We start from the raw sequence: 56,804 nt of genomic DNA, 5'->3' as shown, positions 1-56,804 counted from the left end.
TCAGGTCCGCGGTGCCGGCGTACGGGCCGGAGGTGAGCGGGAAGCGGGCGTACACCGTCTCGTCGTGGACGTCCTCGTAGCCCTGGGCCAGCTCGTGGTCGGACAAGGTGGTACCGCAGCGCGGGCAGTACGGGGCGACCCGCTGCTCCTCGGTCAGCCAGCCCTTCTCGAAGATCTGCTTGAGCGCCCACCACTCCGACTCGATGTAGGACGGCTTCATCGTCCAGTACGCGTCGTCCATGTTGACCCAGTACGCCATCCGCTCGGTCAGCGCGGCGAAGGCATCCACGTGGCGGGTGACCGACTCGCGACACTTCGCGTTGAAGGCCTCCACGCCGTACGCCTCGATCTCGGGCTTGCCGTTGATCCCGAGTTCCTTCTCCACCGCGAGCTCGACCGGCAGACCGTGGCAGTCCCAGCCCGCCTTGCGGTCGACGAAGCGGCCCTGCATGGTGCGGAAGCGGGGGAACAGGTCCTTGAAGACCCGGGCCTCGATGTGGTGGGTACCGGGCATCCCGTTCGCGGTGGGCGGTCCCTCGTAGAAGGTCCACGGCTCGCCGTCGGCAGTCCGCGCCAGCGACTTCTCGAAGGTGTCCTGCTGCTCCCACAACTGCAGGATCTCCCGCTCCATGGCGGGCAGATCGATCTGGGCGGGGACGCTGCGGTAGCGATTGGCGGTCATCGGTCCTCGGGTTCAACGAAGGGTGGAGTCGAACGTCGAGGGACGAGCCGGCAGGGCCCGCGGTACCACCCTCGTTGGCCGGGAACCGGCCCACTCAAGCCTGTCGCGGCCGGGTCTAGTGAGCACCGAGCGGTGCCGTTCTTCCGGCAGCTCCGAGGTGATGGCCCCATCAATGCCGTGCGACGGCGCCATTGTAGTGCGCTGATCCGAAGACGGGTAGTCCGCTGCGGCCCGGCCGGCGTGGTCCCGGGACGGATCCGGGGGCGTACCGGCATCGGCACGCCCCCGGTGGGGTCCGGCGTACGCCGGTGGCGGTCAGCTCACAGGTGCGCGATCGGACCGACCGCACCCCGGGCCAGGTAGAGCGTGACCAGCTTGTCGCTGAGCGCATTCAGCACCCCGATCCGCAGGGCGGCGACGTCGTACTCCCCGTCGGCGAGACCGGCCCAGTCCGCCGGCTCGGCGCCGGCATTGCCCGGCGGTTGGCAGGCGATCTGCGGATCGTTCTGCGCATTGGCGGTCAGTTGCAGCACCCCGGGGGTGATGAACAGCGCGTTCAGCAGCGCGCCCACGACGGAGGACAGGTTCGTGACAGCCGTGTTGACGGTGGTGGTCACGGCCTGACTGGCCAGCAGGTCGCGGATGGTGCCACCGAGGGTCCGCAGGGTGGTCTTCAGGGTGCCGGACAGGAACGCGGTCAGCAGTCCGATGATGCCGGCACTGCCGGTCGTGCTGGGGGTGAAGTCGCCGGCGATGATCTTGGTCAGGGTGTCATCGACGGTGATCGCGGCAGTACCCAGCAGCGGGGCGCTCAGGTTCAGTACCAGCTTGACCCGGATCGTGTCGGTGGCCGTGATTCCGGTCGAGGCGCCGGTGCTGCCGGTCAGGTTGGCGGCGAGCTTGCCGAGTTCGGTCACGGTGTTGGTGATCGCGCTCGGGTTGACCACCAGGCTGGTATTCGGGGCGAGCCCGTTGAGGGCGGAGTTGGTCCCGTCCGGCCGGTACGCGCCCCCGAGCAGGGCACCGATATCGATGGTCAGCGGTTGCGCCGACCCCAGGCGGAGGTCGACGAGGTCGCTGTCGGGCAGCAGGTCGCCGGCTCCGGTGTAGTCGGTGGTGATCGACGGCTGGGCGGTGGCGTCGATGCCGAGCAGGCTGAGGGCGCTGGTCAGGTCGCTGAGGAGTGAGTTGACCACGCCGCTTTCGCCGATCACGGTGTTCAGGGTGCTTTCCAGCCCGCTGGTGACCGCACCGATCAGCGGCGAATCGAGGGCCAGGCGGAGCCAGGCCAGCAGGTAGTCCCGGGTGATGCAGACCGCACAGTCCTGTTCGTACGCCCGGCCGGCCACGGCTCCGACGTTCAGGGTGAGATCGGTGATCTCGGAGACCCCGCTGCCCAGCCCGGCCAGTCCCCCGCTGAGCGCCTCGTTGAGCAGGTTCTTCAGGTTGATGCTGGCGTATGTGGTGGACCGGGCGGTGTTGCTCAGGTCGATCGCGCCGCTGCTGTTGTCCACCGCCCCGGTCGAGCCGACGGCCCGCCCGTTCGCCAGGGCCTGGGCGAACTGGTTCAGCACACCGAGATCGGTCCGGATCAGGTTCCCCAGCGGGATACCCGCGGTGACCTGGACCGCCCCGAGGGCATCGACATCCAACGGCATCCGGTACGCCGGGCCCGACGCCGTGGTGACCTGCTGGGCACTGGTCGGGTCGGCCACCGGCGCTGCCGGCGGAATGGTCGAGACCTTCAGGCCCCGCACCTGGGCGAGGGAGGCGCCGGTCCAGCTCGGGTCGTCGAAGACCTGGCTCAGGCGCGTGCCGAGCAACGTCCCGCTGAGAAACTGGGCCGCGGCATGGATCTGGGTATAGGTGACGGCATCACACGGGCGGCCCGGGCTGGCCGCCACCGCAGGCAGGGTGCTGGAGACGATCACTGCCGGAGTGGCCCAGGCCACGCCGGCGACGACCGTACGCCGCGAGACTCCGGGCCGGGCCGGATTTCCTGTCGCGTCAGAACCGTGAACATCACTTCGTTGGTCCACCGAGATTTCCTTTGCGCAAATGTGTGGCAACCGCTGCCACGCGCACGAACCCTAGCCAGCAAATTTGCGCTTATGCCACCCGAAGGCCCTCAATTTATGCGGGTGAAAACTACTGTCCGGTTGCTAAGGCGAATCCCGGCGGCGGCCGTGCGGGCGCTCAGAGCACCCGGCGTCCGGAGAACGCCCGTCCGAGCGTGACCTCGTCGGCGTACTCGAGGTCGCCGCCCACCGGCAGCCCGGACGCCAGCCGGGTGACCCGAATGTCCTCGAAGGAGGCCAGCATCCGGCTCAGGAAGGTGGCGGTGGCCTCCCCCTCGAGATTGGGGTCGGTGGCCAGGATGACCTCGGTGACGGTGCCGTCGGCCAGCCGCTGCATCAGTTCGCGGACATGCAGGTCGCCCGGGCCGATCCCGTCGATCGGGCTGATGGCGCCGCCCAGGACGTGATAGGTGCCGCGGAACTCGTTGGTCCGCTCGATCGCGACCACGTCCTTGGACTCCTCGACCACGCAGATCATGGTCGGGTCGCGGCGTGGATCACGGCAGACCCGGCAGCGCTCCTCCTGGGAGACGTTGAAACAGACCTCGCAGTAGCGGACCTTCTCCTTGACCCGGCGCAATGTGTCGGCCAGGCGCTCCACGTCCTCGGCGTCGGCGGCGAGCAGGTGGAACGCAATCCGCTGGGCGCTCTTGGGCCCCACCCCGGGCAGCCGCCCGAGTTCGTCGATCAAATCCTGGACGGGACCCTCGTACAACACAAACCTCGTTCTCGGTCAAACGGATGTGGCCGGCCGCGCGGGGGCGGCCGGCCGGGGTGGGATCAGAGCCCGAAGCCGTCCATCCCGGGCATCCCGGAGAACTTCGCCTGGGCCAGGGCACGCATCTGGGCCTGGGCGTCGCGGACGGCGGCGATGATCAGGTCGGCCAGGGATTCGGTGTCCTCGGGATCGCAGGCCTCGGGCTTGATGGTCAGCGCGACCAGTTCGGCGTCGCCGGTGACCTCAGCGGTGACCAGGCCGCCGCCGGCGGATCCGCTGAACTTGGACTCGGCCAGTTCCTGCTGGGCCTTGGCCATCTGGGCCTGCATCTGCTGGGCCTGGGCGAGCAGGGCGTTCATGTCGAGGTTCTCGGGCATCATGAGCGTTTCTCCATGGGTCGGGGATCCGGCGGATCTGTCGGTTCGGGTAGGCAGACGGATCTGGCTGCACCCAGAGTAGGCGCTGGCTCAGACAACATCCTCCTCGATGAGTTCGGCACCGAGGTGGCGGGCCAGGAGTTCGGCGGTCGATTCGTTGTCCCCCTCGACGGTGGTGTCGTTGCGGTCGGGTTCGACCTCGGGCTCCGGGTCGGGGGTGGGCGTACGCGGTCGCGCGGCCGCCATCGGACGAATGGCGGACCTGGCCCCGGCTGAGTCCCGGTGGGGCGCCGCGGGCCTGGTCGGCGGGCCGGGATCAACGAAAGGGGGCTCATCCTCCGGGGGTGGTGGCTCCTCGTCGTAGGGCGGCGGTTCGACCTGATGGGGGGCGGCCGGGCGACGATTCGCCGGGCCGGTGCGGGTCCCGCGGACCGGGGGGTCGGTCGGCTCGGGTCCGGTTCGGTGACCGGGCTCCCGCTGTGATTGCGCCGGGACCCGCTGTGGCGGTGCGGGCGGCGCTGCTGCGGGCCCGCCCTGCTGGGGTGCGGGCTGCTGCGGTGCGGGCTGCTGCGGCGCGGGCTGCTGCGGCGCGGGCTGCGGCGGCGCGGGGCGGGACTGCTCCGGCTGCCGATCCATCGGCGCGGGTGCGTCCGGTGTGGGTGCCGGGGCAGGTTGCCGCGGGGCCGGACCCGACTGGCGGGCCTGTGGGCCCCGGCCCGACCCGCCCTGGGGTGCGGTTGTCCCTTCCACCACGGCCTCGATCCGCAGATCGACGCCCATCACCTGGATCAACGCCTCGCGCAGCACGGTCTCATTGCCGCCGCGATGGAAGCGATCCCGGGCCCCGTCGTTGCGCAGCATCAGGGTGAGCACCCCGTCGTGGACTCCGCCCACCTGGGCGTTCTGGCTGATCAGGATCCAGGCGAAGCGACGCATCCCCTTGAGGGTTTCCAGGACGTCGGGCCACAGCCGGCGTACATCGGCCAGCGTCGGCCCCGCACCGGCCGGCTGCTCGGCGGCAGCGGCGGGACCCGGTCCGGCCGCCGGTGCTGCCGGCGCGGGCTCCGGTTCGCGGACCGGGTGGGCCGGGGCGGTGGGGCGCGCCACCGGCTCAGGGGCGGTCGCCGCGGGGCGAGGTGCCGGAGCCGGTCGGCGAGCGGGCTCGGGTGCCGCCGGGGCCGGGCTCGGCACGGCCGCGCTCGGGGGCACCGGCGCGGCAAACGGTACCTGAGCAGCCGGGGCCGGAGCGGCCGGGGTCACAGCGGGCGGCGGGGCCGAGATCGGAGCGGTCAGCGCCGGTTCGGCGGCCCCGGGGGCACCGTCCATGCCGACGCGCCGCTCGAGTCGGTCCAGTCGGGCGTGGACACCCCGATCCCCCGCGTCTGCCCCGGGCAGCAGGACCCGGGCACACATGAGTTCCAGGTGCAGCCGGGGTGCAGTGGTGCCGCGCATCTCGGTGAGGCCGGTCGCCAGCACCTCGGCGGCGCGGGTCAGTTCCCCGACGCCGAGTTGGGCGGTCTGCGCCCGGTACCGCTCGGTCTGATCCTCGGCCGCGTCGATCAGGCCGGCCGCGATCGCGTCCGGCACCGCGGCGAAGATGACCAGATCCCGCAGCCGCTGCAGCAGGTCTTCGGCGAACCGCTTGGGATCCTGGCCGATCTCGATCACTCGGTCGATCGTGCTGAACACACTCGAGGCATCACCGGCGGCGAAGGCGTCCAGCATCGCGTCGAGCAGGGAATCGGGGGTGAAGCCGAGCAGTCCGGTCGCCTGGTCGTAGCTGACGCCCTGCTCGGCGGCCCCACCGAGCAACTGGTCGAGCACCGAGAGCGAATCGCGGACCGACCCGGCGCCGGCCCGGACCACCAGGGGCAGCACGCTCTGCTCGATCGCGATCCCCTCGGACCGGCAGATCTCCCCGAGGTAGCCACCGAGCACCTTCGGCGGCACCAGCCGGAACGGGTAGTGATGGGTCCGGGATCGGATCGTGCCGATCACCTTCTCCGGCTCGGTGGTGGCGAAGATGAACTTCACATGCGGCGGCGGCTCCTCCACGACCTTCAGCAGGGCGTTGAAGCCGGCCGGGGTCACCATGTGTGCCTCGTCGACGATGTAGACCTTGAAGCGGGCCTTGACCGGGGCGAAGAACGCCTTCTCCCGCAGGTCGCGGGCATCGTCCACGCCACCGTGCGAGGCGGCGTCGATCTCGATCACATCCAGCGAGCCCGGACCACCGGTGGCGAGCTCGCGACAGGACTCGCACTCCCCGCACGGCGTCGGGGTCGGGCCCTGCTCGCAGTTCAGGCAGCGGGCCAGGATCCGCGCGGAAGTGGTCTTGCCACAGCCGCGCGGACCGGAGAACAGGTAGGCGTGGTTGACCCGGTTGTTCGCCAGGGCACGCTGCAGCGGCTTGGTGACGTGCTCCTGGCCGATCACCTCTTCGAAGGTGTCCGGCCGATAGCGCCGGTACAGCGCCAGGGGTGCCTCGCGCGGCGGCTCCGTCCGGTGCGTCGCTGCGGCGGGCGGGGTCGCTACCGAGTCGGTCGGGGGCGCGGGTGCGGGCTCCGGGTCGGATTCGGCCGCGGGGTCGGGGGCGTCCTCCGGTTCGTCCGGTTCGTCCCCCAGCAGAGACGGTCCGTCTTGCTCGAACGAGGGCTCGAAGCCGTACTCGTCGAGCTGATCGTCATCTTCCTCGGGATCCACAAGCTGCACCCTAGTCGGCCGGTCCGACACTTGTGCCCGCTGCCCGGATGCGCACTGGCCCACCTGCCGGCCGACCCGACGACCGCACCGTCGTTTTCGGTGCACCAGATTTCGAAATCAGCCGTTCTGCTCCAGTCAGAAGGCAGTTCACAATTTCTGCTGCACCGAAAACGACGATCCGCACCTCAGGCGGGCCCCCACTTGACCCCGATCGACTGATCGGCATCCTCGATCGGCTGCCAGCGCCCGTACATCGGGCGGTAGCCGTGCTGTCGATAGAACTCCCGACTGGTCCCGCCCCGGGTCGACTCCACCGGCTGCCGATGGCTCGGCCCGCGGTATTCCGCGGTGACCATCCGCAGGTCGTTGTGCATGTCGTAGATTTCCTGGTCGGCCCACAACTCCACCAGCAGCAGATGGTCGGCCAGCTCGACGTTGCGGAGCCAGTCGTAAAATTCGCAGCCGGTTTCCCGGAGGGTCTCCGGAACTTCCCGTTCGAGAACCGCGTATGTCTGATCGTCGGGGGTCACCGCGTACTCGATGAGGATCCGGACCCCGCCGCTGCCGGCCGGCCAGGTGATCAGCGAGTCGACATCACGCTGCCAGATCCCGTTGACCGGGCTGAACTGTTCCGAGCGCGGATAGAACTCGTGCTCCACGCCCTCGGCCAGTAACGCCGCCACCAGCACATCGGTGCCATTGCGTTCGGCGTCCCGCCACCACGCGGAGAAGGCCACCTCCGACTCCCACTGGGTGGTCAGCACCAGGTGCGACGCGCCGGTGCAGGACTCGTACGCCTCGGCGGTCACGCAGCCCGCGGCCTCCCGGACCGGGGCCAGGGCCGCGGCCAGAGCTCGGGGATCGGGGTGGTCGGGCAGGATGTGCAGGGTCCGCAGTTGCCGCGCGATCGCCTCAGCCATGGAAGGTCACCACCCAGTCGGGCGCCTGGTACTGCGGCTCCGCCGGACGCCGACGGATGACGCCCTCGATCAGGAAGCCGAGTTCGGCGGTGTCGAAGTACGCGAACTCCGCGGCCCCGCCGCGCAACGGGGAGCCCATGCAGATCGGCGCCCCCAGCCCGGTCATCGTGTCGATGGTGGCTACCCACTCGTTCTCGTCCTTGGCCATCCAGGCGTACACGTGATGGATGCCCGGTCCGCGGCGGTCGGAGAACTCGCGGTTGTAGTGGCTGTCGCCGTAGGTGGTTTCGATGATCTCGAAGCCGAAGTTCTCGCACATGCCCTGGGAGGTGAAGTACCCGTGCTCGACGGACTTGCCGCGGTACTGCGGCGAATCCAGCCGGCCCATCTCGGCGTTCCAGGCCTTGATCGGGAACTCGGTGATCCCGAAGATCGCATGGTAGGCCTCGTTGGCCTTCATCACGTTGTTCACGATCACGCCGAAGTGGAAGACCTGGGTGAACGGCAGCGGCGAGGTGGCGTCGGCGGCATTCGGCGCGATCGGGTCGGCCGCGGCGGGGTCGGCGACCTCCAGCAGGTAGCCGCCCAGGGCGTCGCGGGTGTCCCAGAACTCCCGGCGGCCCTCCGCGGTCTCCCAGGAGTTCGACACCGCGATGCCGAGCCCGGTCAACCGGCTCGCCAGGGTGTTCGGGTTGCTCGGGTCCTTGTCGACCACGGTCAGCCAGGCGATGCCCGGCCCCTTGGTCAGCAGGTACTCGTTGAAGGGAGTCTCGCCGGAGATCGGCTCGACCAGTTCGAAGACCACCCCCTCGGCCGCACCCCAGCGGCCGATCGCCGAGCGGTAGGCACCGGTGGTCTCGCGGCCGTTCGCCGCACGGACATCGCGCAGCGCCTCGGCCGGGTACTCCGCGGTGGCCCAGTCGGTGATGCCGAGGTACTTCTCATAGGCTGCCTGCGCGGTGGCCAGATCGCGAACGACCACTCCCACCCGCTTCAGGACCACTCCGTTGTCTGCCATGCTTCCTGCCTCTCCTTGTGGCCGGGGACTCCCGCACAAAACCCTAGGCAGCCCCACCGTCGCTGTCGAGAGGTACGCGACGACGGTCTCGACTGGGGATATTCCAGGGCGGAATGGCGGGATAGGGTCGCGGCATGGATGATCGGACGATCGGCATCTTCTTGACTGTGCTCGATGCCCAGAGCATGAGCGAGGCCGCGCGCCGCACCTACTTGACCCAATCGGCGATTTCGAAACGGATTGGCGCACTGGAGGAGGAATTGGGGGCGACGTTGTTCTTCCGGACCCCGACCGGACTCACGCTGACCCCGGCGGGACGTCGCCTGGAGCCGATGGCGCGGGACCTGTGGGCACGTTCGCTCCGGGTCCGCTCAGCCTTCTCCACCGCGGAGACCGGCGATTCCGGCCTGGTGCTGGCAAGCATGCCGGGCATCAGTGAGCTCTATGTGGTGCCGTTCGTGGCCGCCACCGGTGCGCCGATCACCGAATTCATCGCGACCCCGCCGCACGAGGTGGTCGGGGAGCTGTCCGGCCGTGCCGATCTGGCCCTGAGCAGCGTCCGACCGGCCGCCGGGCGCGCAGCGCTGCACCGGGTCGGTGACATTCCGCTGCTGGTCCAGCTGCCCGCCGAGCACCCGCTGGCCGCCGACGCCCCGGCCGGACTCGAGGTCACCGAGTTGGCTGCCGAGCACATCCTGCTGCCCGCAGTGAACACCGCGGTCGCCGAGACCGTGTCGGGGTTGCTGACCGGGGTCGGGCGGGTGCCGCCCAAGGTCGGCTTCGTCAGCACCGGCCTGCTCGCCCAGGCCCACATCTCCCACGGGAGCGGGGTCACCATCGGCGTGGAAGAGTCCCATTTCGGCCTGGTCTCCCGCCCGTTGCGGTACGACGGCCAGGCGGTGGTGGTGCCCCTGTACGCCGCCTGGCTCCCGGACCACTTCCGCGCCGCGGAGCTGGAATCGCTGGCTCACACCTTTGCCGACTGGCTCACCGCGCGGCCGGCCAGGTAGGCCGCCCAGCCGCCGTACTCGGTGATCTCGGTCGCGCCGGTGAGCGCGTACGGCTCGACCAGGAAGCCGTTCACCCAGGACCCGTCGCCCAGTTCCACATGCCCGATCGCCATCGGGGTGGCCAGGGCGTCGACGAAGCCGGCGAACGCCTCCCCGCCCAGGTCCCAGACCTCGACCACGATCGCCGCGCCCGCGTCGGGGTCGCGGACCAGGCCCGGTTTGGCCGGCGTCGTGCCCAGATCCCACAACCGGTACGCCGGGGCAGTCCGGGTCACGGCCACCAGCACGGCAGCCCGGTCGCTGAGCTGGTGATGCAGCGGCTGCCCGGCCAGATGCGCACCCACCACCGCAAGCCTCATCCGGCCGCCCCCACCGATTCCCGCCCCCCGACCCCGGCGGCGACCAGCAGTTCGGCGTCGCTGTAGGCCGGACCCACGAGCTGGACCCCGAACGGGAGCCCATTCACCTCCGCGGCGGGGTAGGCCAGGGCGGCCAGGTCGAGCAGATTGACGAAGTTGGTGAACCGGCCCAGGTCCCGATTGATCCCGACCGGATCGGCCTGCACCGCGGCGATACTCGGATGCTGGGTGGTGACCGGGAGCAGTAGCGCATCTATGGTTTCGAACATCCGGGCTGCTTCGACCCGGCGCCGATCCAGGTCGCGGCTCTCCCGGGCCAGTTGCCAGGCCGGAATGTCGCGGGCCTTGGCGATGATGCCGCCGACGGTCGGGTCGACCTCGGTGCGGTGCGCGTCGACGAACTCGCCGACCGCGGCGTACCGCTCGGCGACGAAAGCCCCGTCGTAGAGCATCCGGGCGGTGTCCAGCAGCATCGTGATGTCGACCTCGACCAGCTCCAGACCACGCTCGGCGAGCCGGTCGGCCTCGGCGGCGTACGCCTCGGCCCAGCCGGGGGCGAGTTCGCCGAGCTGTTCGGTGGTGGCGATCCCGACCCGGCGGACCAGGCGGGCCGGGGCCGCCGGCCGGTGGGACAGCGGGTCCCCGGCATCGGGGCCGGCCATGATCTGCGCGATCAGGGCGGCCCGGACCGGGTCGGTGTCCAGCACGGTCACCACGTCGAAGGAGGCGCAGGCCGGGACCACCCCGGTGGTCGGCACCAGACCGCGGGTCGGCTTGACCCCGTACAGGCCGTGGAACGCGGCGGGGACCCGTCCCGAGCCGGCCGTGTCGGTGCCCAGGGCAAAGTCGACGAAGCCGAGCGCGACGGCCACCCCGGAGCCGCTGGAGGAACCGCCGGAGACCAGGTCCGGATGGGTTGCATGGCGGACCGCCCCGTACGGGCTGCGGACCCCGACCAGGCCGGTGGCGAACTGGTCCAGGTTGGTCGACCCGAGCACCACCGCCCCGGCGGCCCGCAGCCGAGCGACCACCGGTGCGTCGCTCACCGGTTCGAAACCGTACGCGGGGCACCCGGCGGTGGTCACGATCCCGGCCACGTCGATGTTGTTCTTCACCGCGAACAGGGTCCCGGCCAGCGGCAGGGGCTCCCCCGCCGCCACGGCGGCCTGCACCGCGGCGAACTCGGCTGCCACCTCGTCACGGTCGCGCAAGGTGATCCAGACCTCCGGCCGGTCGGCCGCCGCGACCCGGGCGTACGCCTCGGCCACCTTGGCCACGCCGGTGATTTCGCTCGACTCGCTCATGCCACTGCCTCCATCTCGTCCAGCTCTTCGTTCTGCGTACGCACCACGACCAGCGGTGTCCCCGGCGCCACCTGGGCGCCGCAGCGGGTGAGGACCTCGACCACCACCGCGTCGACCGGGCTGACCACCGCGGCCTCCATCTTCATCGCCTCGACCGCGAGCAGCGTCTGGCCGGCGCGGACCCGGTCCCCGGGGGCCACGTCGATCCGGAACACGTTCGCGGCGAACTGTGCCTCCACCGCCGTACAGCCCGGCGGAATCTCCACCTCGGCCGATTCCGGCTCGGCTCCCCCGGCCACCGAGGCCCGCTCGAACTCCCCGGACGCCTCCCAGGCCGCCCGCTCGGCGGCGAACGCTACCTGCTGCTTGTTCCGGAACTCCGCGATCGAGTCGGCGTTCTCGGCCAGGAACTCGGCGTACTCGGCCACCCCGAAGGTGCCCTCCTCGATCTTCAGCTCCAGCCGGCCGGCGGCCATGTCGGCGCGCATTTCGGCCAGTTCCTCGGTGCTGACTGGGAACCACTTGATCCGGTCGAAGAAGCGCAGCAGCCACGGCACCCCGGGCTCGAACGCGCCGCGCTGCTGGTGGGTGGACCAGACCTGGGTGGTCCGGCCGACGAACTGGTAACCGCCGGGGCCCTCCATTCCATAGATGCACAGGTACGCCCCGCCGATGCCGACCGAGTTCTCCGCAGTCCAGGTGCGAGCCGGGTTGTACTTGGTGGTGACCAGCCGGTGCCGCGGATCCAGCGGGGTCGCGACCGGGGCGCCGAGGTAGACGTCGCCCAGGCCCATGACCAGGTATTCGGCGTCGAACACGGTCCGGTAGACGTCCTCGACACTCGCGAGCCCGTTGATCCGGCGGATGAACTCGATGTTCCACGGACACCAGGGGGCGTCGTCGCGGACGCCGGCCATGTATCGCTGGATCGCCTCCCGGGTGGCCGGGTCGTCCCAGGACAGCGGCAGGTGCACCGTCCGGCTGGGGACCCGCAGGTCCTTGGTCGAGGGCAGCGCGTAGTCGAGGTCGCGCAGCAGGTTGACCAGGGCTTCGGGGTCGGCCACGTCGGGATCCAGGTGGATCTGCAGGGACCGGATGCCGGGGGTGAGCTCGATGATCCCGGCCAGTCGGTCGTGATCGGCGAGTTCGCTGATCCGTTGGGCCAGGGCATGCACCCGCATCCGGACCACCAGGTCCAGTTGCATCGGGCCGTATTCGACCAGCAGTGCCGCGTCGCCCTGGCGGCGTACGGTCATCGACGGCAGATCGTCATGGCGGATCCCTGCTGCGGGGGCGCTGGGGCGGCCCGCTTCTCCAGGGCCGCTGGGGCGGCCGGGGTCGGTCAGCAGGATCCCGCCGTCGACGATGCAACCGCGGTCGGGCACCGGCGCCGCCAGCGGCGAGCGGCGCAGCCCGTGCGCCTGCGGCATCGAGATCGGCACGAACCGGACCCGGTCCCCGGGACGCAGCTGGCCGAGCATCCAGCGGTGCGCGGTCGGCACGGTCACCGGGCAGGTGAATCCGCCCAGGCTGGGTCCGTCGGGGCCGAGCAGGATCGGCATGTCGCCGGTGAAGTCGACCGCACCGACGTTGTACGCGGTGTCGTGGATGTTGCTCGGGTGCAGCCCGGCCTCGCCGCCGTCACTGCGGGCCCATTCCGGTTTCGGTCCGACCAGGCGTACGCCGGTGCGGGCGGAGTTGAAGTGCACCTCCCAGTCGGTGTTGTAGAAGGTCTCCATGTCGGACTCGGTGAAGAACTCCGGCGCGGCGTGCGGGCCCTCCAGGGCGGCGATCTCCCAGCGCGCGGAGAAGTCCGGCCGCTCGGCGCTCGGCACGATGCAGACCTGCTGCGGCTCGGCGGGGGTGGCCAGCGGGACGATGTCGCCGGGGCGCAACGGACCGCCGGTGAGACCACCGATCTTCCCGTCGGTGAAGGTGGCCGCCGAGCCCATCACCGGGGCGACGTCGAGGCCGCCCTCGACGAGCAGGTAGCTGCGCATGCCGGCAGTCGGGGTCCCGATCTCCAGGACGCCGCCGGCGGGGACGGTGATCGGTTCCCACTGCGGGACCGGGGCCTGATCGACCGTGACCGGCGTGGGTGCGCCGGTGACGATCAGCCGGGTCTCGGTGTGACAGCGCAGCGTGGGCCCGGCCATGGTGATCTCCAGGCCCGGTGCGCCCTCGGCGTTCGCGAGCGCCCGGTTCCCGGCCCGGAAGGACCAGTCGTCCATCGGGCCCGACGGCGGGATGCCCACCGGCCAGTACCCGACCCGGCCGGGCCAGTCCTGGATGGTGGTGAGCAGGCCGCCCTTGAGGACCTCGAACCGCGGCTGGGTGTTGACGACGTGGTTGAGGGTGTCGGTGGAGTGGGTCGCGGCGAGGACGGTCTCTTCCTCGGCGACGGTGCGCAGCAGGCCGAGGTTGCTCGCCACGCCCTGGACCCGGGTGGCGGCGAGCGCCGCGCCGAGTTTGGCCCAGGCGTCGGCGCGATCGGTGCCGTGCACGATGAGCTTGGCCAGCAGCGGATCGTAGCTGGTGGAGACCGCGCTGCCGGCCTCGATCCAGCCGTCGACGCGGACGCCTTCGGGGAACTCGGCGGCGGTGATCGTGCCGGAGCTGGGCACATTGCCCAGGTCGGTGTTCTCGGCGTAGATCCGGGCCTCCACCGCGGCCCCGGTCGGAGCGGCCGGTTCGGCGACCACGTCGGTCTCCCCCAGCGCCAGCCGCAGCATCCATTCGACCAGGTCGATCCCGTAGCGGGCCTCGGTCACCGGGTGCTCGACCTGGAGGCGGGTGTTCACCTCCAGGAAGGCGGCCTCCTGGCGGACGGCGTCGTAGATGTATTCCACGGTGCCGGCCGACCGGTAGTCGACCGCGGCGCACAGCCGGCGGGCGGCGTCGGCGATCTCGGCGCGGACGGTATCGGGCAGGTCGGGGGCCGGGGATTCCTCGAGCACCTTCTGGTTGCGGCGCTGCAGGCTGCAGTCGCGGTCGCCGAGGCTGATCACGGTGCCGGCGCCGTCGCCGAAGATCTGGACCTCGACGTGTCGGGCGTGGGTGACCAAGCGCTCCAGGAAGACCCCGGCGGAGGCGAAATTGGCGCCGGCGAGGCGGCGTACGTTGTCCCAGGCGGCACCGAGTTCGGCCGGGGTGTGGCAGGCCTGCATGCCGATGCCACCACCGCCGGCGGTCGCCTTGAGCATCACCGGATAGCCGATCCGGTCGGCCGCGGCGTACGCCTGCGTCAGGTCGGCGAGCAGACCGGTGCCGGGCAGCATCGGGACACCGGCGGCTTCGGCGGCGGCCCGGGCGGTGTGCTTGGCGCCGAACAGTTCGAGTTGTTCGGGGGTCGGGCCGACGAAGGTGATCCCGGCCGCGGCGCAGGCCCGGGCGAAGTCGGCGTTCTCGGACAGGAAGCCGTAGCCGGGGTGGATCAGGGTGGCGCCGGTGGCCCGGGCGGCCTCGATGATCCGGTCCTGGCGCAGATAGGAATCGGCGGCCGCCTCGCCGCCCAGCAGGACGGCCTCGTCCGCGTGGTGCACGTGCAGCGCACCCCGGTCGGCCTCGGAAAAGACCGCGACCGTACGCAGGCCCAGGCGCTTGGCGGTCCGGATGATCCGGACGGCGATCTCGCCACGGTTGGCGATCAGCAGGGTCGTCGGCAGCGGGGTGGTCATCGGCCCTCCTGGATGATCATCTCGGCGCGACTGGGGTCGAAGCCGTTGCAGGGGTTGTTGATCTGCGGGCAGTTGGAGACGACAACCAGGGTGTCCTTGGCGGCCCGCAGGCTGACCCGGAGGCCGGGGGCCGAGATGCCGTCGACGATGCCCAACGCCCCGTCGGGGTCGACCGGGACGTTCATGAACCAGTTGACGTTGGAGACGTGGTCCCGCTTGCCCATCGCGTACTTGCTCAGTTCGATCAGGAAGTTGTCGACGCAGCCGTGCTGGTGCCAGGTGTGGTGGCCGTAGCGCAGCGTGTTGGATTCCTTGGAGCAGGCGCCGCCGAGGGTGTCCTGGCGGGCGACGTCGTTGGCGACCACGACGAGCAGCGGGTCGTACTCGTTGTCGCGCAGGATCGAGCCCTCGGTCAGGTAGACCGAGCCCTGGCCCTGCAGGGTGGCCTGGACGGAGTAGGCGCGGGAGGTGTCGTGGGCGTCGTAGCACAGGAAGTCCACGGCCTGGTTGCCGTCGAGGTCGACGATGGTGAGCACCTGGCCGGCGGTCAGGATCGCCGACCAGGGGGCCCGCGGGGCCACGGTGTGGCGGGACAGCACGGTGCCGAAGTCGGGTCGGATGAGCGTGGTCATCTCGGGTCCTTTCAGGCCAGACCGCGGGCGGTCAGGTAGTCGAGAGTGTTGGCGTACGCGCGGCGCCCCTCGGGGCTGCGCGACCAGAGCGGGTCGGTATCGGTGGTGGGGCGGTCACGGCGGGCGAGCACCTCGAGCGGGCCGCAGTGGTACGCCGGGCGCGGGTCCAGCGGATGGGCGGTGTTGGCGATCAGGACGATCGCGGGCATCTCGATCCGCAGGGTGATGCCGGCGCCGGGCCCGGCCGAGCCCTCCCAGTGCGGGTGGCCGTCTGCGTCGATGCGGACGCCCTGGAAGAAGGAGACGTTCGGCGGCAGGTCGCGGGCCTCCAGGCCGTGCTTGAGGCCGGCCAGTTTGAACAGTTCGCGACCCGCCGGGGACGGGCCGTGCGGGGCGCCGTCGCCGTAGCGCTCCTCGTTGCGGGCGCGGGTGCTGGTGCCGAAGATCGAGTCGTGGCGGCCGGCGGTCGCCGCCTCGACCGACGCGAGGACGCGGCCCTGGTCGCTGAGCAGGAGCTGACCGGTGTCGGTATAGACCTGCCACTGCACCTTCTGGGTGTCGGCGACGTTGAGTCGTTCGACCGGTTCCAGGGCGTTGTAGAGCAGGACATGGGCGCAGGCGTCGCCGGTGAGGTCGGTCAGCTGCAGCAGGGTGCCGCGGGCCAGGACCTTGTGGGTGTAGTTGCCTCCGGCGACCCGCTCGGCCCAGACCAGGGTCGCCGGGTCGATGCCGGCGGGGACGTCGGGGAAGTCGGTCGCCGGCAGGATCGGCATCGTGTCGCAGGGGGTCCCCGCCTGGGCCCGGGCGTGCTCCCGAGCCCCGGCGGTGGTGGCGGTCGCAGTGGTCACGGCGGTCTCCTTCGGTGGTCGGCGGATGCTGGGCAGAGCCGGCGTCGCGGTTTTTCTGTCGTCCGACAGAAACTGTTGAAGGTAGTCAAATCGACGGATGTGACCGGGCTGTTCGAGCGGCGTTACGGCTGTGTTGCGGTTGCCGGGCCGGGTCGGCGTCGGCAAAGCTGGACCGCATGGCAGGACGCGGACGACCCCGCAAGAGCGAATCCCCCACCGGGCGCGGGACCCGGGCCGACATCCTGTACGCCGCCGCGGCACTGTTCGCGGTCCACGGATTCCAGGCCAGCACCCACGCCATCGCCGAGAAGGCCGGAATCTCCCAGGCGACGCTCTACCACTATTTCCCGAACCGGGAGGAGATCCTGCTCACCCTGTTGCTGGACACGGTGCAGCCGACGATCGACCTGGCCGGTGACCTGCTCGTCGGCAGTGAGCCGGCTGCGGCCCGGCTGTGGGCACTGACCTGGTGGGACGCCCGGCAACTGGGCCAGGGGGAGGTGAACCTGGGCGCCCTGTACCTGCTGCCGGAGGTGCAGGACGAGGCCTTCGCACGGTTCCGGGACGCCTGGCAGCAGGTGGAGCGACGCTACTCCGCGCTGGCCGAGCAGTGCCGGCCGGGAGCCGGGGCCGAGGCGTCGCTGGTGATCGGCCTGGTGGAGTCGGTGATCCTGGCGCGGCACCGCGGGACCGACGCCGCGCTGCCGGCCGAACAGGTCGCCGATGCTGCCGTCCTGCTGGTGGCCCGGGCACCGATTCGCGAAGCGGACCGACGCTCGGGCCAGGCCCTGGCCGCGGCGCTGCCCGGGCCCGAACCACTGCATGCCCTGCCCTGATCCGGGCCGGCCTGATCGCCCGATCCGGCGTACTCGCCCGGTCCCGGCGTACAGTGACGCCGTCCGGCCCCTCAGGAGAGGCTTTCGATGAGTGATCCCGGTGATGAGGAGTTCGCTCCCAACGGAGACCCGATCTACCGCCACATCGACCCGATCGAGGGACTGACCCCCGCCCCGCGCGACAAGCAACGCCGGAGGGCCAATGAGTTCCATCTGCGCCGCTACCTCGGGGACGAGTACATCACGTTGTCCGAACGACGCAGCTGGGGCATCACCCTCGATCTCCACGTGTTCCCGCCGAGCCAGGACTACCCCCATCTGACCCTGGTCACCGCCGGCATGTCGGATCTGCCGATGGCCGTGCCCGACGGGTTCGAGCATGCCCGGCTCGAACTGATGATCGGTCTTCCGGCCGGGTGGCCCGGCCTCGACCCGATCAACGAGGCGGAGCTGGACAAGGAAGCCAACTTCTGGCCGATCCGGATGCTGAAGGACGTGGCCCGGATTCCGCAGACCTACGACAGCTTCCTGGCCTGGGGGCACACGATCACCGATCAGGACAACATGCTGTTCGATGACTCGGCTCCGTTCGCCGCAGCGTTGATCGGCCCACCGCTGGGCTACCCACCGGCGCTCATGCGGGCCACCACCCCCGAGGGCGATACCGACTATCTGGCGGTGTTCCCGATCACTGCGGCCGAGCTGGCGTACAAGGTCACGACCCCCAACGGCGGAGACGCGCTGCTGGACCGCCTCTCGGCGGCGGGCATCTCGGCGGTCATCGATCCGAGCCGCGGTGACGTGGTCCTGGACACCTGGGCGATCCACCTCCTGCTGGGTGAGCCGGCCCGGCACCTGGGCGAGGTGTTCGGCAGTGTGCTGCCGGAGCCGGCCGCCGCCCTGGCGGAGTCGGCGGAGACCGAGTACGTGCTGCCGGTCGCGGGCACCCACGTCCGGCTGACCCTGTCCCCCGACCCACTCGAGGAGCCCGCGCTGGCCATCGACACCGCCGCGCGCGGGAACTCCGCCCTGTCCGCCGCGGTGGCCGGGCATCGCAGCGTGGTGACCCTGACCTCCGCCGTCCCCAGCGGGAACTCCTCCGGCCCTGCCGAGGAAGCGTCGCAGCTGGCCGGTTTTCTCGTGACCCAGATGATTACCGCCGGCGGCCGCGTCACCGCGGTCTGGTTGCCGCACCAGGGCCACGTCTGTACGCCGGCCGAACTCGACCGCGACATCGCGGCCAAACGGGTCGAGGTGACGTTCCGCGTGCATCCGCTGGACCCGGAGCACCCGGACCGGGGCGCGGTCACCCGGGGGCTACGGGCGGTGGGCGAGCGCGATCTCTTCCGCACCGACGACAAGACCTACGCCGAGTGCGCGGCCAATCTCCGGGCGGTGGTCCGCCAGCTCCGCGACAGCACCGACCCGATCGTCGAAGGCCGGCAGGTGCGCTACGCCTGGTCCCGCTACCAACTGGCCGACGCGGTGCTGCCCGGCACCGACATGCCGGCCTGGCAGGTGGTGGATCAGCCGCGCGGGCGCCGGTTCGGCAGGCGCTGAAACATCCTCGTCACGCCCTGCCCGATCGCGTTACCTTCCCGACCTTTGCCAACGATCCACTGAAACACGCCCCGGCCAATATCTGTTGTCAGACAGAAAATGCCGGTCGCGACCTCCCGTCGGGGCGGCCGGTGCCCACCCGGACCCCTCTGCGCTGCGGCGCGCCATTCTCGGGAGCACACATGATCATTCTTGGTGTCGCAATCACTGTGATTGCCGTCATCGTCGTCGGGATTGCGGTCGCCCGCAAGGTCGACGGCGACTCCGACAACTACCTCGTCGCCGGGCGTACGCTCGGCCTGCCCTTGGTCGCGGTGTCCCTCACCGCAGCTGCGGTCGACGCCAACGGAACCGTTGGCAACACCGACCTGACCTCACAGTTCGGCTTCTGGGCCGGCGGTTCCCTGGCGATCGGCCTGGCGTTCTGCCTGCTGTTCGCCGGCCTGTTCATCGCCAAGCCGATGAACCGGATGCGGCTGTACAGCCTGGGCGACTTCTACCGGGTGCGGTACGGCCGCGCCACCGAGCTGACGTCCTCGGCGATCATCACCATCGCCTTCACCGTCCTGCTGGCCGGGAACCTGGTCGCCTGCGGGTACCTGCTGGAGTACTTCGCCCACATTCCCTACGTGATCGGGTTGAGCGTCGCGGCGATCCTGGTCCTGGCCTACACGATCGCCGGTGGGCTGTTCTCCGACGCGTACACCTCGATCATCCAGGTGGCGATCACCCTGGTCGCGACCGTGTCCATGCTGGTCTGGGTCGCGGTCAGCTACGGCATTGTGATCCCCCAGGGGATGGGGCCCTTCGACACCGGGCAGCTCACCGACCCGGCGCAGGGCGCGCCGATCAACTGGGCGACGCTGATCGCGCTGGGTATCGGCGACCTGGTGGCGATCGACTTCATGCAGCGCATCCTGGCAGCAAAAAGCCCAGAGACCGCCCGCAAGGCCTGTTTCGTGGGCGCCGGGATGGTCTTCTTCGTCGGCACCGTGTTCGCGCTGGTTTCGCTGACTGCTGTCGGGGCGCTGGGGCTGAGCAGTGAGAAGGCGCCGATCCTGTATCAACTGTTGGGTGAGTACGCTCCCCCGCTGCTGGCGGTGCTGGTGCTCTCCGGCGTGGTCGCCGCCTCGTTCTCCACGGCATCGGGCGCCATTCTGGCCACCTCCGGAATGATCGTCCGGAACATGTTCCAGGTCCGCCGGCAGGCCGAGAGCCCGAATGATCCGCTGCTGCGGTGGACCCGCCTGGTGATGATCCCACTGACCCTGATCGGCGTACTCCTGGCGGCCCGGGTCAGCGAGACCGGCATCCTGCTCACCCTTGCCTTCGACCTGATGCTCGCCTGCCTGGCTCCGGCCATGCTGATCGGGCTGTACTGGAAGCGCCCCGGAGTGGTCGCCGCGTTGGCCTCGGCCGGCGTGGGCCTGGTCCTGCGGCTCATGTTCCTGGTGCTGATCCCGACCCTGTACGGCGTGGAGAACACCCTGCTCTACATCCCGAACAACATCATGGGCACCGAGATGGACGGCTGGGCCAGCCTGATCTCCGCGGCCGCCAGCATCCTGACCTTCGTGATCATCGCCCTCGTGCGACCGCGTACCGAGGCGGAACTGGCGACCAGCGAGCGGGAGTTGGAGAAGCTCGCCCTTGAGCGCGGCGACAGCGACCGCGACACCGATACCGACACCGACACCGTTCTGGTTCCGGCCTGATGACCGCGCTCACCAACACCCGATCCCCGGGCCTGACCGACCTGGCCGGCCACGTCTTCACCCGGCTGCTGTACCAAGATCCCCAGCAGACCGACTGCAGCACCTGGGTGCGCTGGTTCCAAGGCCGGGAACTGCACGTGGACCTGCGCCTGGGCGACATCGTCGAGGGATTCGCCGGCCGCACCCGGATCGAGGACGGCGTCACCTGCTGGGACCGGCTGATCGATATCGCCCCGACCGGGGCCGACGACCGGGGCCGGCTCCGTACCGAAGCAGACGGCATGATCCTGGAGCTCGGGGTCGAGGCGGATTACCGGGAGCTCTGGCAGCCCGCGCCGCACCCGATCACGCTTGAACTGCTGCTGCGCAGTGGGGACCGAAAGGCCGTGCTGCTGCAACTGGGTCCTCCGGAAAATGGCCGGTTCGCTCTGGGGACATCGCTGTTCGCGCCGGTGATCGCGATGGGTGAGACCGACCCGGACGGCTGGCAGATCCGCCGAGCCAGTGCCCCGGACTGGGTCGGCCACCCGGTGCAGCTGAACCGCACCGCCGACCAGGTGGCCCTGACCACCCCGCAGGGACTGCACCAGTGGACGATCGAACAGGAGTGGACATGACCTTCACCACGATTCCGAGCATCGATCTGACCCCGCTGCGCAGTGGCAGCGATCCGCAGCCGGTGATCGAGGCGCTGACTGCGGCCGGGGCCGAGGTTGGGTTCCTGCAGGTGACCGGGCACGGTATCGACCCGGCCGTGTTCGAGGCCATGCATGCGGCCTCGCAACGGTTCTTCGCTCAGCCGGAGGCGGAGAAGCGTCGGGTCTGGATCGGGAACTCGACCAATCACCGCGGCTGGGTGCCGCCCGGTGAGGAGTTCTTCGCCGGCCAGGCGCCGGATCTGAAGGAGGCCTACGACCTCAGCATCGAGTTGCCGGCCGACCATCCGGCAGTTGGGCCGGCCCGGATGCTCGGACCGAACCAGTGGCCGGACCTGCCCGGGTTCCGGGAGCCGGTCGAGGCCTGGTACGCCGCAACGTTCGCACTGGGGCGAGAGATTCTGGGCGCCTGGTCGCTCGGACTCGGGCTGGCCCCGGATCGATTGACCCGGCACGTGAATCTGCCGCCGGCCCAGTTGCGGCTGCTGCACTATCCCCCGGACCCGTCACGACAGGACCGGCCCGGGATCGGGGCGCACACCGACTACGAGGTCCTGACTCTGCTGCGGCCCACCGCACCGGGCCTGGAGGTCCTCAACGAACAGGGCGAGTGGATCGCGGTGCCGTTCGATCCGGACGCGATGGTGATCAACATCGGCGACCTGATGGAGGTCTGGACCGGGGGCCGGTTCACCGCAACCACACACCGGGTGCGCCGGGTCACCCAGGACCGCTACGCCTACCCACTGTTCTTCACCGTCGATCATCACACGATGGTGTCCCCACTGCCCGAACTGGAGGACTCGGCCGCCACGCGCTACCCGGCGGTACCGAGTGGGGAACATCTGTGGGCGCAAACGGTCCGGACGTTTCGCTACCTGCAGGGGCGGGAGGTACCCGCGACCGCGCCCCGCTTCGGCCGGAGCGAGAGCGCATCCCGAGCCACCGCGCAGCGGTGATGCCGACTCGGGCCGGTGACACAAAAAGGGGTTCCCCGCGCACCCGCCAGAGCTCACTTACCCTTGCTACCTTCCGGTCCTGGGGGAGTTGGGCGAGGTAACGCCACACGGGGAACCGACAAACAGTGTAGTCGAACTTCCGGTAACGCTCCAGTTGGCAAAAGGTGACCAACCTCGGGTACCCTTCTCGGCGGAGGATTCGCCTAGTGGCCTATGGCGCTCGCTTGGAAAGCGGGTTGGGTTAACGCCCTCAGGGGTTCGAATCCCCTATCCTCCGCGGATCGAACGCCGCCCCCGACTTGGGGGCGGCGTTCGTCGTTTCCGGGCGGTCGAGTACCGGAGGTGGTCCGATCCTGACACCAGTGGACCCCTGTGCCCCTGATTCGGCCCGGTGGGGGCAACTGGCGGCAGGATCGGACCACGCTCCGTGGTTCACCCGCCGATCGCGGCACCGATGGCGGTGTAGGTCGAGCGATCGAACCCGACCACGGCGATCCGGTAGACCTGCGTCGGAGTCGCCGACAGAGTTTCCACCGCGGCGGCGATCGCGTCGGCCTTGGGCCAGCCGTAGACCCCGGCACTGATCAAGGGAAAGGCGATGCTGGCGACCCCGAGTTCGTCGGCCACCTGCAGGCAGCGGCGGTAGCAGGAGACCAGCAGCGAGCGGTCCCGCTGGCCGGCATGCACATTCGGCCCCACGGTGTGGATCACCCATCGGGCCGGCAACCGCCCGGCCGTCGTCCAGCCCGCATCCCCCACGGCCAACCCGTCGGGGAAGCGTTTGATGCAGTCGGCCAGGATCTGCGGACCACCCGCGGCGTGGATCGCTCCGTCGACCCCTCCGCCACCCCGCATCCGGGTGTTGGCGGCGTTTACCAGGGCATCGGCGTGGATGGCGGTGATATCGCCGAGCACAGCTTCGAGTGAAGGCATGCTCGATTGTGCACCGGCGACACCGTCCGCGCCTTCAGGGTTGCCGGAAACTAGGTCCTGGGTGACCTTGCCCAGGGCTATCAGGGCACCTGGGACGACCTATTTCGACCGCCTTGTCACCACTTTTTGGGACTGCCTGAATCTGCCGGAACCGTTGCCGATGAACCGCGCAAGGAGAATATTTGTAACAGCATTTCCACGCATTGGAGACATGATGACCCAGCTCGCAGAATCCGAAATGAGCGCTCTGCGCGAGAGAGTTCAGGGATCGGTAATCAGCCCCGAATCCGCCGAGTACGAGGCCGCGCGGGCGGTCTGGAATGCCGCACACGACCGCCGACCGGCACTGATCGTGCAGTGCGAATCGGCCGCCGATGTCGCCGCGGCGATCGGCTCGGCGGTAGCCGGTGGATTGGAGATCGCCGTCCGCGGTGGCGCCCACAGCATGTCGGGAGCCTCCACCGGCGATGACACGCTGGTGATCGATCTGCGGAAGATGAACAGCGTCCACGTCGACCCCGAGAACCGCCGCGCCCGGGTGGGCGGCGGAGCCCTGCTGGGTGACGTGGACCGGGCGGCTCAGGAACACGGCCTGGCGACGCCGTTCGGCTTGGTGAGCCACACCGGCGTCGGTGGACTGACCCTGGGCGGTGGGATGGGCTGGCTCACCCGCCTGCACGGATTGAGCATCGACAACCTCCTCTCGGCCGAAGTGGTCCTCGCAAACGGGCAGATCGTCCGGGCCTCCGCCGAGGAGAACCCGGAGTTGTTCTGGGGGCTGCGCGGGGGCGGCGGAAACTTCGGCGTGGTGACCGAGTTCGAGTTCCGGCTGCATCCGGTCGGCCCCATGGTTCACTTCGCCCTGCTGTTCTGGTCACTGGACCAGGGCGTCGCGGCGATGCGGGCGATCCGCGAGGTCATGGTCGACCTGCCGCACTCGGTCAACGCCGTCCCCGCGCTGGGGATCACCATGCCGCCGGCGCCGTTCGTGCCGCCGGAGCATCAGGGGAAGCAGGGCTACGCCCTGCTGGTGGCCGGCTTCGGCGACGCGGCCGAACATGAGGGCGTGCTCGAGCGAATGCGCGCGGCCCTGCCTCCCACGTTCGAGTTCGTCACGCCGATGCCCTACACCGGGCTCCAGTCGCTGGTCGACGCCGGGAACGCCGCGGGCTTCTGGGACTACGAGAAGGGCGCCAGCTTCGCCGAACTCAGCGATGAGGCCATCGCCGTGCTGGCCGAGCACCTGCCGCGGCGGACCTCACCGCTGTCGGTCATGCTGCTCTACCGGCTGGATCAGGCGTACTCGGAGGTGCCCGAGGATGCGACCGCCTTCGGCGGCGGCCGCTCGCCGCGGTTCGGTGCCTTTATGCTCGGGATCTGCCCCGATCCGGCCCTATTGTCCGGCGAACGCGATTGGCTTCGCGCGATGTACCAGGCCCTCACTCCGTTCATGATCGATGAGGGCGCCTATGTGAATTCGTTGGCCCAGACCGGTGAGGAAAGTCGGGTCCGGGCGGCGTACGGCGACAAATATGATCGACTGGTGGAGATCAAGAACACCTATGATCCGCAAAACATTTTTCACCGAAATGCAAACATTCCCGCCCGGAATCAGTAGAAAGGCGAGGCGGTACGCCGGTGGCATCGGGGAAGCCACCGGCGTACGGTGGGGCCATGGAGCCCTTGGTTGATCGGCCCACCTTCCCGCAGGGCTACGGCCTGCCCGACACCATCGACGGCGTGCTCGCCTGGTCCGATGTGGAACCCAAGCTGATCGCCGCCCACCATTACTGGATCGCCAGTGTCCGCCCGGACGGCCGCCCCCACTCGGTGCCCCGGTGGGGCGTGTGGCTGGCGGGTCGCTTCTTCTACGACGGCGCCCCCACCACCCGGCACACCCGCAACGTCGAAGCGAACCCGGCGGTCACCCTCACCCTGGAGAGCGGGACCGATGTGGTGATCGTCGAGGGCGAATCGCATGCCACCCGCGCCGACCCGGACGGCCTTGGCGCGCAACTGGCCGCAGCCTTCACCAAGTACGCCGACGCCGGCTATCAGCCCGGGCCCGACTCCTGGGCAGGCACCGACGGCGGCGGTCTGCGGGTGATCACCCCCACCCTGGTGCTGGCCTGGGCCCACTTCCCCACCGACTGCACCCGATTCCGGTTCGCCGGCTAGGTGACCTTCATCGAATAGACCGTCAGCTGATTCTGGTCCGGATCCAGCAGCGCGAACTCCCAGGTCCCCCAGCGCTGCCGCTTCAGCTTCGTGAACGGCGCCAGAGCATGCAACTCCACGTGCGCGTGCAGGGACTGGGCATCATCGATCAGCAGGCGGGCCATCCCCGGTGCGGCCCCGTGCTGTTCCCGCAACTCGAGCACCTGCTCGTGCGGAAGGCGCAGCACCGCGATCTCGTCGTGCCGCTCGACCTCGAATCCCAGCAGGCTGAGGTAGAACGTCAACGACTTCTCCAGGTTGCTCACCAGCAGCTTCTGGGTCGGGCTCATGGCCACCTCCACGATCGGGTGTCCCCATCTTGCCAACAGACCTCGCTCGCCGACAGACCCCGCCCGCCGACAGACCTCAGCGGTGCGGAAGCCGCGCCGGTGGCCGGACGTAGGCTGGAAGCCATGCAGATCCCGCACCGGGTGCACCCCGCGCTGCGCGGCCTGGTCGCGCGGATGGAGGGGTACGCGTACTGTCCCCCACCGGGCTCGGTCCATCACGGGGTGCCGGGGCCGACCGCGACGGTGATCATCGCCTTCGACGACCCCCTCGATGTCGGGTGGCCGGATGGCTCCCGCCCCCGCGACCGACACTGGCTGAGCGCGGCCGGACTGCACCTGGCGCCCGCGCTGATCTTCACCCACGGCCTCCAAGTGGGCATCGAGATCGACCTGACCCCGGCCGGCTGTCGCGCGCTGCTCGGCCTGCCGATCGGCGCGCTGGCCCACGAGGTGGTCGACCAGGCCGATGTGCCGTTCGGCATTCCCGCCCCATTGCATGCCCGGATGGCCGCGGCGGGCTGGTCCACCCGGCTGCGGCTGCTGGAACAGCATCTGCTGGCCCGGTCCGCCGACCCGGCCGAACCCGGCCGCGACCTGCCGGCCGACCTGGCGCACGCCTGGCAGGTGCTGGGGCGGTACGCCGGGCGGGTCCGGGTCGCCGATCTCGCCGCGGAGGTCGGCTGGTCCCGGCGGCACCTGGTGACCCGGTTCCGGGCGGAGTTCGGGCTGGCCCCCAGTGAGCTTGCCCGGCTGCATCGCTTCGGCGCCGCCCAGGCGTACGCGCGGGCCGGGACCGGGTGGAGCGAGGTGGCTGCCCGCGCCGGGTACGCCGACCAGGCCCACCTGGCACGGGAATTCCGCACCCTGTCCGGGCAGACCCCGCAACGGTGGCTGACGCAGATGTTCCCATCGGTACAAGACCCGGCGTTCTCCCGACGGGCAGGCTGAAGTCATGACGAAACCCACCATTTTCCCAGCCCTTCACTTCACCGACGCCGAGGCCGGCATGGCCTTCCTGACCGCGCTCGGCTTCACCCGGACGGCGCTGTACCGCAACGAGTCCGACCCGACCCAGATCGATCACGCCGAGTTCGGCTGGGGCGCGGCCGGCGGGGTGATGTGCGGTTCGGCGAGTCGATCCGACGGTCCGTTCGCCCGGCCGGTCGGCACCGGCGACATGTACCTGGTCGTCCCCACCGATGCGGAGGTCGACGCGGTTCACGCCCGCGCGATCGCGGCCGGGGGCACCTCGCTCCAGGAGCCCGCCGGTGTCGAGTACGGCGGGCGTACCGCCGGCTTCCGCGACCCCGAGGGGAACCAGTTCTCGGTCGGCTCCTACCCGGGCGAGTGAGTTCCGCCCGGGATCCTAGGTGTCGTACCGGTGGGCCTGCCAGGTGGCGATGATCATGTCGAAGGCCAACGGCAGATTCGGCACATCGGCACACGGCATGAACTTCTCCGCCATCCCGCCCCACGGCTTGGTGAAAATGGCCGAGGTGCCGGTATCCGGATCGGTGCGGATCTCGATCACCTCGGTGCCCCGCCACGGCACCGCCTGCCGGTCCGGGAAGTCGGTGTGCATCCCCTCGCTGGTCAGCCGCAACGGCCCGAACACGGCCTCGCCGCCCCGGGCAACCGTGGTGGCGACATCGTCGCGCTGGCGGTCCATCGAGCGTTGGGCGGCCACCCGCAGCACCGGCTGCAGGTCGGCGTCGATGTCACCGGACAGGTTCCACCGCTTGTCGCCGCGATAGACCTTGGTCACCACCGGGTCGTCGATCCGGCCATCGACCGAGACCCGGCCGTCCATGGTGAAACCGGCCTCGTCGTAGGGCGCCACGAAGTAGCCGATCCGCTCGGGCAGAATCAGCCCATTGGTGTACTCATACATCAGCAGGCCCTGCAGGTCCTTGCCGCGCAGCCGCAGGTAGTTCCCGAACCACAGCGTGGCCAGGGCCAACAGCAGGGTGACCGCGAATCCGATCCAGCCGGAGACCCCCTCCGGGCGCAGCAGCCCCCAGAACAGGCCGATCACCAGCAGGACCACACCGACCGCGAGACAGCCGATCGAGGCCCGCTTGTTGGACTTGATGGCGACCGGCGCCGAGGAGATCCATTCACCCAGCTCCTCCCGGGACGCGAGGTGGATCACCTCGTTGTCCCGGGGCGGGCCGTACTGCGAGACCGACATGGTCTCAGCCTAGTCGCGGCGCGGGCCCGGAACTGCCGAGTCGAGCTAGGCGCTGGCTACCGCGGGCCTTTTGGGGACCAACTCGAGCGGGCTGCGATACACCGGCCCGAGCGCGACCGTGCAGGAGGCGATGGCCTGGATCGCCGAGCCGAACCGGGTCACCGAGATATCGATGTCGCCCAGCAGGGTACGCGACCGCAACTCGGCCACCGTGTCGGACAGCGCGGTCGGGTAGCCGGTGAACGCCTGACCGACCAGGACGAGCCGATCCGGGTCCACCATGTCCCGGACATCGGCGGCGATCCGGCCCAGGATCCGCGCCCGCTCGCCGAGCAGCCGGCGGGCTGCCGGATCACCCGCCTCCGCGGCCGACAGCACCTGCTCGATCCGCGGCTCGGGCACGATCCCGTCGGCCACGGCCCGAGCGGCGACCGCATGGTCGCCGACGGTGGCGATCAGGCAGCCGGTCCGCCCGCAGGCGCAGGGGGCGCTCTCCCCGGTGGGATAGTGCACCAGGCTGGTCAGCCGGGACAGTTCCACCCGGTCGTCGGTTTCCTCGACCAGGACGACCCCGGCGGTGTCCCGGGCGTACAGGTAGGCCGTCACCCCCGGCGTACTCCCCTGCCGGTGGTCCAGGAACTCGGCGGCGGCCATCGCGGCGACGTGATCGGCACTGGCCAGGTCGAGGCCGAGCAGCTCGCGCAGGGCATCGCTGACCGCGGTCTCGGTCCAGGGCGCGTCCCGCCACGGGGCGACCACACCGACCGCCAGCGGCTGCCGGCCCGGCTGGGTGGACAGCAGTTCCACCACCCACTCGCCCACCCGGGCGAGATCGAGATCGGCCGCCGGCACCTCATGCACCCAGCTCGCGATCACCTTGCCGGTCAGATCGGCGAAGGAAACCGTGGTCGCGCGCCAGCCCAGGTGCAGGCCGATCACCCCGAATCGCCGGTCGTCGATCTCCACCGGGGTGCTCGGGCGGCCCGGCGTACGCACCCCGGAGTGGTCGGGGCGATACCGCAGCATGCCTGCCGCGACCAGCGTCGACACCGCCCGGGCCACGGTCGCCGCGCTCAGGCCGGTCCGTCGCACGATCTCCTCCCGGGCGACGGTCCCACCGGAGCGAACGCACTCGAGGACGCGACTGGCCGGGGTGGCGGATCGGCCGGGTGCGAGCAGGCCCATGGGTCCTCCTGAAGTACGGATCGAGTGGTCGCAAAACGCGTGGTCGAACCAGCTAAGCACCATAACGATATCCGATGCATCTATTTGACTGCGTTATGTTCATGCTGATCGGATCGATTGCCGCAGCGCCCGGCGGGAGCCCAACCTGTGAGCACTTCCCGGCCGCGACCGTGGCCCCTCACTCCGGATTGGACCCGACATGACTCTCACCACCGAACCCACCCAGCTGACGATCCGCCGAACCGGCTCCCGCATCGGCGCGATCATCGACGGCATACAGCTGTCCGGCGACCTGCCCGCCGAGGTCGTGGCCCGGATCCGCGCTGCCGTCGTCGAGCACAAGGTGGTCTTCTTTCGGGGACAGCACCTCGATGACGCCACCCACCAGGCCTTCGCCGCCCGGTTGGGCTCGGTGACCCCGGGCCACCCGACCATCCAGTCCTCGACCGAGGGCGCCTTCCTCACCCTCGCCTCCGCCGGCGGTCGCGCCGCGAGCTCCTGGCACACCGATGTGACCTTCCTGCAGAATCCCCCGGCCTTCTCCGTGCTGCGCGGCCTGACGATCCCCGAGTACGGCGGCAACACCCTGTGGGCCAACACCGAGGCGGCGTACGCCGACCTGCCCGAGCCGCTGCGGGTGCTGGCGGACAACCTGTGGGCGATCCACAGCAACGATTACGACTACGCCGATGCCTTCGACGGTGCCGAGCGTCGCTTCGAGGAGTTCACCCGGCTGTCCTTCGAGACCCGGCATCCGGTGGTACGGGTACATCCGGAGTCCGGCAAGCGTTCCCTGCTGCTGGGGCATTTCGTCAAGCAGTTCGTCGGCCTCAGGCCGTCGGAGAGCCAGCAGCTCTTCGGGTTGCTGCAGGCGCGGGTGACCAAGCCGGAGAACACCGCGCGCTGGGTCTGGTCCACCGGTGACGTGGTGATCTGGGACAACCGGGCCACCCAGCACTACGCCATCGCCGATTTCGACCAGCCCCGGACCGTACGCCGGGTCACCGTCGCCGGCGACATCCCGGTGGCCGTTGACGGGCGCACCTCCGAGGTCGTCACCGGCGATGCGTCCGGGTTCGTCCTCGACGACCTGATCTCCTGACCCGGACACCTCCCGACCAGCGCCGGCCCGGACCCCGTGGGGGCCGGGCCGGTGCGGTGTCCGGGTGCTGCGGTGCGGGGCGGGTCAGCGCCGGCGCGCGGTGCCGAAGATGCTGCGGACGATCTCGCGCCCGGCGGTCCGGGCGATGTCCTTGAACACCGAGGACCCGACGACCTCCTCGATCATCGACTTCTCCTGCTTGCGCGAGGCCCGCGGCTTCGGCTCGGCCTTCGCCTCGGACTGGGCGGCCTCCGCCTCGGCCTGGGCCTGCTGTTCAGCCTCGTGGGCCTTGGCGCCCTCCTCCAGCTTGCGCGCCAGCATCTCCCGGGCCGAGTCCCGGTCGATCGGCTCGGCGTACTTGCTGTACAGCGGCGAGGCGGACACGATCTGCTGCATCTCGGCATCCGGGGTGGGGGCCATCAGCGTCTGCGGGGCGTACATCCGGGTCCACGCGACCGGCGTCGGGGCACCGTCGGGGTCCATCACCGTCACGATCGCCTCACCGATCCCGAGGGTCTGCAGCACCTCCTGCAGGTCGTAGGCGGACTTGGGGAAGGTCGCCACGGTCTGCTTGAGCGCCTTGGCGTCGTTCGGGGTGTGGGCCCGCAACTGATGCTGGACCCGGGAGCCGAGCTGGGCCAGGACCTCATCGGGGACGTCCTTGGGCGTCTGGGTGACGAAGAAGATGCCGACCCCCTTGGACCGGATCAGCCGGACGGTCTGCGCGATCGACTGCAGGAAGGCCTTGGAGGCGCCATTGAACAGCAGGTGCGCCTCGTCGAAGAAGAAGACCAGCTTCGGCTTGTCGACGTCGCCCACCTCGGGCAGGTCGGTGAACAGGTCCGCCAGCAGCCACATCAGGAAGGTGGAGAAGACCGCCGGCTGGGACTGCAGGTTCGGCAGTTCGAGCAGGGAGATGATGCCGCGGCCGTCGGTTGCGGTGCGCATCAGGTCGGCGGAGTCGAACTCCGGTTCGCCGAAGAAGGCCTCGGCGCCCTGGTCGGAGAAGGTGATCAGGCTGCGCAGGATGACGCCGACGGTGGCGCTGGACAGGCCGCCGACCGCCTTCAGTTCTTCCTTCCCGTCGTCGCTGGTCAGGTGGGTGAGGACCGCACGCAAATCCGACAGGTCCAGCAGCGGCAGCCCCTGCTGGTCGGCGTAGTGGAAGACCAGGCCCAGCGAGGACTCCTGGACGTCGTTGAGCCCGAGCACCTTCGACAGCAGCACCGGCCCGAACGCCGACACCGTCGCCCGGACCGGGATCCCGGTGCCGTTACCGCCCAGGGCGTAGAACTCCACCGGGGAGGCCAGCGCCGTCCATTCCTGGCCGAGCTTCTGGGTGCGGGCGGTCAGCTTGTCGCTGCTCTGGCCCGGGCTGGCCAGTCCGGACAGGTCGCCCTTCACGTCGGCGGCGAAGACCGGCACTCCGGCGGCGGAGATGGCCTCCGCCAGGACCTGGAGGGTTTTGGTCTTACCGGTACCGGTCGCGCCGGCGATCAGGCCGTGCCGGTTCAGCATCCCGAGCGGGATGCGTACGCCTGCTGCCGGGACCGGCGCGTCGTCCTCGACCAGGACGCCGAGCTGGATGGCCGGCTCCTCGAAGGTGTAACCGGCGGCAATGGTCTGAGCATTCTTCGAGAGCGCGCCGCCGGTGGGTGCTGACTCTTTCGGGGCCTCGGCAGGGGTCGGCGAGGCAGGCTTTTCTTCGGGTGCGTTCTCCGCAGTCATAGGGAAAGATTGGCACACGGGTGTCCAAATCGTAATCGCCCCTGTGCGTGGTTCGCCAGTGTTCTTGCGTACAGTGGCGTGGTGATCTTCAAGCGCGTGGGCGATACCAGGCCGTACCCGGACCACGGTTACGTGCAGAAACAGTGGGCCGCAATTGCGCCGCACCAGGTTCGGCTCGATCAGCTGGTCACCACCAAGCGGACCCTCGATCTGGAGGCCCTGCTGGAGGAGGACTCCACGTTCTACGGTGACCTCTTTGCGCATGTCGTGGCGTGGCGGGGCGAGCTGTACCTTGAAGATGGACTGCATCGCGCGCTGCGAGCTGCCCTGCAGCAGCGGCAGACGATGCATGCCCGTGTCCTGGAACTGTGAGGTTGAGTGTGACGCAGCAACAGACCCCCGAGGAGACCACCGGAGAACGCCTGCTGCGGGTCTGGCGGGTGATCCAGACCCCCGTCGTTCTGTTGGCGCTGCTGGGCCTGCTGCTGCTGGGTGGCAAGTGGGGGTGGGACCGCGTCACCGAGCCGGTGCCGAAGTACTACGACCCGTGTGTGGAAACCCCGGTCCAGGGTGGGCAGTTGCAGTCCAGCCAGATCATCGTGCAGGTGCTCAACGGGTCTGATCAGCGCGGCAAGGCCGGTGATGTCTCGCAGCAGTTGAAGTCGATGGGCTTCAAGTCCGGCGTCGGCGGCAACACCGATCAGAAGTACGCCGAGACCACCATCACCGGATACTCCCCGGATTCGCCGGAGGTGCAGCTGGTGGCCAAGCACTTCAAGAACGCCAAGGTGGTCGGTAACGGGCGGCAGGATCACGGCGTCGAGGTCGTGATCGGGGCCGACTACGACTCGATGGTCTCCAATGCGCCGAGCTCGCTGGAGTACTCCGCGCCCACCATCTGCCTGCCGAAGCCGCCGGCGACCCAGTAGTCAGCCCCGGCGCGGGAACGCGTCGACCAGGGTCGGCGCCAGCACGAGGACCCCCAGGACCAGGCAGACCACATTCACCGCGGCGAACAGGAACACCCAGAACCCGGTCGGAATGCGGGTCAGCTTGGCCAACTGCGCGGCATCGCTGCCCGCCGCCGGACGCCGGGCGAGCTCCAGCACCGGGCGCGGCGCGGCCAGCAGCAGGATCCACGTCAGCAGGTACGCCGCCGCGGACTGCCACTGCGGCGCAGCGAACCAGGACAGCAGGGCCACTGCGACCAGGGCGAACAGGGTAACCAGCAGGCCGTACCAGTTGCGGATGTAGATCAGCATCAGCAACAACAGGATCGTGAAGCACCACAGCAACAGCACCGCCCGACCGTGGCTGAGCAACGCCGCGGCGCCGAGGCCGACCAGGCCGGGAAACAGGTAGCCGGCCAGCATCGTCGCGACCATCCCGGGCCCGCGCGGGTTGCCCCGGGAGACGGTGAGCCCGGAGGTGTCGGAGTGCAGCTTGATGCCCGACAGGGTGCGCCCGCACAGCGTCGCGACGATGGCGTGCCCGGCCTCGTGGATGATCGTGATCAGCATCCGGGTGATCGGCCACAAGAAGATGACCGCGGCCAGCGCCACGAGGGCCAGGATGCCGACGACGGTCACGTCGGGGACCTGCTGGGTGCTCGACATCCGCCGGCCCAGCTCCTTCATGAAGTCGCTGAACCCGTTGAACGCCTGGGACACTGCCATCGGATGCACCCGGCCAGTGTGCCAGCGGGGTACAACGCGCCGACCGTCGTTTTCGGTGCAGCAGAAATTTCCAACTGCCCGCTGACTGGAGCCGAATCGCGATTTTGGAAATCTGCTGCACCGAAAACGACGATCCGGCCAGGGGACCGGGTGGCTGCCGCAGCACGCAAAAAGTCCGCCCCGGGAGACCCGGGGCGGACATCGGCGGTGACGGCGGGATTTGAACCCGCGGTGGGTTGCCCCACACTCGCTTTCGAGGCGAGCTCTTTCGGCCGCTCAGACACGTCACCGTCGACAAAAATAGCGCACGTCACCGGTTGGGCGCCAATCGTTCACCTTCCGGGACCTCAGCGACGGTCGGCGAAGAAGTCCGCCAGGACGGCCGCGCACTCCGCCTCCCGGATTCCGCCGGTGACCCGCGGCCGGTGGTTCAGCCGGGGGTCACGAACGACATCGAACAGGGACGCGACCGCGCCGGCCTTGGGGTCGTACGCCCCGAACACCAGGTGCTCGATCCGGGCCGCGACGATGGCGCCGGCGCACATGGTGCACGGCTCGAGGGTGACCACCAGGGTGCACCCGGCCAGGCGCCACTCCCCCAGTGCTCGGGCGGCCCGGCGTACCGCCACGATCTCGGCATGCGCGGTCGGGTCGGCGGTCAGCTCCCGCTCGTTGTGCCCGACGCCGAGGACCTGCCCGGTCGGGCCCAGCACGACCGCACCGATCGGCACATCCGCATGCGACAACGCCGCGTGGGCCTCACTCAGGGCGAGGTCCATCGCGGCGTCGAAACGGCCCACCGCTGCGCTCAGGCCGACAGCCGAAGCACCGGGGCCGGCATCATTCGAAGGACTCCAGGGCGCGGTTGAATGCCGCTCCCATCCCGATCCGGTCCGCGATCCGCATCAGCAGCTCGGTGCTGGAGGAGTCGAAGTCTTCACAGATCAACTCCATCTCCTCCTCCCGGACCCCCAGGTCGGCCAGGATGCCGATGTCACCCATCGGTGCGGAATCGTCATCCTCGTCGTCCTCCGGCGGATCCTCGCCGAGGAAATCGGCGACGTCGCGGGCGATCGGCCAATCATTGGCGGCCCCGGCATCCGACAGCAGCGCCTGCACGTTGCGGCCGCGGACCCGGACGATCACGAACACGTCCTCCACCAGCGAGACGAACCCGATCACACCCGCGTCGGCGGGCTGGCGGCGCAACTGGTTGATCAGTTCGTCGAGGTCGTTGGCCAGGTCCAGGTTCATCGCGACCGCGACCGGCTGGCCGTCCTCGCGATACGCCCCGATGACCAGGTCGATGTCGTCGGCCAGGGCGTCATCGATGAAGTCGTCGTCGTAGTCGTCATCGAGGTCGTCGTCGGCATCGTCCTGATCGCCGGCCGCTGCGTCGTCGGTGTCGGCACGGTCGTCATCGCGCGACAGGTCGAAGGAGTCATACTCCTCGTCATCATCGAAATCAGCCATGCTGCACCCTTCCCAGAAGCCCGGCACTATCGTCGCAGACCCTACCGGGGTGGCAAACTCAGGCCCGCCCTTAAATCCCCGTCCGCAACGGCATACGGTATCGCCATGGGCAATGAGAGCGACCAGTACTCCACCGCCGGCAGCTATGTCACCGGTGGCGAGTTCAACCGCGACACCAACTACATCGAGGACCGCATCGTCGCCGACGCCTCCCCCGGCACCGATGCGCAGGGCCGCCAGCTGTGGCCGGTGCAGGCCGGCAAGTACCACTTGGTCGCCGCGCGGGCCTGCCCCTGGGCCAACCGGACCCTGATCCACCGCCGGCTGCTGGGCCTGGAGGATGCCCTGTCGCTGGGGATGCCCGGCCCCACCCACGACGCCCGGTCCTGGACCTTCGACCTGTATCCCGACGGGGTCGATCCGGTGCTGGGGCTGCACCGGCTGCAGGAGGCGTACTTCAACCGCTTCAACGACTACCCCCGGGGCATCACGGTGCCGGCGATCGTGGATATCGGGACCAAGGCCGTGGTCACCAACGACTACGCCCAGATCACCCTGGACTTCGACACCGAATGGACCGCGCTGCACCGCGACGGTGCCCCCGAGCTCTATCCGGACAAGCATCGCGAGGAGATCGACGAGGTCAACAAGCGGGTCTTCACCGAGGTCAACAACGGGGTCTATCGGTGTGGCTTCGCCGGGTCGCAGGAGGCGTACGAGTCGGCGTACGAGCGGCTGTTCACCGCGCTGGACTGGCTCGAGGAGCGGCTGAGCGACCAGCGCTACCTGGTCGGGGACACGATCACCGAGGCCGACATCCGGCTGTTCACCACGCTGGCCCGGTTCGATCCGGTCTACCACGGCCACTTCAAGTGCAACCGGCAGAAGCTGTCGGAGTTCGATGCCCTGTGGGCGTACGCCCGGGACCTGTTCCAGACCCCCGGCTTCGGCGACACGATCGATTTCGTGCAGATCAAGCAGCACTACTACATGGTCCACGAGGATGTGAACCCGACCCGGATCGTGCCGATGGGCCCCTCGCTGGAGAACTGGCTGACCCCGCACGGCCGGGAGGATCTCGGCGGACGCCCGTTCGGGGACGGCACCCCGCCGCCTCCGCCCCGGCCGGCCGATGAGGTGCCCTATGAGCACTCCGCCGAGGGGGCCGGGTACGCCACGCCGGAAGAAAATGCCCACGCGCTGGCGAACAAGTAAGTTGAACGCGTGCAGGTAATCGCCGTCGACCACCCCCTGGTGGCACACAAGCTGACCATGCTGCGCCGGACGAACACCGATTCGGCGACGTTCCGTCGGCTCACCGAGCAGTTGGTCACCCTGCTCGGCTATGAGGCCACCCGCGATGTCCGGGTCCACGGGGTCGAGGTGCAGACCCCGGTGGCGCAGGCGTCCGGGGTGCATCTGGACGATCCGCCGCCCCTGGTGGTGCCGATTCTGCGCGCCGGGCTGGGGATGCTGGAAGGCATGTTGCGGCTGATGCCGACCGCCGAGGTCGGGTTCGTCGGGATGATCCGCAACGAGGCGACCCTGGAGCCCTACACGTACGCCGAGCGGCTGCCGAAGGACCTGTCGGGTCGGCAGTGCTACGTGCTGGATCCGATGCTGGCCACCGGCGGCTCACTGGGCGGCACCATCAACTTCCTGGTGAATCGCGGCGCCGACCACATCACCTGCATCTGCCTGATCGCCGCCCCGGAGGGCATCGAGCGGGTCCAGGAATTGACCGAGGATCTGCAGGTGCCGTGCACTCTGGTGGTGGCCGGGATCGACGATCATCTCGACGACCACGGCTACATCGTGCCCGGCCTCGGCGATGCCGGGGACCGGCTGTACGGGCTGGCCGAGTAGCCGCACCCCGGGGCGTGCCCCACAGCTCAGCACAGAAACACCAACCGAAGGAGCATTCTCGATGGCGACACTCGTAGTCGGCGGAGCCGGATACATCGGCGCACACGTGGTCCGCCTGTTGGCCGACGACGGCCAGGACATCGTGGTGATCGACGACCTGTCGACCTCCACCGCCGACCGGATCGGTTCGGTCCCTCTGGTCCGGTTCGATGTGGCGGCCGAGGGCGCGACCGCGCGGATCGTCGAGGTGATCCGCGACCACGACGTGGACGCGGTGATCCATTTCGCCGCCCGCAAGCAGGTCGGCGAATCGGTCGCGAAGCCGCTGTACTACTACCAGCAGAACATCGGCGGAATGGTGAACCTGCTGGCCGCGATGGAGGAGACCGGGGTCAAGAAGATGATCTTCTCCTCCTCCGCCGCGGTCTACGGCGAGCCCGAGGAGGCCGTCGTGGTCGAGGACTCCCGGACCGAGCCGATCAATCCGTACGGCCGGACCAAGCTGATCGGCGAGTGGATCCTGGCCGACTGCGAACGCGCCTGGGGGCTGAAGTGGGTCGGGCTGCGCTACTTCAATGTGGCCGGCGCCGGCTGGCCCGAACTGGGCGACTCGGCGGTGATGAATCTGATCCCGATGGTGCTCGACCGGCTCGCCAAGGGCGAGCAGCCGCGGGTCTTCGGCGATGACTACCCCACCCCCGACGGCACCTGCATCCGCGACTACGTGCACGTACGCGACCTGGCCCAGGCCCACATTGCCGCCATGCACGCGCTGGACGGCGACCTGCCGAACCGGGTCTACAACGTCGGTACCGGGACCGGCGCGTCGGTCAAGGAGGTCGTCGAGACGATCGGGTCGGTCTCCGGGCTGGACGCCACCCCGGTGATCGAGGAGCGGCGCGCCGGCGATCCGCCGAAGCTGATCGCCTCGGCCGATCGGATCAAAGCCGACATGGACTTCACCGCGACCGCGCAGTTGCCGGAGATCATCTCCAGTGCCTGGGAGGCCTGGCAGGCCGGGCCGCGGCGGATCGAGAAGTAGTCCGCATCCCGGCTCCTGCTGCCGGGCCGGGAAACGGCTGAGGGCCGGTCACCATCGGTGACCGGCCCTCGGTGCGTCGGGGTTCAGCGTTCGGTGTCGGGCGCCGGGTTCGGCGCGGGGGCCGGCCCCAGCTGCTTCACCTCGGCCACCAGCCGGCTACCGGCTTCCCCGGCGGGGGTGGCCTCGCTGATCGCGATCTCGCGGGCGAGTTCGGTGAACTTGCGATTGCGCTCCACCTGGTTCTGCTTGGAGGCGATCAGGTGTCCGACGAACACCACGGCCAGGGCGTACAGCAGCAGGTCGGTGCCGCGGCCGATGCCGAGCAGGTTGGCGATCGCGGTCAGCCAGTCCGGGAAAACCACCAGGACGATGCCGGCGAGCAGCAGCAGCACCGAAACCAGCCGACGGATCGCGGTGCCCCGGGTTCCGCTGCGCGGGAAGATCACCACGAACGCCAGCATGGCGAACACGATGATCAGGATGATCTGAAAAACGTTCTGTGCGGTCATGTGCGGTTACCTCCTCAGCCGAACAGCAGGTCGGCCAGGATGTTGACCGAGTTCCAGACCGACTGTCCCTTGGCCCGGGAGTAGTCGGTGTAGATGATGTGCACGGGTTCCTCGACGTAGCGCAGCTTGTTCTTGGAGATCTCGCGAAGGAACTCCGAGCCGTGTGCCATCCGGTCCTGCCGGATCCGGATCTTGCCGACCGCCTCCCGGTTCAGCGCCCGCAGCCCGTTGTGGGTGTCGGTCACCTTCATCCCCGTGGTCATCCGCTCGAACCCGACCGCGGCCTTGAGCACCGCGCGCTTGAGCGCCCCGGCCTCGACCTTGGTGCCCAGGAAGCGCGATCCGAGAACCACGTCGTAGGGCTCGGTCCGCAGCCGCTGCACCATCCGGGACGCGTCCTCGACCCCGTGCTGGCCGTCGGAGTCGAAGGTCACGAAGTACTGGGCCGCGGGGTCGTTCATCGCGTACTTCAGGCCGGTCTGCAGGGCGGCTCCCTGCCCGAGGTTGATCGGGTGGTTCACCACCATCGCCCCGGCGTTGGTCGCGACTTCCGCGGAGTTGTCCTTGGATCCGTCATTGACGCAGACGATCTTGGGGAAGGTACGCCTGGCATCGGAAATGACGTCCCCCACAACGGTTCCCTCGTTGTAGAGCGGCACTACCAGCCAAGTGTCTTCGTTCATTGGGCAGCTTCCATAGACAGTCGGGTCGCCTCATCATAGCCATCACCCTCCCGTCCCCCCGATTTCACGGACCGGGGGGCGGGAAGTGGGCGGCGGATCAGTGCTCGCTGCGACCGGCCAGTTCGGCGACCTCGGCGGAGACCGGATGCCCCAGCTCGGCCCGGCGGGCGATGTAGGCGGCGACGTTGCGCAACTTGACGTCCTCGTAGCCCCGGATGATCTCCGGCAGCTCGGCCAGCTCGGTGGCCACGGCGAGGTTGTCGGCGGTCAGGGTCCGATCCAGCTCGGCGATCAGGTCGAGGTAGTCCACGATGAGCGCCCGCTCCAGGCGCCGGATCCGGGTGGCGCCGAAAGGATCGGCCTTGGTGCCACGGACCCGCTTCATCTTGGCCAGGGCGACCAGGGCCGGGCGGCCGACCTTGCCGAAGCGGATCTTGGAGTTCATCCCGAGCGCCTTCAGCATCGGCGGATGCAGGTTATATTCGACCTTGCTCGCGCCGGGCACCTGGGCGAGCACGGCGGCTTCCTGATCCGGGTCGATCAGCAGTCGCGCCACCTCGTACTCGTCCTTGTAGGCGATCAGGTGATGCGCGCCACGGGCGACCGCGGTCGCGTACGCCGAACTGCCGGTGATCGCCTGCTCGGCGGCCCAGGCCTGATCGACGATCCCGACGTAGCGGCGGGCGGCCTTCGCGTCGGTGTGGGCGGCGACCCCGGCGGCCCGGATCGAGGTGGCCCGCCGGGTCTCCCCCTGGAGCGGCGAGTCGGTCAGGTACGCCGAGCCGTCCGGGACGCGGGCGCCGGGCTTGGCGCTGGCCTGGGCGAAGGTCGCCGGGTCGGCGATCGCGACGCGGCCCCATTCCAGGGCGGCCAGGTTCGCCTTGACGGCCACCTTGTTCATTTCGATCGCGCGGCGTACCGACTCGATGCTGATCGGCAGCACCCCGGCCTGGATCGCGGCGCCGACCAGCATCAGGTTGGCCGATTCGGCGGAGCCGAGGAGCTGTTCGGCGCAGCTGATCATGTCGAAGGCCTCGAACCGGTGCGACACCTCCTGCAGCCGTCCGGCGAGGTCGTCCTCGGCGGGGTAGGCGACGCTCGGGTCGTAGACCATCTCACCGGTCGGGGTCTCCGAGGTGGAGGCGATCACGGTGGTGCGGGCGGGCGCGGCCAGGGCCAGGTTCTGGCTGTTCGCGGCGACCATCAGATCGAAGGCCAGGATCAGGTCGGCGTCGGTGGCCCCGATCCGGTTCGCGGTCTCGGTGGCCGTGGTGGTCAGCCGCAGGTGCGAGGTGACCGCACCGGCCTTCTGGGACAGGCCGGTCTGATCCAGCCCGGACGCGGAGATCCCGTCGAGCAGGGCCGCGTGCGCCAGGATCGAGTTGACCGTGACGATCCCGGTGCCGCCGATCCCGGCGAGGAAGATGTTGTACTCACCGTGGATCTTGGCCGGGGCAACGTCGGCAAGCTTCGGCGGGGTCTGGAAGGCGGCCTTCCCGGTGGCCGCGGCCGCCGACTTGGCGTCCTTGGGATCGGGCGCCTGCACGGTGATGAAGGACGGGCAGTCCCCCTGCAGGCAGGTGTAGTCGGTGTTGCAGGTGGTCTGGTCGATCCGGGTCTTGCGGCCGAACTCGGTGTGGATCGGCTGGACCGACAGGCAGTTCGACTTCACCCCGCAGTCGCCACAGCCCTCACAGACGGCCTCGTTGATGATGACCTTGGTCTGCTTGGTCGGCAGTTCCCCACGCTTGCGCAGCCGGCGGGCATCGGCGGCACAGTGCTGGTCGTAGATCAGGACGGTGACACCCTTGGTGTCGCGCAGCACCTTCTGCGCCTCGTCGAGCCGGTCCCGGTGCCACACCTTGACCCCGGGGGCCAGGTTGGCGCCGCGGGCGTACTTGGCGGGGTCCTCGGCCAGCACGATCATCGTGTGGATGCCCTCGGCGGCCAGCTTGCGGGTGAGCGCGGGCACCCCGATCTGGCCCTGCGGCTGCTGGGCGCCGGTCATCGCGATGACGTCGTTGTAGAGGATCTTGTAGGTGATGTTGACCCCGGCGGCGATCGCCTGCTGCAGCGCGAGCTGGCCGGAGTGGAAGTAGGTGCCGTCGCCGAGGTTCTGGAACATGTGGTCGACATCGGTGACGAACGGGGACTGGCCGACCCACAGGCCGCCCTCGCCGCCCATCTGGGTCAGCCCGACCACCTGGGAGGTGGCGCGCGGGGCGATGGTGACCATGGTGTGGCAGCCGATGCCGCCGGCGGCCAGGGACCCCTCCGGCACCACGGTGGAGCGGTTGTGCGGGCAGCCGGAGCAGTAGTACGGGATCCGGTTGGTGGCCAGCGGCAGCCGCTGTCCGATCAGGGACGCAGTGGCCGGTGCCAGCGGTGCGGGAACGAACTCGGCGAAGACCCGGCGCAGGGCGGGCTTGAGCAGGTCTGCCGTGAGCTGACCGCCGGCCGGGACCAGGGCCCGCCGCTCGCGGTCGTGCTTGCCGAGGACCACGGGAGCGTCGGCCCGGCCGTACAGGATCTCCTTGATCTGGGCCTCGATGAAGGAGGTCTTCTCCTCCACCACCAGAATCTCCTCGAGCCCCTCGGCGAAGCGACGGATCGGTTCGGCGGCCAACGGCCATGGCATTGCCACGCGCAGCATCCGGACCCCGGCGCGGCGCAGCGCGGCGTCGTCGAGCCCCAGATCGGCCAGCGCCTCGTGCACGGCGTCGAACTGGATGCCGGAGGCCACGATCCCGATCCGGGCGTTGGGGCTGTCGAAGTCGACGGTGTCGAGGTGGTTGGCCTCCTGGTACGCCTCGATCATCGCGTGCCGCGGCCCGAACAGGTCGGCTTCCGGGATGACCGACTCGACCGGGTTGGCCAGGACGTGCTGCTGGTAGGCCCAGGGCTTGCCGTCCCACTCGATCTCGGGGATGATCGGCGGGGTGCCGAAGTCCTCGTCGACGGTGAACAGGCCGTCGGCGACGTCGGAGGTGATCTTGACCGCGATCCAGCAGCCGGACGCCCGGGACAGCGCGATGGCGTGCAGCCCGTAGCGGACCACCTCGGCGGCGTTGCGCGGGTAGAACGTCGGGATGTGCAGGCTGGCCAGCGTACGCTCGCTCACGCAGGGCACGCTGGAGGACTTCGAGGCGGGGTCGTCGCCGGCGAACAGCACCGCGCCACCGCGGGGGTCCACGCCGTACAGGTTGGCGTGGCGCAGCGCGTCGGCGGACCGATCGACGCCGGGTCCCTTGCCGAACCAGACGCCGACCACGCCGTCGACGGTCCGGGTGCTGCCGGGCAGCTGCTGCTGGGAACCCCAGACAGCGGTGGCAGCGAGTTCCTCGTTCACTCCGTGCTGGAAGTGGATGCCGTGCTCGGACTGGTACGAGGGGATCGACTTGATCACCTTCTCGATGCCGGCGAGCGGGCTGCCGGGGTATCCCGACACGAAGGAGGCGGTACGCAGGCCCGCGTCGAGGTCGCGTACGTGCTGCTCGGTAAGTAGGCGACCGATCGCCTGGGCGCCGGTGAGCACCACGGGGCGAGCACCCGGTCGGAAACGGTCTGCTGGTTGGTAACTGCTGAGCCGTTCCGAGGGCGGCTGATTATTGCGATCCTGCCGGGGCACCTTGTGGGTAGTGGCAGGACGTGCATCGAGCTCGGTCATGGGGACCACTATGTCCAATCCGGTTGGGGTTAACCAACACCTACGTAACCGTAACTTAGGAGTTTGTGCATTCCCTTACAAAGGCTTGTGACCTGATTGGGGGAACCTGACAACCGATCGCCCCGGAAGGTCCGCATCGAGGAACGCCCGACAGGTCGTGTCGGCGGTCCGGGATGCGAATCCGGTCATGGCGATCAGCTCACGCGATCCAGGAACGCGATCACATCGCCGAGCTCCTCGGCGCTGATCGTGTGCTCGATCGGGTAGTGGTGCACTTCGGCGTCGAAGTGCTCGGGCAGCCACCGCACGGTCGCGGCGGCCTTGTCGGGGGCAATCACCCGATCCCGGTCGCCGATGGCCTGGAAGGCCGGGATCCGTGGTTGCCGGGCGGCCAGGGCCGCGTCGTTGTCGGTGCCGCCGTTGAACACGAACCCGGACAGGGCCACGACGAAACCGAAGCGGTCGGGGTCGGTGCGGACCAACTGCAGCGAGGTGGCCGCGCCCTGGGAGAAGCCGAGCAGGCCGACGGAGGAGAACTCCTCGCCCAGGCCGTCCAGCCAGGCCAGGATTCCGGCGACCGTCGCGGCGATCTTGGTCGTGTCGGTGTCATAGAAGGGGGTCAGATCGAACCAGGCCGCTCCCCCGCCGGGCCACGGCAACGGGCCGCGCAGCGAGGCGACGGTGAACCGTTCCGGGAGCAGGTGCGCGAAGGAGAACAGGTCGTGCTCGTTGGATCCGACCCCGTGCAGGAGCAGCAGCAGGGGCGAGCCGGCACGGCCGCCGACGGCTTCCCGCCACTGCACCGCGGCGGTATCGATCGGGTTGATCGTGGGCTGGGACAATGGATTCCTTCCGGTGGTGGCCGAACCTCGATCGTACGGAACAGTCCATCCAGCCTAGCCCGGGGGAATCCGGCAGACCATGGGCCCGGGCGCCGGCGGTGTGGGCCGGGTTGACGGCAGGCGCTGGCTCAGGCCGTCCGCAGCAGCCGGTACTCGGTTCGGCGGGTCAGGCGCAACACCCAGGCGGCCGGGAAGCCGAAGGCCCGCGGCCCCGCCTCGGCGGGGTAGGGCTCCACGGCGACGATCCGGTGCCACCCGCCCTTGACCAGCAGGTCGCAGCCTCCGGCGGCAACGATGTTGCGATACCAGTCGACCCGCTCGCCGTAGGTGAGTTCGACGATGAAGCCGCCGGGTGCCGGGGCGACCCTGAGTGGGGTCTCGTATTCCTTCCCGGACCTGCGTCCGACATGCCGGACCAGGGAGAACGGCCCGCGGCCGGATCGGGCCAGCCGCGTCGTGGCGCGGTTGAGGCTGTGTTTGAGCAGTTGGAGGAATCTGCGTCGCATCGGTTCACGCTATCGGCCGTCGGCGCCCCGGCATAGTGTCCCGATCCTGCCACCAGACGGCGAAATCGAGCCATTTTTGGGGCTTTCGGGCCGACTGGCGTCACTATCGGGACACGGATTCCCGGTGCGAACGCCGGCTCAGCCCGGCGTCCACGGGCCGGGCAGGGTCGTCACAGCCCGAGCAGGGCGACGCTGCGTTCCCGCATTTCGGCCTTGCGGATCTTGCCGGTGACCGTCATCGGGAATTCCTCGACCAGCACGACGTAGCGCGGGATCTTGTAGTGGGCGAGCTTGCCGGTGGCGAAGGCCTTGACGCCCTCGGCATCCAGCGGTGCGGCGCCGGGGCGCAGCTTGATCCAGGCGCACAGTTCCTCGCCGTACCGCTCGTTCGGCACCCCGACGACCTGCACGTCCTCCACGTCGGGATGGGTGTAGAGGAACTCCTCGATCTCGCGCGGGTAGATGTTCTCCCCGCCCCGGATCACCATGTCCTTGATCCGGCCGACGATGTTGCAGTAGCCGTCCTCGCGCATCGTGGCCAGGTCGCCGGTGTGCATCCAGCCGTCGGCGTCGATGGCCTCGGCGGTCTTCTCCGGGTCCTCCCAGTAGCCCAGCATGACCGAGTAGCCCCGCGTACACAGCTCACCGGGTTCGCCCCGCGGCACCGTCTCCCCGGCCGGGTCGACCATCTTGATCTCCAGGTGCGGGTGGACCGAGCCGATCGTGGCCGTCCGCCGATCCAGGTCGTCGTCGGCATGCGTCTGGCACGACACCGGGCTGGTCTCGGTCATCCCGTACGCGATCGACACCTCGGTCATCCCCATCTCGGTGATGCAGCGCTTCATCACCTCCACCGGGCAGGGCGACCCGGCCATGATTCCGGTACGCAGGCTCGACAGGTCGAAGGTGGCGAAATCGGGGTGGCTCTGCATCGCGATGAACATCGTCGGTACGCCGTACACCGCCGTGGCCCGCTCGTCCTGGATCGCCTTCAGGGTGGCCTTCGGGTCGAAGCCCGGGGACGGGATGATCATCGTCACCCCGTGCGAGGTGCAGCCGAGGTTCGCCATCACCATGCCGAAGCAGTGGTAGAACGGCACCGGAATGACCAGCCGGTCCTGCTCGGTGAAGTTGATCGTCTCGGTGACGAAGTAGCCGTTGTTGAGGATGTTGCGATGGCTCAGCGTGGCGCCCTTGGGGAAGCCGGTGGTGCCCGAGGTGTACTGGATGTTGATCGGGTCGCTCGGCCGCAGCCCGGCCGAGCGCTCGCGCAGCACCTCGACCGGCACGTTCTCCCCCTCGGCGATCAGCGCGGCCCAGTCATCGGTGTCGACGTAGACCGCCCGCTCCAGCCTCGGCGTCTCAGCAGCGGTCTGCTCGACCATGGCGCGATAGTCGGACAGCTTGAACGAGCTCGCCGACAGCAGCAGCTTCAGCCCCGACTGGTTCACCGCGTAGCTGTACTCGTGGGTGCGATAGGCCGGGTTGACGTTGACCAGGATCGCGCCGATCTTGGCCGTGGCGTACTGGGTGATCACCCATTCGGCGCAGTTCGGCGCCCAGATCCCGACCCGGTCCCCCTGCTCGATCCCGGCCGCAATCAGGCCGCGGGCGAGCCGGTCGACGTCCCGGTTGAGTTCGGCGTAGGTCCAGCGGCGGCCACTGGCGACCTCGACCAGAGCTTCCCGGCTGCCGTGCGCGGCGACGGTTCGCTCGAAGTTGGCCCCGATCGTCTCGTCGAGCAACGGAACGTCGGTGGGTCCCTTGGCGTAGGAAGCTGTGCTGGTCATCGGACTCCTTTGTCGAGAGCGGCTCTCCCCCAATGAGGCACCAATAACTGTAGCCCTGCGGGCCGAACGGCTCCCCCGGTTTGCCGTAAACACGCGTAGGTGTCCCGATCCTGCCGCCAGATGGCGAAATCGGGGCGTTTTCGGGGCTTTCGGGCCGTCTGGAGTCACAATCGGGACACGTCGTCGCTCCGAATGTGCTTCACACGGCGATCGGGTCGGAGCCCGAGCCTTGCGGGGCCAGTCAGGAAGTGTCGGACCACTCCGTTACGGTCAGAGCCATGTCGGTGACGCAGGGCTACGGGGCAAAGTTCGTGATCGAGGACGACACGATCACAAAGGTGAGCGGTCGAATCGCATCGCTTGTCTCCGGGGACGGCGTGCGCATTCGATTGCCCGAAGTACGCGGGATCCGGTTCCGGCCAGCTGGCGCCGTCACGAATGGCCACCTGCAGGTGGTGTCGGCTGTGCGTCCGGCCGGCGTGCCCTCGATGAGCGAACCCACGACGGTTCTTTTTGCTCCGTGGCAGCAGGGCGAGTTCCAGCAACTGGCGCGCTGGCTCGAGCATGTGTCACAGATCAATCGCAGTCGTGGTCTGTTTCGCCGTACACCCGAGGCACTTGGTCTGCATGGGATCCGGCGAATCGACCTCACGCGTCGACCTACCCGGATCCCGGCGCACGACCAGGTCTTCACCGCGGTGGACTTGGAGACGACCGGCCTCGAGCCTTTCACTGGAGGGATCGTGGAGGTCGGCTTGGTCAAGTTCAACGGCCGAGGTGAGGTATTCGACGAGTTCGCCACCCTGGTCCGGACGCCGGGGTCGCAACTACGCGCTCGCGAGATCCACGGTATTGATGAGGCTGAACTCCACAGCGCCCCGGATCTCGCACCCGTCCTGCGCGAACTCTGGCATTTCATCAATGGCAGCGTCATGGTTGCTCACAATCTCGAATTCGAGGCAAAGTTCCTTCTGGCTGGTTCGAACCAGGCCGGTGTCGCGGTGCCCGGGACCTTGGGTCTGTGCACGCTGGAGACGTCCCGTCGACAGTTCGACAGCAGGTCATACACCCTGACCAACCTCTATCGCGTGGCCACGGGTGACGCCCTCGAGAACGGACATTCCGCGCTGGCCGATGCCCGCGCAGTCATGCAAGTCCTGCTCTGGCTGTTACGTGAAGCGCCTTCCCCACTGAACATGCCACCAGGCTTCGAGCAGCCGGAGTCCGATCTGGGCCCTCGTCCACATTGCGCCATGGTGTGTCGGCCCGTTCCACTTGCCCGGCCGTCGCTGTCAGCACTTTTGGAATCCTTTCCCACAGTTCTGCCGAACGACCTGGGTCCGAGCAAGCCAAGGCCGGATATCAGAACCTGCTGGCCCAGGTGCTGGACGACGGACACCTGAGCCCACACGAGATCGAGACCCTTGTCACCCAAGCACGTAGGTCCGGCCTGACGGCTGACCAGCTCAGGCAGTTGCACTGGTCCGCCTGGTCGGCTGCGTTTGGTACAGACGCCGAAGGGGACTGGAGCACACTGACCCCGGTCCGACGTCGGGAGATGCTTACCGCCGCGGATGGCCTGGGTCTGGATGCCATCGTGGCCGAGCTCACACGGATTATCGAAGCCATGGCGGACGCTCCTGCGTCGGAGCATGCGACGTGGCTCAAGAAATTGCGGATCGCTATCGCGGATGGCTCCGACGCCGAGAATCTGCGCGCAACCGCCAGGGAGTACGGCGCGCGGCTCGCCGTCAACGTGACCAAGACGGTGACATGGCTGGCCACCGAGACCCCGACTGCCGTGGACAAGATGCACAACGCTGCGCGGAGCCTCGGCGTCGAGATGGTCCCGTATGAAGTAGCTCAGCGACGCCTGGATGCAGCCATCGCCGAGGCTGAGTTGAACGCTTTGGCAAAGAAGCAAGCCCAGGATGACCTGGAGTTCGCTCGACGACAGCAAGAAGCGTTGCGCGCTGCCCGGTCACGACCGGCCTGGTATCCGGTCGAGTTCGACCACGATCCACCGCGCGGCCGAAGGTGAGGTGCGCTCAGTGCCGCTCCAGGATCGGCTCCAGATCGGTCCCGGACGGCAGCGAGCCGTACTCCAGATCGCGGTCCTCCCCCAGCCGGGCCACCAGGAAGGCCTCCGCCACAGCGGTCGGGGCGGTCCGCAGCAACAGCGCCGCCTCCAGCCCCAGCGCCATCGCCCCCGCCGCAGCCCGGGCCCGCCGCTGGGCGCCGTCCTGATCCAGGGCGGCCAACTCGGTCCAGGTCCGCCGCAGCCGGTCATGATGCGCGTCGAACAACGCGGACGCGCCGCGAGCGAGGGCAAGCTCCGCATCGAAGGCCTGCACGGTTTCCGGCTCCCGGGCCATCGCACGCAGCACATCCAGCGCGATCACATTGCCCGAGCCTTCCCACACCGTCAGCACCGGCTGCTCCCGGTAGCGCCGGGCCAGCGGGAAGCTCTCGGTGTAGCCGTTGCCGCCCAGGCACTCCAGGGCCTCGTAGGCATGATTCGGCCCGCGCTTGCAGATCCAGTACTTCGCAACCGCCGTCGCCAGCCGCCGGAACGCCACCTCCGCATCCGACGCATCGGCGTCATGGGCCCGGGCCAACCGTAGCGCGGTCGCGGTCGCAGCCTCCGACTCCAGCGCCAGATCGGCGACCACCGCCGCCATCGCGGGCTGCTCGATGAGCGTACGCCCGAACGCCGCGCGGTACCGGACGTGCCACAGTGCCTCGGCGACCGACTGGCGCATGCCGGCGGCGGTCCCGAGCACGCAATCCAGCCGGGTCCGGGCGACCATCTCGATGATGGTGCGCACGCCGCGCCCCGGCTCCCCCACCAGGTACCCGCGAGTGTTGTCGAACTCGACCTCGGCCGACGCATTGGACCGGTTCCCGAGCTTGTCCTTCAACCGCTGGATCCGGAACACATTGCGCGTCCCATCCGCCAGGACCCGCGGCACCAGGAAACACGACAGCGCCCATTCCGACCCCAGATGTGTCTGCGCCAGCACCAGAAACGCGTCCGACATCGGCGCCGAACAGAACCACTTGTGCCCGGTCAGGCCCCAGGACCCGTCGGCGTCGGGCATCGCCCGGGTGGTGTTCGCCCGGACATCGGAGCCGCCCTGCTTCTCGGTCATCGCCATCCCGAACAACACCCCGGGTTTCTCCCCCAGCGGCACGAGCCGCCCGTCGTAGCCCCGGGCGTACAACCGCGGCAGCCAGACCTCCGCCAACTCGGGCGCGGCGGCCAGCGCCGGCACGACCGAGTGCGTCATCGAGATCGGACACGCGTGCCCCGGTTCGATCTGCGCGAACAGCATGAACGCCGCCGCCCGGGCCACATTCGCGCCCGGCTTCGGGTCCGCCCAGGCGCTGGTGTGCGCCCCGTGCGCGACCGCGGCGGCGATGATCCGGTGGTACGCCGGGTGGTACTCGACCTCGTCGATGCGGTGCCCGTACCGATCATGGGTGTGCAGCACCGGCTCGCAGGTGTTGGCCAGCTCCGCGTCGGCCTGGAACTCCGCGGTGCCGACCAGGGCGCCGATCTCGGTCAGCTCCGGTTCGGCCCAGCCGGCCCGGTGGTACGCCACCCCGGCGACCAGCGGCGTATTGGTCCGAAATTCGTTCAGCCCCACCCGGGGCGGCGGCTGATTCAACACCTCATGGGTTTCGGATGCCATGATGCTCCTTAATCGTGTGCCCCGGTGACTTGCCTCTCACTCTCGGAGATGACCTGCCCGGCGATCAACTGGGTCGTCGATAATGGGCGTTTCGCCCAGTGGACTCGCCGCGAATCAGGAGCCCTTCATCGACAAGTCGGTCCAAGGCTCCCCGAGCGCCGCCTTTGGTCAGCCCCGTCATCTCAGCGTAGTCACCCGACGTGATCCGATCATGTCCTTCGAACCATGAATCCACGACCTGGGCGGCGTCTTCCAGCTGGGGACTGACGTACCACAGAACGCCGAGCCTCCTCAGCAGGTCCGATTCAGCCTTCTCACTCCGCACGACGTAGCGAGCCGCCTCTGTCAGCATCCAGGTGTCCTTGTAGGCAGTGATCAGTGGCTGCTCGCCGACCACACACCGAGCCGTGATCTCCAGCGCTTCCGCGGCCTCGGCCTCGGGTCGCTGCAGAACCTGCGAGAGCTTTCCGGCCGTTGTAAATGGCGCGTGGAGAAGGGTGTGTATGGCCAGCGCTACTTGAACGTCACGCTGACGCACCGTCGGTTGGATCCTGGACGTCAGCCGCATGACCGGTAGTACCGGTGTTCCGCCCACCAAACGGACTCGTACGCGAGGTCCGGGTTCCGCTACAAACATTGGCGGTCGGTGACCCAAAGTCACCATTTCTCGGAACATCCGATCAACGCCGATGCCTTGCTTGTCGACCAGTCCGAGGGCACGCACTGCATCAGCCAACGCCGGGGATCTGCTAAATCGCTGAGTCAGCACGTTATGCTCAGAAACGCCCCCCACAAATCCTCCCGGGGAGACGACGGTGAGCGATGAGTCGGCTTCAACCCACGTCACTGCGGTTGGCTCCTGAAGGTTCCAATCCCGGTGTACCACCCCATTGAGAACTGCCTCTCGTGCAGCGCGGGCCGGAAGCAGGCGTATCGAACGCTCGGCGAACTCACTGCCCAGGGTGACAAGGTCATTTGCCGCCTCCAGCAAGGCCTCGATATTGGCAATCTGCTCCAACAGGCTGAGGCCGACATAGGACTCTTCACGCGCGAGGATGTCACCCCCCTCGACGTCGACCCGGGTCCAGCTCAACCAGGGGCGAGGCGCTGGGCAGAACAAGAGGGCGCCTGCCTCGGTGAGAAATCCATCCACCGTGAGCAGTCCGAGTTGCCGAAGCAGGTCTGCGGTGGGAGCAACGGCAAGGTCCGCCATCGCGTCAGCCGACTGGTCCCGACGGCCCAGATACTCGCGAGCCACGACGACCGCCCCTGGGGTCACATGATCAATCCGGAATTGGCTGGGCCGTGACATCTGATCCCAACCGGCGCGGCCCTGGCGGTGAAGCCACCACTCTCCGCGGTCCACCGGAACTGAGGCCGCACCAACCCGCCAGCGCAACCGATCTCCGGTGTCCTCGACCGGCTCGCGGGCCTCTGCCACCAGGATGATGAGTAGCCTTATGCCTCTTTCCCACCGCACTTCAACCTCAGGGGCAACATCGACCCTGCGGTAAATCTGCTGACGCAACCATTCGGGATCCAAATCCGTCCCCAGAAGGTCGCCTGTCCTGTTCTCCACGCCAACGATCAGCGCGCCACCACCCGGCGTGTTGGCCATGTACGCCACTTCATCAGCCAGCTGATCCGCAGCCTTGGTGTTCTCCGCCGTCCCGGGAAGCAGCCGGCCCCCTGCGCCCCGACGACCAGCCTCCTCCTTGATGTCGACGTTCTGCCGCTCTGCCGCATCGGGTAACACTCCAGAACGCAGTTGTTGAAGGCACGCCTCCACAGCCGCACTGATCCGGGCACGCTGCGTCAGCAATTCGGCCCCCGGCTGAAAGGACGCTTGATCTGCTGAACTCACCACGAGTGTCACTTTACGGGGTGCCCTAAATGCACACTCACCCGGGGAAGTGGGTCTTGAGTGAGTATTCGGCGGCCGCTGCCTCAGTAGTAGTAGGGGAACTTGGACCAGTCCGGATCCCGCTTCTCCAGGAACGAGTCACGTCCCTCGACCGCTTCGTCGGTCATGTACGCCAGCCGCGTCGTCTCCCCGGCGAACACCTGCTGCCCGACCAGGCCGTCGTCGATCAGGTTGAACGAATACTTCAGCATCCGCTGCGCCGTCGGGGACTTCCCGCAGATCTTGGCCGCCCATTCCAGCCCGACGTTCTCCAGGTCGGCGTGCGGCACGACCTTGTTCACCATCCCCATCCGGTAGCCGTCCTCGGCGTCGTAGGTGTCGCCGAGGAAGAAGATCTCCCGGGCGAACTTCTGCCCCACCTGTCGCGCGAGGTACGCCGAGCCGTATCCGCCGTCGAACGAACCGACATCGGCATCGGTCTGCTTGAACCGGGCATGCTCCTGGCTGGCCAGAGTCAGGTCGCAGACCACATGCAGCGAATGCCCGCCCCCGGCGGCCCAGCCGTTGACCAGCGCGATCACCACCTTCGGCATGAACCGGATCAGCCGCTGCACCTCCAGGATGTGCAACCGCCCGGCCCGCGCCGGATCCACCGTCTCGACGGTCTCCCCCAACGCCGGCCGCCCCGCCTCGTCGGCCACGGCGTACTGATAGCCCGAGCGACCACGGATCCGCTGGTCGCCGCCGGAACAGAACGCCCAGCCGCCGTCCTTGGCCGAGGGTCCGTTCCCGGTCAGCAGGATGCAGCCGACATCGGAGCTCATCCGGGCATGATCCAGCGCGGTGTACAGCTCATCGACGGTGTGCGGCCGGAACGCATTGCGTACCTCCGGCCGGTCGAACGCGATGCGTACCGCGGGCACGTCGATCGCCCGGTGATAGGTGATGTCGGTGAACTCGAAGCCCGGGACGGGCTGCCACTGGGCCGGGTCGGGAAAGGTCTGTTCGCTCACCGGGTAACCGTAACCGGCCCGGCCGCCGCCCGGGGCCGCTCAGCTGTCACATTTCGACGCCCGGCGGCGTCTTGATGGCAAAACCCACTCCTCAGGAGGATGTCATGTCCGAAACCCGGATCCCCCCGGCCCCGATCACCGGCCTCAAGGGCGCGCTCATCCAGCGCGCCGCCAAGAAGACCCTGGGCCAGGTCCCCAGCTCCGTCGGGGTCTACTGGCACAACCAGAAGGTGATGATGTCCATGTTCGGCGTCGGCGGCAAGATACAGAAATGGGACGCCTGCGATCAGCAGCTCAAGTCTTTCGCGCACATGGCGGTGGCCTCCCAGGTCGGCTGCTCCTGGTGCCTCGACTTCAACTATTTCGAGGCGCACAACAAGAATCTCGACATGGACAAGGCCCGCGAGATCCCGCGCTGGCGCGAGTCCGCGGCCTTCAGCCCACTCGAGCGTGAGGTTCTGGCGTACGCCGCGGCGATGACCGAGACCGAGCCCACGGTGACCGACGAGATGGTGGCATCCCTGCGCGCCCGGATCGGGGACGCGGCCCTGGTCGAGCTGACCGGCATCATCGCCTTCGCCAACTTCACCACCCGCGCGAATGTCGCGCTCGGAATCGAGTCCGACGGGTTCGCCGCGGCCTGCGGGCTCAAGCCGCTGGCCCAGCGCACCGGCGTAGGGTCGGGATCGTGACCCCTGACCCGTTGGGCACGGACCCGTTGGGCACGGACCCGTTGGGCACCGATCCGTTCCTCACCCACCGCGGTCTGCTGTTCACCGTCGCCTACGAGATGCTCGGCTCGGCCGCCGATGCCGAGGACGTGGTGCAGGAGACCTGGCTGCGGTGGGACGCGATCGGTGCCCCGGCCCGGGCGGAGGTCCGCGATCCCCGCGCCTTCCTGGTCCGGATGGTGACCCGCAAGGCGCTGGACCAGATCCGCGCCAATGCCCGGCGGCGGGAGGCGTACGTCGGGGAGTGGCTGCCCGAACCGCTGCACACGACCGCGGACGTGGCCGATGACGTCGAGCTCGCCGAGAGCGTGTCCTTCGCCATGTTGACCGTGCTGGAGACACTGACGCCGACCGAGCGGGCGGTGTTCGTGCTGCGGGAGGTCTTCGACGTTCCGTACGCCGAGATCGCCGAGGCTGTCGACAAATCCGACGCGGCGGTACGCCAGATCGGCCACCGGGCCCGCGCCCACGTGGCGGCCCGGCGACCGCGGATGAACGTCGACAGTGCCCAGCAGGAGCGGGTGGTCGAACGATTCCTGGCCGCGGTCGGCGGCGGCGACCTGCAGGGTCTGCTCGACGTGCTTGCCCCCGATGTCGTCCTCGTGGCCGACGGCGGCGGCATCGCCCAGGCGGTCTTCCACCCGGTCCTCGGTGCGACCAAGGTGGCTCGCCTGCTCAGCGGGTTCGTCCGGGTCGCCCCGGCGGCCCGGCTGGTGCCGATGCGGTTGAACGGGGGGCCCGGCGCCCTGCTGCTGGATCTGCCCGACGGGCACGACACCGCGATCGGCTTCACCTTCGAGGCCGACCGGATCAGCCGGATCTTCGCGGTCCGCAACCCGCACAAGCTGACCCGGATCGACGTGACGACCACGGTGAGCCGGTCGGCGTCCGGCCCCGACCACGGCGCGTAGCCGGCCCACGGTATGCATCCGCGGGGGTAAGAATGGGATGTGCGTTCGACGGCTTCCATCCTCCACCTGGACATGGATGCCTTTTTCGCCTCCGTCGAGCAACGCGACAAGCCGTCGCTGCGCGGCAAGCCGGTGATCGTCGCCGGGATCGGTGGCCGCGGGGTGGTGTCCACCGCGTCCTACGAGGCCCGGGTGTTCGGGGTACGCAGCGCCATGCCGACCCACGAGGCCCGGCGGCGCTGCCCGCACGCCGCCTTTCTGGCCGTCCGGTTCGGGGCCTACCGGGCGGCCAGCCGGCTGGTGATGACGCAGTTGCGGGCGCTGTCCCCGCTGGTCGAACCGCTCTCGCTGGACGAGGCGTTCGTCGACCTGACCGCCGCCGCCGAACCGGTGGACCCCGACCGGCTGACCGACCTGGTGCATGCCCTGAAGGATCGGGTGTACGAGGTCACCGGCGGCCTGACCTGCTCGGTCGGGGTCGGCTCGAGCAAGTTCATCGCCAAGGTCGCCACCGAACTGAACAAGCCCGACGGGGTGACCGTGATCGCGCCGGGTTCGGAGGTCGCCACCATCGCGCCGATGGCGGTCGGGATCATCCCGGGGGTCGGACCGGTGACCCGGGAACGGCTGGCCCGCCTGGGCGTACGCACCGTCGCCGACCTCCAGCAGGTCTCCGAGGCCGAACTGATCCGCGAACTCGGCCGCGCGGCCGGCACCAACCTGCACGCCCTGGCGTACGCCCGCGACGACCGCCGGGTCGAGGCCGAGCGCGAGGCGAAATCCATCTCGGTGGAGGACACCTTCGTCACCGACCTGACCAGCCCGGTGGACCTGGCCGCGGAGGTGGATCGGCATGCCGAGGAGGTCGCCCGCCGGTTGCGTACCGCGCAACTGTTCGCCCGCACGATCACCATCAAGGTCAAACTCGCCGACTTCAGCCAGCACACCCGCTCGCGCACCTTCGACGGTGCTACCGATCGCACCGACACGATCGCCGCCGCCGCTCAGGAACTGCTGGCGACCAGCGGGATCGACCTGGGGGCCGGCGTACGCCTGCTCGGCGTCGGCGTCAGCGGCCTGACCGGGGTCGGCCAGGATGTGCTGTTCGACCGGGCGCCGTCCGACCCGACCCCGCCGACCGTGAACCCGCCGACCGCAAGCCCCGCGCCGCAGCCGCACCCGGGCCCGTCCCGGTTGCGGCGGCCCACGCCGTGGCTGCCCGGCGCCGACGTCCACCACGACGAGTACGGGCCGGGCTGGGTGTGGGGCGCGGGCCGTGGGCGGGTCACCGTCCGCTTCGAGACCGCCGAGACCGGCCCGGGCAAGGTGCGTACCTTCGCCCTCGATGATCCCCACCTCCGACTCGCTGACCCAGGGGCAGGCACACTGGACGAGTGACTGATTCAGAGCACCCCGAAACCCACCCGACGCGCACCCGGGTGAAACTCACCGACATCTCCTCCCGGGCCTGGGAGCATCCCGCCGATCGCGGTGCCCTGGTGGCCCTGCGCAAGCTGCGCGGCTTCGACATGGTGGTTCGCAAGCTGTCCGGCCTGATCAACGAACGCACCGTGAAGTTCCTCCTGGTCGGCAATACCGTCCGGGTTTCGGAGAAGCAGTTCCCGCGGATCCACCAGCTGTATCAGGAGGCCGGGGAGGCACTGGACTGCCCGCAGTTGCCGGAACTGTTCGTGCAGGCCAGCCCCACGTTCAACGCGATGTGCATCGGCATGGACGAGCCGCGGATCCTGCTCAACTCCGCCCTGGTCGACCTGCTCGACGATGAGGAGATGCGCTGCGTGCTGGGCCACGAGCTGGGCCATGCGATGAGCGGGCACGCCCTGTATCGCACCCTGCTCGCCTACCTGATCACCTTCGGTTCGGTGCTGATGCCGTTCCGGATCGGCATGATCGGGATCCGCGCGATCCAGGCGCTGCTGATGGAGTGGGCGCGCAAGGCGGAGCTGTCCGGGGACCGGGCGGGCCTGCTGGCCTCGCAGGATCCGCAGGCGGCGATCCGGGTCGAAATGAAGCTCGCCTCCGGCGGCCACCTGGCCGATCTGGACGAGGAGGCCTTCCTCGATCAGGCGCGCGAGCACGACGCGACCGAGAACATCTACGACTCGCTGCTGAAGTTCATGCTGGTCGAGGACACCACCCACCCGTTCAACGTGGTCCGGGCCTGGGAACTGCGCAAGTGGGTGGACTCCGGGGAGTACGCGAACATCCTGGCCGGGGAGTATCCGCGGCGCTCCGAGGACGCCTCTGCGAAGCTGTCCCAGGAGGCGGCCGCCGCGGCCGACTCGTACACCACCGCGATCCGCAACAGCCAGGACTCCGCCGCGAAACTGCTGCGCGATCTCGGCGAGGGGATCAGCGACCTCACCGCCTGGCTGGGCGACAAGTTCCAGCAGGCGACCGGAACCGGTTCGGGTACGAAGGGTGGTCCGGGTACGCCCGGCGGCCCCGGTACGCCGGGCGCGTCGGACCCGACCGATCCGGGCAGTGACTGGCCCCGGCGCAGCGATTCCGGACCCGATGATCCGCAGGATCCGCGCCCGGGCGGCGGGGATGACCAGCCGCCGAGCCCGCCGCAGGGCTGAGCCCCACCACGCAGTCGGGCCGGGTACACCGATCGGTGTGCCCGGCTCGGTTCAATTCGGTGCGGTACGCGCCCGCTGCGCGACCGCGGCGGCGCGCCGGCGGCTCAGCTGTTCAGGGCGGCGGACAGACTCTTGTACTCGTCCTTGCTGAGCGCCCCGACCTGACGCATCCCCTTGGCCACGGTCAGGGTGTCCCTCGCGGCACTGTCCGGGGACCCGGTCTGCAGGCCGGTCT

Annotated in this window: 52 protein-coding genes, 2 tRNA genes and 1 other RNA gene (2 of these 55 cut by a window edge); 23 read left to right on the top strand and 32 right to left on the bottom strand. The window is 69.1% G+C overall.

Features of this window, described 5'->3' with window-relative positions; all coding sequences use genetic code 11:
• From ileS to G531_RS0104735, 7 genes are all read right to left on the bottom strand, one after another.
• On the bottom strand, positions 1–682 hold the 5' end (the start) of the coding sequence (gene ileS, locus G531_RS0104765) for an isoleucine--tRNA ligase (RefSeq protein ID WP_026926372.1). The gene continues 2,462 nt to the left of window position 1, outside the view; 682 of the gene's 3,144 nt are visible here — the first part of the coding sequence; the start codon lies at positions 680–682; its stop codon lies off the left edge, out of view.
• Between the two features lie 320 nt (positions 683–1,002).
• On the bottom strand, positions 1,003–2,721 hold the full coding sequence (locus G531_RS0104760) for a choice-of-anchor G family protein (protein WP_162143143.1): 1,719 nt from the start codon (positions 2,719–2,721) through the stop codon (positions 1,003–1,005).
• A gap of 157 nt (positions 2,722–2,878) precedes the next feature.
• Positions 2,879–3,475 (bottom strand): recombination mediator RecR, encoded by a 597-nt coding sequence (gene recR / locus G531_RS0104755; protein ID WP_026926370.1) that lies wholly within the window; start codon positions 3,473–3,475, stop codon positions 2,879–2,881.
• A 65-nt stretch (positions 3,476–3,540) separates the two neighbouring features.
• The gene (locus G531_RS0104750; RefSeq protein WP_026926369.1) at positions 3,541–3,858 is read right to left on the bottom strand and encodes a YbaB/EbfC family nucleoid-associated protein; all 318 of its coding nucleotides are present in this window, start codon (positions 3,856–3,858) and stop codon (positions 3,541–3,543) included.
• Positions 3,859–3,945: 87 nt separating this feature from the next.
• Positions 3,946–6,588: a DNA polymerase III subunit gamma and tau gene (locus G531_RS0104745; protein ID WP_428829746.1), complete on the bottom strand. Its 2,643-nt coding sequence runs from the start codon at positions 6,586–6,588 to the stop codon at positions 3,946–3,948.
• Positions 6,589–6,743: 155 nt separating this feature from the next.
• Positions 6,744–7,478, bottom strand: coding sequence for a putative quinol monooxygenase (locus G531_RS0104740; RefSeq protein WP_026926367.1), 735 nt, complete (start codon positions 7,476–7,478; stop codon positions 6,744–6,746).
• Positions 7,471–8,496 (bottom strand): VOC family protein, encoded by a 1,026-nt coding sequence (locus G531_RS0104735; protein WP_026926366.1) that lies wholly within the window; start codon positions 8,494–8,496, stop codon positions 7,471–7,473. Before G531_RS0104735 ends, G531_RS0104740 begins: the two co-directional genes overlap by 8 nt.
• A 134-nt stretch (positions 8,497–8,630) precedes the next feature.
• Between G531_RS0104735 and G531_RS0104730 the strand changes: the two genes are divergently transcribed.
• Positions 8,631–9,506, top strand: a complete 876-nt coding sequence (locus G531_RS0104730; RefSeq protein WP_026926365.1) for a LysR family transcriptional regulator — start codon at positions 8,631–8,633, stop codon at positions 9,504–9,506.
• On the opposite strand, the gene G531_RS26385 is transcribed toward G531_RS0104730, so the two are convergent.
• The 5 genes from G531_RS26385 to G531_RS0104710 are packed head-to-tail and all read right to left on the bottom strand — an operon-like array spanning position 9,464 to position 16,326.
• Positions 9,464–9,865, bottom strand: a complete 402-nt coding sequence (locus tag G531_RS26385; protein ID WP_211221767.1) for an allophanate hydrolase-related protein — start codon at positions 9,863–9,865, stop codon at positions 9,464–9,466. The genes G531_RS0104730 and G531_RS26385 overlap by 43 nt on opposite strands.
• Positions 9,862–11,169, bottom strand: a complete 1,308-nt coding sequence (locus tag G531_RS20475) for an allophanate hydrolase (RefSeq protein WP_211221766.1) — start codon at positions 11,167–11,169, stop codon at positions 9,862–9,864. Before G531_RS20475 ends, G531_RS26385 begins: the two co-directional genes overlap by 4 nt.
• The gene (gene uca / locus G531_RS20470) at positions 11,166–14,846 is read right to left on the bottom strand and encodes an urea carboxylase (RefSeq protein ID WP_051215049.1); all 3,681 of its coding nucleotides are present in this window, start codon (positions 14,844–14,846) and stop codon (positions 11,166–11,168) included. The genes G531_RS20475 and uca overlap by 4 nt, the downstream gene beginning before the upstream one ends.
• The gene (locus tag G531_RS0104715) at positions 14,843–15,478 is read right to left on the bottom strand and encodes an urea amidolyase associated protein UAAP2 (protein WP_051215048.1); all 636 of its coding nucleotides are present in this window, start codon (positions 15,476–15,478) and stop codon (positions 14,843–14,845) included. Before G531_RS0104715 ends, uca begins: the two co-directional genes overlap by 4 nt.
• A gap of 11 nt (positions 15,479–15,489) precedes the next feature.
• The gene (locus G531_RS0104710; RefSeq protein WP_026926363.1) at positions 15,490–16,326 is read right to left on the bottom strand and encodes an urea amidolyase associated protein UAAP1; all 837 of its coding nucleotides are present in this window, start codon (positions 16,324–16,326) and stop codon (positions 15,490–15,492) included.
• 176 nt (positions 16,327–16,502) lie between these two features.
• Between G531_RS0104710 and G531_RS20465 the strand changes: the two genes are divergently transcribed.
• The 5 genes from G531_RS20465 (at position 16,503) to G531_RS20455 (ending at position 22,052) form a co-directional block, all read left to right on the top strand.
• Positions 16,503–17,162 (top strand): TetR/AcrR family transcriptional regulator, encoded by a 660-nt coding sequence (locus G531_RS20465; RefSeq protein WP_051215047.1) that lies wholly within the window; start codon positions 16,503–16,505, stop codon positions 17,160–17,162.
• A gap of 87 nt (positions 17,163–17,249) precedes the next feature.
• The gene (locus tag G531_RS0104700) at positions 17,250–18,722 is read left to right on the top strand and encodes a suppressor of fused domain protein (RefSeq protein ID WP_026926362.1); all 1,473 of its coding nucleotides are present in this window, start codon (positions 17,250–17,252) and stop codon (positions 18,720–18,722) included.
• 182 nt (positions 18,723–18,904) lie between these two features.
• Complete coding sequence (locus tag G531_RS0104695) at positions 18,905–20,437, top strand: high affinity choline transporter 1 (RefSeq protein ID WP_026926361.1); 1,533 nt, start codon at positions 18,905–18,907, stop codon at positions 20,435–20,437.
• The gene (locus G531_RS24380) at positions 20,437–21,054 is read left to right on the top strand and encodes a hypothetical protein (RefSeq protein ID WP_026926360.1); all 618 of its coding nucleotides are present in this window, start codon (positions 20,437–20,439) and stop codon (positions 21,052–21,054) included. The genes G531_RS0104695 and G531_RS24380 overlap by 1 nt, the downstream gene beginning before the upstream one ends.
• On the top strand, positions 21,051–22,052 hold the full coding sequence (locus G531_RS20455; protein WP_051215045.1) for an isopenicillin N synthase family dioxygenase: 1,002 nt from the start codon (positions 21,051–21,053) through the stop codon (positions 22,050–22,052). The genes G531_RS24380 and G531_RS20455 overlap by 4 nt, the downstream gene beginning before the upstream one ends.
• 23 nt (positions 22,053–22,075) lie before the next feature.
• Here G531_RS20455 and ffs read toward each other — a convergent pair.
• Positions 22,076–22,172: signal recognition particle sRNA small type (gene ffs, locus G531_RS25125), an RNA gene on the bottom strand.
• A gap of 72 nt (positions 22,173–22,244) precedes the next feature.
• On the opposite strand from ffs, the gene G531_RS0104680 reads away from it, so the two are divergent.
• A tRNA-Ser gene (locus G531_RS0104680) sits at positions 22,245–22,329 on the top strand.
• Positions 22,330–22,484: 155 nt separating this feature from the next.
• Here the strand turns inward: G531_RS0104680 and G531_RS0104675 are convergent.
• The gene (locus G531_RS0104675) at positions 22,485–22,985 is read right to left on the bottom strand and encodes a macro domain-containing protein (RefSeq protein ID WP_026926359.1); all 501 of its coding nucleotides are present in this window, start codon (positions 22,983–22,985) and stop codon (positions 22,485–22,487) included.
• A gap of 238 nt (positions 22,986–23,223) precedes the next feature.
• Here G531_RS0104675 and G531_RS0104670 point away from each other — a divergent pair, with 238 nt between their 5' ends.
• Both G531_RS0104670 and G531_RS0104665 read left to right on the top strand, forming a co-directional pair.
• Complete coding sequence (locus G531_RS0104670) at positions 23,224–24,603, top strand: FAD-binding oxidoreductase (protein ID WP_248648742.1); 1,380 nt, start codon at positions 23,224–23,226, stop codon at positions 24,601–24,603.
• A 56-nt stretch (positions 24,604–24,659) separates the two neighbouring features.
• Positions 24,660–25,163 (top strand): pyridoxamine 5'-phosphate oxidase family protein, encoded by a 504-nt coding sequence (locus tag G531_RS0104665; RefSeq protein ID WP_026926357.1) that lies wholly within the window; start codon positions 24,660–24,662, stop codon positions 25,161–25,163.
• Here G531_RS0104665 and G531_RS26085 read toward each other — a convergent pair.
• Entirely contained in the window at positions 25,160–25,492 is a 333-nt protein-coding gene (locus G531_RS26085; RefSeq protein WP_026926356.1) for a VOC family protein, read from the bottom strand. The genes G531_RS0104665 and G531_RS26085 overlap by 4 nt on opposite strands.
• A gap of 123 nt (positions 25,493–25,615) precedes the next feature.
• On the opposite strand from G531_RS26085, the gene G531_RS0104655 reads away from it, so the two are divergent.
• The gene (locus G531_RS0104655; protein ID WP_035757439.1) at positions 25,616–26,440 is read left to right on the top strand and encodes a helix-turn-helix domain-containing protein; all 825 of its coding nucleotides are present in this window, start codon (positions 25,616–25,618) and stop codon (positions 26,438–26,440) included.
• Positions 26,441–26,444: 4 nt separating this feature from the next.
• Positions 26,445–26,843: a VOC family protein gene (locus G531_RS0104650; RefSeq protein ID WP_026926354.1), complete on the top strand. Its 399-nt coding sequence runs from the start codon at positions 26,445–26,447 to the stop codon at positions 26,841–26,843.
• A 15-nt stretch (positions 26,844–26,858) separates the two neighbouring features.
• Here the strand turns inward: G531_RS0104650 and G531_RS0104645 are convergent, their stop codons facing one another.
• Both G531_RS0104645 and G531_RS0104640 read right to left on the bottom strand, forming a co-directional pair.
• On the bottom strand, positions 26,859–27,683 hold the full coding sequence (locus G531_RS0104645) for a hypothetical protein (RefSeq protein WP_026926353.1): 825 nt from the start codon (positions 27,681–27,683) through the stop codon (positions 26,859–26,861).
• Positions 27,684–27,728: 45 nt separating this feature from the next.
• Entirely contained in the window at positions 27,729–28,868 is a 1,140-nt protein-coding gene (locus tag G531_RS0104640) for an ROK family transcriptional regulator (RefSeq protein ID WP_026926352.1), read from the bottom strand.
• Between the two features lie 199 nt (positions 28,869–29,067).
• On the opposite strand from G531_RS0104640, the gene G531_RS0104635 reads away from it, so the two are divergent.
• Positions 29,068–29,970 (top strand): TauD/TfdA dioxygenase family protein, encoded by a 903-nt coding sequence (locus G531_RS0104635; RefSeq protein ID WP_026926351.1) that lies wholly within the window; start codon positions 29,068–29,070, stop codon positions 29,968–29,970.
• Positions 29,971–30,054: 84 nt separating this feature from the next.
• Here the strand turns inward: G531_RS0104635 and G531_RS0104630 are convergent, their stop codons facing one another.
• The gene (locus G531_RS0104630; RefSeq protein WP_081683820.1) at positions 30,055–31,698 is read right to left on the bottom strand and encodes a helicase HerA-like domain-containing protein; all 1,644 of its coding nucleotides are present in this window, start codon (positions 31,696–31,698) and stop codon (positions 30,055–30,057) included.
• 81 nt (positions 31,699–31,779) lie between these two features.
• On the opposite strand from G531_RS0104630, the gene G531_RS0104625 reads away from it, so the two are divergent.
• Together G531_RS0104625 and G531_RS0104620 are read left to right on the top strand one after the other, a co-directional pair.
• Positions 31,780–32,070, top strand: coding sequence for a type II toxin-antitoxin system VapB family antitoxin (locus tag G531_RS0104625; RefSeq protein ID WP_026926349.1), 291 nt, complete (start codon positions 31,780–31,782; stop codon positions 32,068–32,070).
• Between the two features lie 8 nt (positions 32,071–32,078).
• The gene (locus tag G531_RS0104620) at positions 32,079–32,627 is read left to right on the top strand and encodes a LytR C-terminal domain-containing protein (protein ID WP_162143142.1); all 549 of its coding nucleotides are present in this window, start codon (positions 32,079–32,081) and stop codon (positions 32,625–32,627) included.
• On the opposite strand, the gene G531_RS0104615 is transcribed toward G531_RS0104620, so the two are convergent.
• The 4 genes from G531_RS0104615 to G531_RS0104600 all read right to left on the bottom strand — a co-directional run bounded on the left by G531_RS0104615 (position 32,628) and on the right by G531_RS0104600 (position 34,847).
• Positions 32,628–33,374, bottom strand: a complete 747-nt coding sequence (locus tag G531_RS0104615; protein ID WP_245630423.1) for a M50 family metallopeptidase — start codon at positions 33,372–33,374, stop codon at positions 32,628–32,630.
• A gap of 205 nt (positions 33,375–33,579) precedes the next feature.
• Positions 33,580–33,664 (bottom strand) — tRNA-Ser (locus G531_RS0104610).
• A 57-nt stretch (positions 33,665–33,721) separates the two neighbouring features.
• Positions 33,722–34,153, bottom strand: coding sequence for a tRNA adenosine(34) deaminase TadA (gene tadA / locus G531_RS0104605; RefSeq protein ID WP_026926346.1), 432 nt, complete (start codon positions 34,151–34,153; stop codon positions 33,722–33,724).
• Between the two features lie 61 nt (positions 34,154–34,214).
• A complete protein-coding gene (locus G531_RS0104600; protein ID WP_035757434.1) occupies positions 34,215–34,847 on the bottom strand; it encodes a tRNA adenosine deaminase-associated protein in 633 nt (210 codons plus the stop codon).
• Between the two features lie 105 nt (positions 34,848–34,952).
• Between G531_RS0104600 and G531_RS20450 the strand changes: the two genes are divergently transcribed.
• From G531_RS20450 to galE, 3 genes are all read left to right on the top strand, one after another.
• A complete protein-coding gene (locus G531_RS20450) occupies positions 34,953–36,062 on the top strand; it encodes a glutathione S-transferase family protein (protein ID WP_051215043.1) in 1,110 nt (369 codons plus the stop codon).
• A 9-nt stretch (positions 36,063–36,071) separates the two neighbouring features.
• Positions 36,072–36,713: a uracil phosphoribosyltransferase gene (upp, locus tag G531_RS0104585; RefSeq protein WP_026926344.1), complete on the top strand. Its 642-nt coding sequence runs from the start codon at positions 36,072–36,074 to the stop codon at positions 36,711–36,713.
• A 61-nt stretch (positions 36,714–36,774) separates the two neighbouring features.
• A complete protein-coding gene (galE, locus tag G531_RS0104580; RefSeq protein ID WP_026926343.1) occupies positions 36,775–37,755 on the top strand; it encodes a UDP-glucose 4-epimerase GalE in 981 nt (326 codons plus the stop codon).
• A gap of 83 nt (positions 37,756–37,838) precedes the next feature.
• On the opposite strand, the gene G531_RS20445 is transcribed toward galE, so the two are convergent.
• The 6 genes from G531_RS20445 to G531_RS0104550 form a co-directional block, all read right to left on the bottom strand.
• Positions 37,839–38,264, bottom strand: coding sequence for a DUF2304 domain-containing protein (locus G531_RS20445; RefSeq protein WP_051215042.1), 426 nt, complete (start codon positions 38,262–38,264; stop codon positions 37,839–37,841).
• A 14-nt stretch (positions 38,265–38,278) separates the two neighbouring features.
• Complete coding sequence (locus G531_RS0104570; protein ID WP_026926342.1) at positions 38,279–38,947, bottom strand: glycosyltransferase family 2 protein; 669 nt, start codon at positions 38,945–38,947, stop codon at positions 38,279–38,281.
• Between the two features lie 97 nt (positions 38,948–39,044).
• The gene (locus G531_RS20440) at positions 39,045–42,575 is read right to left on the bottom strand and encodes an indolepyruvate ferredoxin oxidoreductase family protein (protein ID WP_051215063.1); all 3,531 of its coding nucleotides are present in this window, start codon (positions 42,573–42,575) and stop codon (positions 39,045–39,047) included.
• 233 nt (positions 42,576–42,808) lie between these two features.
• Positions 42,809–43,456, bottom strand: coding sequence for an alpha/beta hydrolase (locus G531_RS0104560; protein ID WP_051215041.1), 648 nt, complete (start codon positions 43,454–43,456; stop codon positions 42,809–42,811).
• 128 nt (positions 43,457–43,584) lie between these two features.
• Positions 43,585–43,962 carry a nitroreductase family deazaflavin-dependent oxidoreductase gene (locus G531_RS20435; RefSeq protein ID WP_026926340.1) on the bottom strand — a complete coding sequence of 126 codons (378 nt, stop codon included), beginning with the start codon at positions 43,960–43,962 and terminating at the stop codon, positions 43,585–43,587.
• A 170-nt stretch (positions 43,963–44,132) separates the two neighbouring features.
• Positions 44,133–45,752 (bottom strand): AMP-binding protein, encoded by a 1,620-nt coding sequence (locus G531_RS0104550; RefSeq protein WP_026926339.1) that lies wholly within the window; start codon positions 45,750–45,752, stop codon positions 44,133–44,135.
• A gap of 278 nt (positions 45,753–46,030) precedes the next feature.
• On the opposite strand from G531_RS0104550, the gene G531_RS24375 reads away from it, so the two are divergent.
• The gene (locus G531_RS24375; protein ID WP_145978580.1) at positions 46,031–47,155 is read left to right on the top strand and encodes a 3'-5' exonuclease; all 1,125 of its coding nucleotides are present in this window, start codon (positions 46,031–46,033) and stop codon (positions 47,153–47,155) included.
• Positions 47,134–47,793 (top strand): hypothetical protein, encoded by a 660-nt coding sequence (locus G531_RS0104540; protein WP_026926338.1) that lies wholly within the window; start codon positions 47,134–47,136, stop codon positions 47,791–47,793. Before G531_RS24375 ends, G531_RS0104540 begins: the two co-directional genes overlap by 22 nt.
• A 7-nt stretch (positions 47,794–47,800) precedes the next feature.
• Here G531_RS0104540 and G531_RS0104535 read toward each other — a convergent pair whose 3' ends face one another.
• From G531_RS0104535 to G531_RS0104525, 3 genes are all read right to left on the bottom strand, one after another.
• Positions 47,801–49,447 (bottom strand): acyl-CoA dehydrogenase family protein, encoded by a 1,647-nt coding sequence (locus G531_RS0104535; protein ID WP_035757428.1) that lies wholly within the window; start codon positions 49,445–49,447, stop codon positions 47,801–47,803.
• A gap of 64 nt (positions 49,448–49,511) precedes the next feature.
• A complete protein-coding gene (locus G531_RS0104530; RefSeq protein WP_211221765.1) occupies positions 49,512–51,311 on the bottom strand; it encodes a DUF5635 domain-containing protein in 1,800 nt (599 codons plus the stop codon).
• A gap of 83 nt (positions 51,312–51,394) precedes the next feature.
• Entirely contained in the window at positions 51,395–52,324 is a 930-nt protein-coding gene (locus G531_RS0104525; protein WP_026926335.1) for a 1,4-dihydroxy-2-naphthoyl-CoA synthase, read from the bottom strand.
• Positions 52,325–52,428: 104 nt separating this feature from the next.
• Here G531_RS0104525 and G531_RS0104520 point away from each other — a divergent pair, with 104 nt between their 5' ends.
• Genes G531_RS0104520 through G531_RS20420 form a run of 4 tightly spaced genes read left to right on the top strand, consistent with a single transcriptional unit; the run spans position 52,429 to position 56,569 of the window.
• On the top strand, positions 52,429–53,016 hold the full coding sequence (locus G531_RS0104520) for a carboxymuconolactone decarboxylase family protein (protein ID WP_026926334.1): 588 nt from the start codon (positions 52,429–52,431) through the stop codon (positions 53,014–53,016).
• Positions 53,013–53,966, top strand: a complete 954-nt coding sequence (locus tag G531_RS0104515) for an RNA polymerase sigma-70 factor (protein WP_281177487.1) — start codon at positions 53,013–53,015, stop codon at positions 53,964–53,966. Before G531_RS0104520 ends, G531_RS0104515 begins: the two co-directional genes overlap by 4 nt.
• Before the next feature lie 39 nt (positions 53,967–54,005).
• Positions 54,006–55,364, top strand: coding sequence for a DNA polymerase IV (locus G531_RS0104510; RefSeq protein WP_026926332.1), 1,359 nt, complete (start codon positions 54,006–54,008; stop codon positions 55,362–55,364).
• Positions 55,361–56,569, top strand: a complete 1,209-nt coding sequence (locus tag G531_RS20420) for a M48 family metallopeptidase (RefSeq protein ID WP_081683816.1) — start codon at positions 55,361–55,363, stop codon at positions 56,567–56,569. The genes G531_RS0104510 and G531_RS20420 overlap by 4 nt, the downstream gene beginning before the upstream one ends.
• Positions 56,570–56,673: 104 nt before the next feature.
• Here G531_RS20420 and G531_RS0104500 read toward each other — a convergent pair whose 3' ends face one another.
• On the bottom strand, positions 56,674–56,804 hold the 3' end of the coding sequence (locus tag G531_RS0104500) for a serine/threonine-protein kinase (RefSeq protein WP_026926331.1). 1,516 nt of this gene lie beyond the right edge of the window; the window shows 131 of its 1,647 coding nt (coding positions 1,517–1,647); its start codon lies off the right edge, out of view; it ends in the stop codon at positions 56,674–56,676.

Source organism: Granulicoccus phenolivorans DSM 17626 = NBRC 107789 = JCM 15570 (assembly GCF_000423085.1).
GTDB lineage: Bacteria > Actinomycetota > Actinomycetes > Propionibacteriales > Propionibacteriaceae > Granulicoccus > Granulicoccus phenolivorans.
The sequence above is the reverse complement of the archived record's forward strand: the minus strand, read 5'-3'. Positions and strand labels throughout refer to the sequence as shown.

Excerpts from the sequence above, each read along its gene's own strand:
- G531_RS0104750 (WP_026926369.1), bottom strand. The coding sequence starts at position 3,858 with ATGATGCCCGAGAACCTCGACATGAACGCCCTGCTCGCCCAGGCCCAG.
- G531_RS0104740 (WP_026926367.1), bottom strand. The coding sequence starts at position 7,478 with ATGGCTGAGGCGATCGCGCGGCAACTGCGGACCCTGCACATCCTGCCC.
- G531_RS0104735 (WP_026926366.1), bottom strand. The coding sequence starts at position 8,496 with ATGGCAGACAACGGAGTGGTCCTGAAGCGGGTGGGAGTGGTCGTTCGC.
- G531_RS0104730 (WP_026926365.1), top strand. The coding sequence starts at position 8,631 with ATGGATGATCGGACGATCGGCATCTTCTTGACTGTGCTCGATGCCCAG.
- G531_RS26385 (WP_211221767.1), bottom strand. The coding sequence starts at position 9,865 with ATGAGGCTTGCGGTGGTGGGTGCGCATCTGGCCGGGCAGCCGCTGCAT.
- G531_RS20475 (WP_211221766.1), bottom strand. The coding sequence starts at position 11,169 with ATGAGCGAGTCGAGCGAAATCACCGGCGTGGCCAAGGTGGCCGAGGCG.
- uca (WP_051215049.1), bottom strand. The coding sequence starts at position 14,846 with ATGACCACCCCGCTGCCGACGACCCTGCTGATCGCCAACCGTGGCGAG.
- G531_RS0104715 (WP_051215048.1), bottom strand. The coding sequence starts at position 15,478 with ATGACCACGCTCATCCGACCCGACTTCGGCACCGTGCTGTCCCGCCAC.
- G531_RS20465 (WP_051215047.1), top strand. The coding sequence starts at position 16,503 with ATGGCAGGACGCGGACGACCCCGCAAGAGCGAATCCCCCACCGGGCGC.
- G531_RS0104700 (WP_026926362.1), top strand. The coding sequence starts at position 17,250 with ATGAGTGATCCCGGTGATGAGGAGTTCGCTCCCAACGGAGACCCGATC.
- G531_RS0104695 (WP_026926361.1), top strand. The coding sequence starts at position 18,905 with ATGATCATTCTTGGTGTCGCAATCACTGTGATTGCCGTCATCGTCGTC.
- G531_RS24380 (WP_026926360.1), top strand. The coding sequence starts at position 20,437 with ATGACCGCGCTCACCAACACCCGATCCCCGGGCCTGACCGACCTGGCC.
- G531_RS20455 (WP_051215045.1), top strand. The coding sequence starts at position 21,051 with ATGACCTTCACCACGATTCCGAGCATCGATCTGACCCCGCTGCGCAGT.
- G531_RS0104675 (WP_026926359.1), bottom strand. The coding sequence starts at position 22,985 with ATGCCTTCACTCGAAGCTGTGCTCGGCGATATCACCGCCATCCACGCC.
- G531_RS0104670 (WP_248648742.1), top strand. The coding sequence starts at position 23,224 with ATGAGCGCTCTGCGCGAGAGAGTTCAGGGATCGGTAATCAGCCCCGAA.
- G531_RS0104665 (WP_026926357.1), top strand. The coding sequence starts at position 24,660 with ATGGAGCCCTTGGTTGATCGGCCCACCTTCCCGCAGGGCTACGGCCTG.
- G531_RS26085 (WP_026926356.1), bottom strand. The coding sequence starts at position 25,492 with ATGAGCCCGACCCAGAAGCTGCTGGTGAGCAACCTGGAGAAGTCGTTG.
- G531_RS0104655 (WP_035757439.1), top strand. The coding sequence starts at position 25,616 with ATGCAGATCCCGCACCGGGTGCACCCCGCGCTGCGCGGCCTGGTCGCG.
- G531_RS0104650 (WP_026926354.1), top strand. The coding sequence starts at position 26,445 with ATGACGAAACCCACCATTTTCCCAGCCCTTCACTTCACCGACGCCGAG.
- G531_RS0104645 (WP_026926353.1), bottom strand. The coding sequence starts at position 27,683 with ATGTCGGTCTCGCAGTACGGCCCGCCCCGGGACAACGAGGTGATCCAC.
- G531_RS0104640 (WP_026926352.1), bottom strand. The coding sequence starts at position 28,868 with ATGGGCCTGCTCGCACCCGGCCGATCCGCCACCCCGGCCAGTCGCGTC.
- G531_RS0104635 (WP_026926351.1), top strand. The coding sequence starts at position 29,068 with ATGACTCTCACCACCGAACCCACCCAGCTGACGATCCGCCGAACCGGC.
- G531_RS0104630 (WP_081683820.1), bottom strand. The coding sequence starts at position 31,698 with ATGACTGCGGAGAACGCACCCGAAGAAAAGCCTGCCTCGCCGACCCCT.
- G531_RS0104615 (WP_245630423.1), bottom strand. The coding sequence starts at position 33,374 with ATGGCAGTGTCCCAGGCGTTCAACGGGTTCAGCGACTTCATGAAGGAG.
- tadA (WP_026926346.1), bottom strand. The coding sequence starts at position 34,153 with ATGGACCTCGCCCTGAGTGAGGCCCACGCGGCGTTGTCGCATGCGGAT.
- G531_RS0104600 (WP_035757434.1), bottom strand. The coding sequence starts at position 34,847 with ATGGCTGATTTCGATGATGACGAGGAGTATGACTCCTTCGACCTGTCG.
- G531_RS20450 (WP_051215043.1), top strand. The coding sequence starts at position 34,953 with ATGGGCAATGAGAGCGACCAGTACTCCACCGCCGGCAGCTATGTCACC.
- galE (WP_026926343.1), top strand. The coding sequence starts at position 36,775 with ATGGCGACACTCGTAGTCGGCGGAGCCGGATACATCGGCGCACACGTG.
- G531_RS20445 (WP_051215042.1), bottom strand. The coding sequence starts at position 38,264 with ATGACCGCACAGAACGTTTTTCAGATCATCCTGATCATCGTGTTCGCC.
- G531_RS0104570 (WP_026926342.1), bottom strand. The coding sequence starts at position 38,947 with ATGAACGAAGACACTTGGCTGGTAGTGCCGCTCTACAACGAGGGAACC.
- G531_RS20435 (WP_026926340.1), bottom strand. The coding sequence starts at position 43,962 with ATGCGACGCAGATTCCTCCAACTGCTCAAACACAGCCTCAACCGCGCC.
- G531_RS0104550 (WP_026926339.1), bottom strand. The coding sequence starts at position 45,752 with ATGACCAGCACAGCTTCCTACGCCAAGGGACCCACCGACGTTCCGTTG.
- G531_RS24375 (WP_145978580.1), top strand. The coding sequence starts at position 46,031 with ATGTCGGTGACGCAGGGCTACGGGGCAAAGTTCGTGATCGAGGACGAC.
- G531_RS0104535 (WP_035757428.1), bottom strand. The coding sequence starts at position 49,447 with ATGGCATCCGAAACCCATGAGGTGTTGAATCAGCCGCCGCCCCGGGTG.
- G531_RS0104520 (WP_026926334.1), top strand. The coding sequence starts at position 52,429 with ATGTCCGAAACCCGGATCCCCCCGGCCCCGATCACCGGCCTCAAGGGC.